The organism is Synergistaceae bacterium DZ-S4, from assembly GCA_025943965.1.
In the GTDB taxonomy this organism is placed as follows: Bacteria; Synergistota; Synergistia; order Synergistales; family Synergistaceae; genus Caenicola; species Caenicola nitritireducens.
In genome coordinates, this window is sequence record JAPCWD010000004.1 from 115,181 (window position 1) to 172,851 (window position 57,671).

53 protein-coding genes (2 of these 53 running past the window's edge) are annotated in these 57,671 nt (G+C 50.4%); 24 read left to right on the top strand and 29 right to left on the bottom strand.

Annotated elements, in window-relative coordinates; genetic code table 11:
- A protein-coding gene (gene buk, locus OLM33_03910; protein MCW1712818.1) for a butyrate kinase crosses the window boundary here: on the bottom strand, positions 1-311 show its beginning. Its footprint begins 772 nt before the window's first position; the window shows 311 of its 1,083 coding nt (coding positions 1-311); the start codon lies at positions 309-311; its stop codon lies off the left edge, out of view.
- Between the two features lie 2 nt (positions 312-313).
- Positions 314-1,228 (bottom strand): phosphate acyltransferase, encoded by a 915-nt coding sequence (locus OLM33_03915; GenBank protein MCW1712819.1) that lies wholly within the window; start codon positions 1,226-1,228, stop codon positions 314-316.
- A gap of 86 nt (positions 1,229-1,314) precedes the next feature.
- Between OLM33_03915 and OLM33_03920 the strand changes: the two genes are divergently transcribed.
- The 4 genes from OLM33_03920 (at position 1,315) to OLM33_03935 (ending at position 6,617) form a co-directional block, all read left to right on the top strand.
- A complete protein-coding gene (locus tag OLM33_03920) occupies positions 1,315-2,733 on the top strand; it encodes an MATE family efflux transporter (protein MCW1712820.1) in 1,419 nt (472 codons plus the stop codon).
- A 199-nt stretch (positions 2,734-2,932) separates the two neighbouring features.
- Positions 2,933-4,726 (top strand): indolepyruvate ferredoxin oxidoreductase subunit alpha, encoded by a 1,794-nt coding sequence (gene iorA, locus OLM33_03925; GenBank protein ID MCW1712821.1) that lies wholly within the window; start codon positions 2,933-2,935, stop codon positions 4,724-4,726.
- Positions 4,719-5,312, top strand: coding sequence for an indolepyruvate oxidoreductase subunit beta (locus OLM33_03930; GenBank protein MCW1712822.1), 594 nt, complete (start codon positions 4,719-4,721; stop codon positions 5,310-5,312). Before iorA ends, OLM33_03930 begins: the two co-directional genes overlap by 8 nt.
- A 75-nt stretch (positions 5,313-5,387) precedes the next feature.
- Positions 5,388-6,617, top strand: coding sequence for a phenylacetate--CoA ligase (locus OLM33_03935; GenBank protein ID MCW1712823.1), 1,230 nt, complete (start codon positions 5,388-5,390; stop codon positions 6,615-6,617).
- A gap of 85 nt (positions 6,618-6,702) precedes the next feature.
- Here the strand turns inward: OLM33_03935 and OLM33_03940 are convergent, their stop codons facing one another.
- Entirely contained in the window at positions 6,703-7,095 is a 393-nt protein-coding gene (locus tag OLM33_03940; GenBank protein ID MCW1712824.1) for a ribonuclease HI family protein, read from the bottom strand.
- A 73-nt stretch (positions 7,096-7,168) separates the two neighbouring features.
- Here OLM33_03940 and ybaK point away from each other — a divergent pair, with 73 nt between their 5' ends.
- A complete protein-coding gene (ybaK, locus tag OLM33_03945) occupies positions 7,169-7,648 on the top strand; it encodes a Cys-tRNA(Pro) deacylase (GenBank protein MCW1712825.1) in 480 nt (159 codons plus the stop codon).
- A gap of 70 nt (positions 7,649-7,718) precedes the next feature.
- Here ybaK and OLM33_03950 read toward each other — a convergent pair whose 3' ends face one another.
- A complete protein-coding gene (locus OLM33_03950) occupies positions 7,719-8,876 on the bottom strand; it encodes an iron-containing alcohol dehydrogenase (protein ID MCW1712826.1) in 1,158 nt (385 codons plus the stop codon).
- 46 nt (positions 8,877-8,922) lie between these two features.
- Complete coding sequence (locus tag OLM33_03955; GenBank protein ID MCW1712827.1) at positions 8,923-9,699, bottom strand: A24 family peptidase; 777 nt, start codon at positions 9,697-9,699, stop codon at positions 8,923-8,925.
- Between the two features lie 79 nt (positions 9,700-9,778).
- Here OLM33_03955 and OLM33_03960 point away from each other — a divergent pair, with 79 nt between their 5' ends.
- Positions 9,779-9,991 carry a 2-hydroxymuconate tautomerase family protein gene (locus OLM33_03960; protein MCW1712828.1) on the top strand — a complete coding sequence of 71 codons (213 nt, stop codon included), beginning with the start codon at positions 9,779-9,781 and terminating at the stop codon, positions 9,989-9,991.
- Here OLM33_03960 and OLM33_03965 read toward each other — a convergent pair.
- The 12 genes from OLM33_03965 to OLM33_04020 all read right to left on the bottom strand — a co-directional run bounded on the left by OLM33_03965 (position 9,988) and on the right by OLM33_04020 (position 23,391).
- Positions 9,988-10,848 carry a lipid A biosynthesis acyltransferase gene (locus OLM33_03965; protein MCW1712829.1) on the bottom strand — a complete coding sequence of 287 codons (861 nt, stop codon included), beginning with the start codon at positions 10,846-10,848 and terminating at the stop codon, positions 9,988-9,990. The genes OLM33_03960 and OLM33_03965 overlap by 4 nt on opposite strands.
- Before the next feature lie 235 nt (positions 10,849-11,083).
- Entirely contained in the window at positions 11,084-12,364 is a 1,281-nt protein-coding gene (gene tyrS, locus OLM33_03970) for a tyrosine--tRNA ligase (protein MCW1712830.1), read from the bottom strand.
- Between the two features lie 111 nt (positions 12,365-12,475).
- Positions 12,476-14,017: a hypothetical protein gene (locus OLM33_03975; protein MCW1712831.1), complete on the bottom strand. Its 1,542-nt coding sequence runs from the start codon at positions 14,015-14,017 to the stop codon at positions 12,476-12,478.
- Positions 14,018-14,113: 96 nt separating this feature from the next.
- The gene (locus tag OLM33_03980; protein MCW1712832.1) at positions 14,114-15,745 is read right to left on the bottom strand and encodes an MBL fold metallo-hydrolase; all 1,632 of its coding nucleotides are present in this window, start codon (positions 15,743-15,745) and stop codon (positions 14,114-14,116) included.
- A 54-nt stretch (positions 15,746-15,799) separates the two neighbouring features.
- The gene (locus OLM33_03985) at positions 15,800-17,185 is read right to left on the bottom strand and encodes a sensor histidine kinase (protein MCW1712833.1); all 1,386 of its coding nucleotides are present in this window, start codon (positions 17,183-17,185) and stop codon (positions 15,800-15,802) included.
- Entirely contained in the window at positions 17,182-17,820 is a 639-nt protein-coding gene (locus tag OLM33_03990) for a response regulator transcription factor (GenBank protein ID MCW1712834.1), read from the bottom strand. The genes OLM33_03985 and OLM33_03990 overlap by 4 nt, the downstream gene beginning before the upstream one ends.
- 40 nt (positions 17,821-17,860) lie before the next feature.
- Entirely contained in the window at positions 17,861-18,424 is a 564-nt protein-coding gene (locus tag OLM33_03995; GenBank protein ID MCW1712835.1) for an HD domain-containing protein, read from the bottom strand.
- Positions 18,425-18,913 (bottom strand): cytidine/deoxycytidylate deaminase family protein, encoded by a 489-nt coding sequence (locus OLM33_04000; protein MCW1712836.1) that lies wholly within the window; start codon positions 18,911-18,913, stop codon positions 18,425-18,427.
- Between the two features lie 232 nt (positions 18,914-19,145).
- The gene (locus OLM33_04005; GenBank protein ID MCW1712837.1) at positions 19,146-19,664 is read right to left on the bottom strand and encodes a citrate lyase holo-[acyl-carrier protein] synthase; all 519 of its coding nucleotides are present in this window, start codon (positions 19,662-19,664) and stop codon (positions 19,146-19,148) included.
- Complete coding sequence (gene citC, locus OLM33_04010) at positions 19,645-20,700, bottom strand: [citrate (pro-3S)-lyase] ligase (protein MCW1712838.1); 1,056 nt, start codon at positions 20,698-20,700, stop codon at positions 19,645-19,647. The genes OLM33_04005 and citC overlap by 20 nt, the downstream gene beginning before the upstream one ends.
- Positions 20,701-20,706: 6 nt before the next feature.
- Complete coding sequence (locus tag OLM33_04015; GenBank protein MCW1712839.1) at positions 20,707-22,182, bottom strand: AMP-binding protein; 1,476 nt, start codon at positions 22,180-22,182, stop codon at positions 20,707-20,709.
- Positions 22,183-22,200: 18 nt separating this feature from the next.
- Positions 22,201-23,391 (bottom strand): M20 family metallopeptidase, encoded by a 1,191-nt coding sequence (locus OLM33_04020; protein ID MCW1712840.1) that lies wholly within the window; start codon positions 23,389-23,391, stop codon positions 22,201-22,203.
- Positions 23,392-23,525: 134 nt separating this feature from the next.
- Here OLM33_04020 and rarD point away from each other — a divergent pair, with 134 nt between their 5' ends.
- From rarD to OLM33_04050, 6 genes are all read left to right on the top strand, one after another.
- Entirely contained in the window at positions 23,526-24,422 is an 897-nt protein-coding gene (gene rarD / locus OLM33_04025) for an EamA family transporter RarD (GenBank protein MCW1712841.1), read from the top strand.
- A gap of 116 nt (positions 24,423-24,538) precedes the next feature.
- Positions 24,539-25,159 carry a TetR/AcrR family transcriptional regulator gene (locus OLM33_04030; GenBank protein ID MCW1712842.1) on the top strand — a complete coding sequence of 207 codons (621 nt, stop codon included), beginning with the start codon at positions 24,539-24,541 and terminating at the stop codon, positions 25,157-25,159.
- A 33-nt stretch (positions 25,160-25,192) separates the two neighbouring features.
- On the top strand, positions 25,193-26,461 hold the full coding sequence (locus tag OLM33_04035; protein MCW1712843.1) for an efflux RND transporter periplasmic adaptor subunit: 1,269 nt from the start codon (positions 25,193-25,195) through the stop codon (positions 26,459-26,461).
- Position 26,462: 1 nt separating this feature from the next.
- Complete coding sequence (locus OLM33_04040; protein MCW1712844.1) at positions 26,463-29,600, top strand: efflux RND transporter permease subunit; 3,138 nt, start codon at positions 26,463-26,465, stop codon at positions 29,598-29,600.
- Between the two features lie 2 nt (positions 29,601-29,602).
- Positions 29,603-31,069 (top strand): efflux transporter outer membrane subunit, encoded by a 1,467-nt coding sequence (locus OLM33_04045; GenBank protein ID MCW1712845.1) that lies wholly within the window; start codon positions 29,603-29,605, stop codon positions 31,067-31,069.
- Between the two features lie 112 nt (positions 31,070-31,181).
- Entirely contained in the window at positions 31,182-32,138 is a 957-nt protein-coding gene (locus tag OLM33_04050; GenBank protein MCW1712846.1) for an SDR family NAD(P)-dependent oxidoreductase, read from the top strand.
- A gap of 4 nt (positions 32,139-32,142) precedes the next feature.
- On the opposite strand, the gene OLM33_04055 is transcribed toward OLM33_04050, so the two are convergent.
- Positions 32,143-32,904, bottom strand: coding sequence for a YdcF family protein (locus OLM33_04055; GenBank protein MCW1712847.1), 762 nt, complete (start codon positions 32,902-32,904; stop codon positions 32,143-32,145).
- A gap of 154 nt (positions 32,905-33,058) precedes the next feature.
- Here OLM33_04055 and OLM33_04060 point away from each other — a divergent pair, with 154 nt between their 5' ends.
- The 6 genes from OLM33_04060 (at position 33,059) to OLM33_04085 (ending at position 41,741) form a co-directional block, all read left to right on the top strand.
- Positions 33,059-35,929 (top strand): UPF0182 family protein, encoded by a 2,871-nt coding sequence (locus OLM33_04060; protein ID MCW1712848.1) that lies wholly within the window; start codon positions 33,059-33,061, stop codon positions 35,927-35,929.
- Positions 35,929-36,408, top strand: a complete 480-nt coding sequence (locus tag OLM33_04065) for a hypothetical protein (GenBank protein MCW1712849.1) — start codon at positions 35,929-35,931, stop codon at positions 36,406-36,408. Before OLM33_04060 ends, OLM33_04065 begins: the two co-directional genes overlap by 1 nt.
- Positions 36,401-37,234 (top strand): hypothetical protein, encoded by an 834-nt coding sequence (locus tag OLM33_04070; GenBank protein MCW1712850.1) that lies wholly within the window; start codon positions 36,401-36,403, stop codon positions 37,232-37,234. The genes OLM33_04065 and OLM33_04070 overlap by 8 nt, the downstream gene beginning before the upstream one ends.
- Positions 37,235-37,292: 58 nt before the next feature.
- Positions 37,293-38,036: a hypothetical protein gene (locus OLM33_04075; GenBank protein ID MCW1712851.1), complete on the top strand. Its 744-nt coding sequence runs from the start codon at positions 37,293-37,295 to the stop codon at positions 38,034-38,036.
- A 223-nt stretch (positions 38,037-38,259) separates the two neighbouring features.
- Positions 38,260-39,996, top strand: coding sequence for a PEP/pyruvate-binding domain-containing protein (locus tag OLM33_04080; GenBank protein ID MCW1712852.1), 1,737 nt, complete (start codon positions 38,260-38,262; stop codon positions 39,994-39,996).
- A complete protein-coding gene (locus OLM33_04085; protein MCW1712853.1) occupies positions 39,993-41,741 on the top strand; it encodes a PEP/pyruvate-binding domain-containing protein in 1,749 nt (582 codons plus the stop codon). The genes OLM33_04080 and OLM33_04085 overlap by 4 nt, the downstream gene beginning before the upstream one ends.
- Before the next feature lie 60 nt (positions 41,742-41,801).
- On the opposite strand, the gene OLM33_04090 is transcribed toward OLM33_04085, so the two are convergent.
- Together OLM33_04090 and OLM33_04095 are read right to left on the bottom strand one after the other, a co-directional pair.
- Complete coding sequence (locus OLM33_04090; GenBank protein ID MCW1712854.1) at positions 41,802-42,716, bottom strand: hypothetical protein; 915 nt, start codon at positions 42,714-42,716, stop codon at positions 41,802-41,804.
- A gap of 34 nt (positions 42,717-42,750) precedes the next feature.
- Positions 42,751-43,302 (bottom strand): hypothetical protein, encoded by a 552-nt coding sequence (locus tag OLM33_04095; protein ID MCW1712855.1) that lies wholly within the window; start codon positions 43,300-43,302, stop codon positions 42,751-42,753.
- 112 nt (positions 43,303-43,414) lie between these two features.
- On the opposite strand from OLM33_04095, the gene OLM33_04100 reads away from it, so the two are divergent.
- The gene (locus tag OLM33_04100; GenBank protein ID MCW1712856.1) at positions 43,415-44,860 is read left to right on the top strand and encodes a glycosyl hydrolase family 18 protein; all 1,446 of its coding nucleotides are present in this window, start codon (positions 43,415-43,417) and stop codon (positions 44,858-44,860) included.
- 132 nt (positions 44,861-44,992) lie between these two features.
- On the opposite strand, the gene OLM33_04105 is transcribed toward OLM33_04100, so the two are convergent.
- Positions 44,993-46,906, bottom strand: a complete 1,914-nt coding sequence (locus OLM33_04105) for a DUF2207 domain-containing protein (GenBank protein ID MCW1712857.1) — start codon at positions 46,904-46,906, stop codon at positions 44,993-44,995.
- Positions 46,907-46,939: 33 nt separating this feature from the next.
- Positions 46,940-47,488, bottom strand: a complete 549-nt coding sequence (locus tag OLM33_04110) for a LemA family protein (GenBank protein MCW1712858.1) — start codon at positions 47,486-47,488, stop codon at positions 46,940-46,942.
- A 108-nt stretch (positions 47,489-47,596) separates the two neighbouring features.
- Between OLM33_04110 and OLM33_04115 the strand changes: the two genes are divergently transcribed.
- Both OLM33_04115 and OLM33_04120 read left to right on the top strand, forming a co-directional pair.
- On the top strand, positions 47,597-47,824 hold the full coding sequence (locus OLM33_04115; GenBank protein MCW1712859.1) for a hypothetical protein: 228 nt from the start codon (positions 47,597-47,599) through the stop codon (positions 47,822-47,824).
- Complete coding sequence (locus tag OLM33_04120; protein ID MCW1712860.1) at positions 47,824-48,108, top strand: hypothetical protein; 285 nt, start codon at positions 47,824-47,826, stop codon at positions 48,106-48,108. The genes OLM33_04115 and OLM33_04120 overlap by 1 nt, the downstream gene beginning before the upstream one ends.
- 23 nt (positions 48,109-48,131) lie before the next feature.
- Here the strand turns inward: OLM33_04120 and OLM33_04125 are convergent, their stop codons facing one another.
- The 4 genes from OLM33_04125 to mnmA all read right to left on the bottom strand — a co-directional run bounded on the left by OLM33_04125 (position 48,132) and on the right by mnmA (position 52,863).
- Positions 48,132-49,292 (bottom strand): aminotransferase class V-fold PLP-dependent enzyme, encoded by a 1,161-nt coding sequence (locus OLM33_04125; protein ID MCW1712861.1) that lies wholly within the window; start codon positions 49,290-49,292, stop codon positions 48,132-48,134.
- A gap of 2 nt (positions 49,293-49,294) precedes the next feature.
- Positions 49,295-49,873, bottom strand: coding sequence for a sulfurtransferase-like selenium metabolism protein YedF (gene yedF / locus OLM33_04130; GenBank protein ID MCW1712862.1), 579 nt, complete (start codon positions 49,871-49,873; stop codon positions 49,295-49,297).
- Entirely contained in the window at positions 49,864-51,543 is a 1,680-nt protein-coding gene (locus tag OLM33_04135; protein ID MCW1712863.1) for a hypothetical protein, read from the bottom strand. The genes yedF and OLM33_04135 overlap by 10 nt, the downstream gene beginning before the upstream one ends.
- Positions 51,544-51,762: 219 nt before the next feature.
- Positions 51,763-52,863 (bottom strand): tRNA 2-thiouridine(34) synthase MnmA, encoded by a 1,101-nt coding sequence (gene mnmA, locus OLM33_04140; protein MCW1712864.1) that lies wholly within the window; start codon positions 52,861-52,863, stop codon positions 51,763-51,765.
- 124 nt (positions 52,864-52,987) lie between these two features.
- On the opposite strand from mnmA, the gene OLM33_04145 reads away from it, so the two are divergent.
- From OLM33_04145 to OLM33_04155, 3 genes are all read left to right on the top strand, one after another.
- The gene (locus OLM33_04145; protein ID MCW1712865.1) at positions 52,988-53,824 is read left to right on the top strand and encodes a HesA/MoeB/ThiF family protein; all 837 of its coding nucleotides are present in this window, start codon (positions 52,988-52,990) and stop codon (positions 53,822-53,824) included.
- Between the two features lie 66 nt (positions 53,825-53,890).
- The gene (locus tag OLM33_04150; protein MCW1712866.1) at positions 53,891-54,877 is read left to right on the top strand and encodes a membrane dipeptidase; all 987 of its coding nucleotides are present in this window, start codon (positions 53,891-53,893) and stop codon (positions 54,875-54,877) included.
- A complete protein-coding gene (locus tag OLM33_04155; protein ID MCW1712867.1) occupies positions 54,878-55,141 on the top strand; it encodes a hypothetical protein in 264 nt (87 codons plus the stop codon).
- A gap of 65 nt (positions 55,142-55,206) precedes the next feature.
- Here the strand turns inward: OLM33_04155 and OLM33_04160 are convergent, their stop codons facing one another.
- From OLM33_04160 to OLM33_04170, 3 genes are all read right to left on the bottom strand, one after another.
- A complete protein-coding gene (locus OLM33_04160; protein MCW1712868.1) occupies positions 55,207-56,073 on the bottom strand; it encodes a MurR/RpiR family transcriptional regulator in 867 nt (288 codons plus the stop codon).
- A 223-nt stretch (positions 56,074-56,296) separates the two neighbouring features.
- Entirely contained in the window at positions 56,297-57,424 is a 1,128-nt protein-coding gene (locus OLM33_04165; protein ID MCW1712869.1) for an NADH:flavin oxidoreductase, read from the bottom strand.
- Between the two features lie 142 nt (positions 57,425-57,566).
- Positions 57,567-57,671: the 3' portion of a radical SAM protein gene (locus OLM33_04170; GenBank protein ID MCW1712870.1), read on the bottom strand. 870 nt of this gene lie beyond the right edge of the window; the window shows 105 of its 975 coding nt (coding positions 871-975); its start codon lies off the right edge, out of view; its stop codon occupies positions 57,567-57,569.

A 57,671-nucleotide genomic window follows, 5' to 3' on the forward strand; every position in this document is an offset into this window, starting at 1 on the left:
TGTTCCCCGCGCGGAGCCTCTGCCAGGTAATCCGTCATCTCTTTTGTGACAAGGTATGTGCCGCTGGGGATCGGAGCAAGTATGCCGCCTCTTCCGACAACGGCATCAAAGCTCTCCGGCAGAATGCCTTTCTCGAGAAGGGTTTGCCTTATTAGTTCGAATCTATGGTCAAGCTGATCCAGAACGCATTTATATGCAGAGATAAGGTCTTGGTCGACAGGTATGTTTTCCTTAAGGATCTCTTTACCGTCCTCGTAAACCGCTATTTTTGTAGAGGTCGATCCGGGGTTTACTGCCAGGATCCTGCTCATGGCTATTTCATCCCGCCGGAAATAATGCATGCAAGGGCCATGCTGAGGAATTTTGATTCAGGCGGATCAGACCTTGATACCAGAACTATGGGCACCATTGCCCCAAGGACCAGTCCTGCCATCTGAGCGTGACAATAGTGGACAAGGGTCTTGCAGTGGACATTGCCGCACTCGATGTTCGGAACCAGTGTAAGGTCGACCTTGCCTGCTATCTTGCTCTTTATCCCCTTGTGTTCCGCATATTTTTGGGATGCCACGACATCGATCGCCATAGGACCTTCGACCGTGCATGTGCAGGGCAGGTCGTTGAACTCGCCCTCTTCCCATGCCTTTACTATCCCGGCTGCATCGACGGTAGACTGTATGTTGGGATCCACTTTTTCGTTAGCTGCCAGGCATGCCGCGTTTACATGGTCGTATCCGAGAGCGCTTATAGCTTCAAGTGCGTTTCTCAGTATCTGTTTCTTCTGGTCAAGGTTAGGTGCGACGTTGAAGCCGCTGTCCGTACAGAAAGAGAGGTGGTTTTCACCTGGTATCTCCATTATCGCCAGGTGGCTCAGCAGGCGTCCTGTCCGAAGGCCGTTTTCCCTGTCAAGGATAGCCTTCAGAAAATCGGAAGTGTTGATGAGTCCCTTCATGAGGGCATCGCCCATTCCGTCCCTTACGCTCTGCACCGCGATAGCCGCTGCCGCAGGCAGTGAGCCTGCGTGGATGATATCCACCTTGTCCGAGATGCCCGCTTCCTTTACCTCAGGCAAGATCACTTCGCTGTCTCCGGTCAGTATCGCCCTTCCGAGCCCCCTCTGCATGGCAAGCCTTATGGCCTCTATGCTTTCATGATCCGCCGCAGCAAGGACAACTTTGCTTCCTGCAAGACAACCGCTGCTGTTCATTATCTCTATAAACCTTTTATACATAAACACACCCCCTTTACGTAACATTATAATATCTTGAACCGTTTTTGCATTATAATGGACCGAACATTTTTGCAAGGGGAATCCAAATGAAATTTATGAAGGCCATTATGAGGATGACCAGGCTCAGAGGCAAGGCAGATCTGGGTAAAGGCCCTGTCCTGGGTACACTTATAAAACTGTCGATACCATCCATAGCGATGGTGCTCTTCCATACCCTTTTCCATCTTGTTGATACGGTCTTTATCTCATGGCTTGGTGAGAGCCACATGGTGGCGATATCCTACACCTTCCCCGTTCAGATAGGAGTATTCGCTATCCTCGAAGGGGTCGGCAACGGTATGACGTCTCTCTGCGGAAGAAGGCTGGGTGAAGGCAACCTTGAAGAGGCAAGAAACACCGCGCTCGCTGCCATGGGCTTTGCTTACCTGCTCTGTTTGATATGGATACCATTCCTCTTCCCATACACCTCGAACATCTTTTTCAGGACGCTTGGCGCATCTGACCCGGATACCCTGCGGCAGGCCTGGCTTTACAATATGTGGATACCGCCGACTTTCATCCTTATCAGCTTCTCGTATGTAGTGAACTCGGTCTTCAGGTGTCAGGGAAACACGATGATACCCCTCAAATATTTCCTGATCGCCAACGGCCTTAATATCGTCCTTGACCCGATATTCATTTTCACTTTCGGGTGGGGGATAACGGGCGCTGCCGCTGCGACATTCGTGGGCAGGGCGGCCGGGATCGTCTATCTTATAAAAAAATTAAAAACGGACAGTGAAATACAGCTGCCTTTCAAGCCCTGCATAAAACTTTCGATGATGCCCCTGTGGGGAAAGATCTCAGCAATAGGATTCCCCGTCACCCTTTCTACAGCAAGCGTAGCCCTGGGGATGGGAAGCGTAAACAACATACTCTCAGGCACCTTCGGACCTCAGGCTGTGGCTGCATGGATGGTGGGGCTTAGGGTCGAGGACCTGGCCTTCAATACTTTAATGGGAATAAACGACGCGCTTGTCCCTTTCCTCTCGTTCAACTACGGCAGGCGCGACCTTAAGAGAATGAAGAGGGGAATAAGGTCCGGACTTATAATAAGTACCGTGATCACCGGCGGGCTCGGACTGATCGTCTGTCTCTTCCCCTTCCCTGTCATTCAGCTTTTTCGGCCTTCGGAGGATATAGCAAGGATCGCCGCAAATGCGATACGGATAACCATATCAGGATATCCCATGGTCATTTACAGCGTCATATACAACGCTCTTTTTGTCGCGACCGGGTTTTCGACATTCGGGCTGCTTACTCAGATATTCCGTTCCCTGATGATCAGGGTCCCTGCGGCTCACTTTTTGTCGGGCATACTTACCATTGACCATATTTGGTGGTTCCAGCCGATATCATTTTTGGGAGCAGCTTTAATAACAGGACTTTTTTCATGGATACTTCTGCGCAAGTTAAAGCGGGATATGGATGATCCCAAGGTTTCCCCCAGTGTAAAGATTTTTTGACTTGACTTTATTTATTAAAATGATATAAACATTCTGGCAGGAAGAGGGGAGCCTTTTCCGGCGAGAGAAGAGCAAAGATGAAGCTCCACAGAATAGAATAGAATAGAATAGAATAGACAAGGCAAGGAAAACTCTTAAACTTATCAGGAGCCTGTCATTTCTATGGCGGGCTTCTTTTGTACATTGAGGAGGGCTGTTAATGTCCAAACGAGTTTGTATGGGTAACGAGGCGATAGCACTCGGAGCTGCGAGGGCGGGGGTCAGCGTCGTATCGGGCTACCCCGGCACTCCGTCGACCGAAATTATTGAGACTTTGATCCGCGAAAAGATACCCGGTATTGAAGTCCAGTGGTCAACAAACGAAAAAACAGCTTTGGAAGTGGCTGCGGGAGCCGCATACTCCGGGATCAGATCGATGGTCACGATGAAGCAGGTCGGACTGAACGTCGCTGCAGATCCTTTGATGAGCCTTTCGTACGTTGGTGTTGAAGGCGGGATGGTAGTCGTAGTCGCGGACGATCCGGGTCCGTGGTCCTCACAGACCGAGCAGGATACCAGGCATTTTGCCAAATATGCGAACTTGCCTGTATTTGACCCGTCATCGCCTGAAGAGGCATATGAGATGGTCTCATATGCATTCGGCCTCTCCGAGGAATTCAGGCTGCCCGTGTTCCTGAGACCGACCACGAGGGTCTGCCATGCCAGCGCCACAGTGGATTTGGCGGATGTACCTGCCCCTAAGCCCGCCTCAGGTTTTGTTAAACGATCCGACTGGATCATTTTTCCCGCGCTTTCTTACAGAAAACATGGCGAACTTGAACAAAAGCAAAAACTGATATCTGAAAAATTAGGGACCCTTCCCTTTAACAGGGTCATAAAAGGCGGAAGGATAGGCATAGCCGTATCGGGAATATCCTATCTCTACCTGATGGAAGTCATAAAGGAGTTCGGACTGGACCTTACAGTATTCAAGGTCGGCACCCCCTATCCGATCCCGGCAGAGCCGGCAGAGGAATTCTTATCATTAGTCGACCGGGTCATGGTGATCGAAGAACTGGATCCGGTGATTGAGGAACAGCTCTTGCTGCTCTCTGCAGGCAAAAAGGAGATACTGGGCAAAATGACCGCCCATCTTCCCTGCAACGGCGAATACGGTTTTGAACTGATCAGGGATACAGTTCTCAAATTTGCTGGAGTCAAGGGTGAAGATCCACTGATGGCAGAAATCCCTGTACTTCCCGTCAGACCGCCGGTGCTCTGCGCCGGGTGTCCCCACAGGGCATCCTTCTATGCGGCCAAGACAGCTGCCAAAAACTTTGAAAAGACAGTCTACTGCGGCGATATAGGCTGTTACACCCTTGGCAACGCCGCGCCGCTCAACACGGTCGACACTTGTCTCTGCATGGGCGCAGGAATAACGATAGCACAGGGGATAAAGCTGGCGGAAAAAGAGACCAAGTGCATTGCCTTCATAGGTGACTCGACCTTTTTCCATACCGGGATACCCGGAGTTATAAACGCAGTTTATCAGAACACCGACATAACGATAGCGGTGCTCGACAACCACACGACTGCAATGACAGGAGGCCAGCCGCACCCCGGAACGGGAAGGACCGCGATGGGCATGCCGGCAAAGCCGCTTGATATAGAAAAAATCTTGAGGGCATGCGGAGTGGAGCACATATCGACAGTTGACCCGTTCAAATACGATGATACTGTCGATGCCTTCAAAAACGCTCTTGAGCACACAGGGCCTTCGGCTGTTATTGCAAAAGCGCCCTGCATTGCCCTCATAAGGCTTCCGAAAACCGTACGAAGAGTCAACGGAGCCTGCATTGGCTGTCTCAAATGCATAAAGCAGCTGGGGTGTCCCGCAATGTCTGCAGGTGAAGACGGAAAAGTGTCGATCAATGAGCCCATATGTACAGACTGCTCCCTTTGCGTGAATGTCTGCCCCGTGGGTGCCATAAAGAGGGTGGACAGAGATGCTTAGCAGTATAGTCATAGCAGGTGTGGGCGGCCAGGGAACGCTGCTTGCCTCGAGAATACTTTCGGAGGCGGCACAGAGAAGGGGCCTATTTGTCCGGACTTCGGAAACTATAGGGATGGCGCAGAGGGGCGGATGTGTCTCCAGCCACCTTAGGATAGGCTCTGAAGAGATCTCGCCCGTAATACCGCTCCGTCATGCCGACATCCTTATAGGATTTGAGCCTGCCGAAGCAGCAAGACAGATCAACAGGCTTAAGCCCGGCGCATCGGCTGTAGTGAACACAGACTGCATAGTCCCTACAAATGTTGCCCTGCGCCTGGGAGAGTATAACTGTGATCAATACATAGATGCCATCAAAAGGAATATCAGGCGGGTATTTTTTATTAATGCCGCCTCCCTGGCGATCAAAGCGGGAGACGCAAAGACCCTCAACATGGTGCTCCTAGGACTTTCATCCGGCGCTGGCATGCTTCCGTTCAGCGATTCAGAGATAGCCGCGGCTATGAAGTGCTGCATCAAACCGGGGCTGCTTGAAATGAACAGAAAGGCCTTCATGCTGGGGGCTGAGACGGCGGGAAATCTGACATGAGAGGTATATGCATTAAATAAATAAAAATTAGAATTAAGAAGAAACAGTATCAAAAGAAGAGCGGAGCTGAGAGCAATGAACGAATTGTCAATAATGAGCCAGTGTTTTGCCCAGGTGAGAAGAGTTGCGAGATGCAGTCCGATGTATATCGAAAAGTTTAAGGATATCCCCGTCGATACCATGATGACGAAGGACCAGTTCGAGACGCTGCCTTTCACCACAAAACAGGACCTCCGGGACGCATATCCGATGGGGATGCAGTGTGTCCCCAACGGACAGATCGTGAGGGTGCATTCTTCATCCGGAACTACGGGCGTTCCTGTGATCATTCCTTACAGCAGCCAGGATATTGAGGATTGGGCGGTAATGATGGAAAGGTGTTACCAGTTCGCAGGAGTCACAAGGGAAGACAGGGTCCAGGTCACGCCCGGATTTGGCCTGTGGACGGCCGGGCTGGGTTTTCAGGCAGGTGCGGAACGTCTGGGAGCCATGGTCATCCCGACCGGAAGCGGAAACACGGACAGGCAGCTCCAGCTGATGCGGGACCTTCAGTCGTCAGTTCTTATCGGTACATCGTCCTACGGACTCCTTATCGCCGAAGAGGTCGACCGCAGGGAGATGAGAGACGACATTAAACTGAAAAAGGGCATTTTCGGATCCGAAAGATGGGGAGACAAGGTGAGGGAACGTATCTACAGGAGCCTGGGCATAGAGTTTTTCGACATCTACGGCCTTACAGAGATATACGGACCCGGCATAGCCATAGATTGTCCGGAACATACAGGTATGCACTACTTCAGTGATTTCATCTACTGTGAGATCATCGATCCGGCAACAGGCAGGGTGCTGTCTGACGGAGAGCAGGGGGAGATCGTGATCACTACCTTCAGGAAGGAAGCTGCTCCGCTCATACGTTACCGGACCCACGATATTTCACGCATCGTCCCGGGAACCTGTCCCTGCGGTTCGCCGTACCCCAGGCTTGACAGGATAGTCGGCAGAAGCGACGACATGATCAAGGTAAAGGGTACGAACATTTACCCGGCGCAGGTGGAGGCAATACTTAGAAATATTGACGGCTTCTCGAGTGAATACAGGATAATCCTCGACAACGAAGACCTGAGGGACAGGATGATCGTTCAGGCCGAAGCTTTTGACGGGACCGAGACGGAAGAGCTCGAGAGGGAGCTGGAAAGAGCCTGTAAATCGGGTCTGGGGATCAAGATCATACCTGAGGTCATGAAGATAGGAGACCTCCCGAGGAGCGAGAAGAAGACCAAAAGGGTGATAGACAACAGGGGATAGCGCCAGGCAGAAAAAAACAACATATGCGGACCCCGGGGCAGTTGGTGGAATCAGCCCGGGGTCCGCTGAGATATAATAATAAAAATCACTTTGCCCCGTCGATGCCTTCATTGGATAACATGTCGGCACGCTTGTTCTCTTCCCTGGGTATCCAGTTGTAGGATATATCCATCCCCTCGGCAAGATCCCACGCTTCCCGCGCAAGGAGCCTGAGGTGAGGAAGGTTTATCTTCCACTGCCGCGAGATCTGGCTGACTACAAGCTTGCTGTCCCCGAAAACCCTAAGGGAGCTCACCCCGTGATTTTTTGCCGCTTTGAGCAGCATTATCAGAGCCATGTACTCGGCTTCGTTGTTGGTCTTATCACCAAGGAAACATGATGCCTCCCATACGACCTTTCCCTCTTCATTTATCAAAAGCGCTCCGGCTCCTGCTTTTCCGGGGTTGCCTCTTGAGGCACCGTCAAAATAACCTTCCATCAATATCCCTCTCCCACACTCAGATAGATGCGCTATACTTTATTATTATATATTACTGCATCGGGGGAATAATATGGCTTCTCTTAAAAAGACAAACGCTGTAAGGATCCTGGAAAACGCAAAGATCCCCTTTGAACTGATCGAGTACGAGGTCGATGAAAGCTCGCTCTCGGCGGAGGATGCTGCCTTAAAAACAGGTGTTCCGGAGGAACAGACGTTCAAGACGCTTTGCGCAAGGGGTGACAGGACGGGTGTTATGATGGTATGCCTGCCCGCCGGCAGGGAACTGGACTTCAAGGCTCTCTCCGCTGCAAGCGGCAACAAAAGCTCCGAACTCGTTCCGCTAAAGGAAGTACAGCCGTTAACCGGCTACATCAGGGGAGGCTGTTCGCCTCTCGGGACAAAAAAGAAGTATCCTGTTTTTATCGACGAAAGCGCCTGCATGTTTGACTATATAACAGTAAACGCAGGACAGAAGGGGCTTCTTTTTAAGATAAGTCCCAAAGACCTTATCGCAGCCACCGAAGCAAAAACAGCCGAGATAACAAGATAAAAAATCAGATGGCCGGCCATCGCTGAATGCCGGCCATCTGATTTGAATGCTGCATATGACTTCTTGCCCGTCACCAGGCCTTTTCATATATGGCCCTTACTGATTCAAAATCAAGCGGGCGGGGATTGTTTGACATCAGCCTGACCTCCCGTAGGGCAGCCTTTGCCATCTCCGGTGCCGCATCCCTGGGTATCCCGAACTCCCTTAGCCTTGTCTTTACCCCTATCTTTTCACCGAGCTCGACTATTCCCCGGAGCGCCGCGTTGGCTGCGTCGCAGGCTGTCATCCCGTATGAGCGCAGACCCATCGCCTCCGCTATCGGGATGAACTTTTCCTCGCAGCCTTCCAGGCTGTACTCCATGACCCATCTCAGAAGTGCTGTATTTGCTTCGCCGTGCGGCACATGGTACTGCCCGCCGAGAGGGTATGCCATCGCATGTACCCCCGCTGTCCCGGACATAGAAAAAGCCATCCCCGCCGTCATGCTTCCGTAGGACTGGGCCTCTCTTGCATAGAGGTTATGTCCGTTGAGGACGCACTCTGTGAGGTTGGAATAAATGTTTTTTATTGCGATCAGTGCCAGGTCCTGCGTGAAACGATTAGTTCCGAGGGAGAGAAAAGCTTCGACGCCGTGAACTAGGGCGTCCATCCCCGATGCCGCAGTTATATGCGGAGGAAGGTCAAGGGTAAGTTCAGGGTCAACAATTGCAATGTCTGCGACCAGGAACCTGCTGGATATTCCCTTTTTCATCTTCTCCTCAGCGAATGAAAAAACGGCAACGGCGGATACCTCCGATCCGCTCCCCGATGTAGTCGGTATCATTATTGTCGGGAGACCTTTTCGGGGGATCTTCTCGCTCCCTACCATCTCAGAGACTTCTATATCAGGATTTTCTGCCATCACGGCAGCCATTTTTGCAAAGTCCATGGAACTTCCGCCCCCAAAGGCGATAAGAGAGTCGAAAGAACCTTCTCTGATGTAAGAGACGGCATCTTCCAGAAGTTCCACAGGGGGCTCCGGTTCCACCCTGTCCCAGTGCCCCGGCATCATCCCAAGTTCAGAGCACCCTTCCATCAGGCATGCGAGACGGCTGCTTTTTGCCATCTGTGTGCCGGTTATGAAGAGCGGCCTTTTCGACCCGAGTCGCAAAGCTTTTTCAGGCGCCTGACGCGAAGAGCCTGACTCAAAGATCACTTCCTGCGGCATCCTGAATCTGAACGGTTTCATTAAATTTGTGTCACAAGCCGAAAGAACCATGTAATTTACACCCCTGTCATATATTGGACCAGGGCCAGCCGAGGCTGAAACCCAGGTATTCAAAGATAAACCGCCCTGTGAATATTGCCAGGATGCATCCGGCTGCCAGATAAGGGCCAAGTGCCACCGCATCCTTCCTGCTGAGTTTTTTCGCGGCCAGTAGCGGGATCACTATCGCTCCGCTTGACATAAAGCCAAGATAGAGGCTGAGAATGGTAAGCTTCCATCCCAGAAGGGCTCCGACCCCAAGCATCATCATCGCGTCTCCCATGCCCATGCCGCCGCGGCTCAGCAAAACGATAGCATAAATAAAGAGAAATCCCAGCGCTGCTCCCATCGCTCCGTCGATCAGGGCGGAAAATCCTCCCGAAAGCCTTGCAAGCATTGAGACAGCGGTCATTGCGAGGGCCCACGGATCGTAGATGTAGCCGCTTTCGATGTCTGTGAGAGAGTGGAAGAGCATAAAGAAGAGAGCAATGAAAGAGAAGAGCAAAGGTGTATCGATGCCCCAGTACCATACCGAGAGCGCTCCTATAACCCCTCCTGTAAGCTCGGATATGAAATGCCGCGGAGGTATCGGGCTCCTGCAGGTACGGCAGTGTCCGGCAAGCACCAGGTAGGAAATTATGGGAATAAGGTCGAAGAAATTAAGCTTTCTTCCGCACTTGTCGCAGACGGAGCGCTCGTTGCCCCACCATTTTTTCTCTGACACAGTACGCATAGCCGCGGCATTGATGAAAGAACCTATGACCGCCCCTGCGGCAAAACCCATGAATATGGTTATACTTTCCATGTGGACACCCCTCTTGGCGGAGGTTAAAATAAGCCTGCAAGCGCAAGATCATAACTACATTCTGCAGGAGATGAAAGCCATGCCCATCGTAGTAGTGAACATCAAAGAGGGTCGCACACTGGAACAGAAGCGCGACATGGTGACGAAAGTCACCGATGCTCTTTGTGAGACTATGGAGGTCCCTAAAACGTCAGTCCGCATAATCATCAACGAAATGGCAAACGACAATTTTGCGATCGCCGGCACCCTTATATGCGACAACCCGGATGCCCAGGTCAAGAAAAAGAGTTAGCCGGAAAAGAGCTCCTTGAACCGCTTGTGCTGCCATAGGTACTGTTCAGGCGCTCTGCGAATAATTTTTTCCAGCTCCAGATTCACTTTGGCTGTAAGTGATCTAAGCGTTGCCTCCCGGTCCTTTGTTTTTTCCCATTCGATCGGGGGGCCTATCACCAGTTTGAAACGGAACGGCTCTATCCTGATACACTGGTACGGCAGAATGGGAGCTCCCGATATCCAGGCAAATACTGCAGCTCCCTGAAAAGTGCTCGTCTCGTGTCCGAAGAAGGGGACCAAGATCCCGTCTCCCCCGCCGTGTTGGTCTGCCGCAAGACCTATCAGTTCATTTTTCCTAAGTATGCCGACAGCTCTCGTCATCGGCTCATCTTTCCCCAGTGTACGAAGACCGCCGTTTCGTCTCAGCGTATCTATAAGCTCCCGCTGGAAGGGATCGTCGGAATGACGGACCACGCCTACGCCCCTGCAGTTCCTTCCCAGCCAGGCCGCGGCATGTTCCCAGTTTCCGCAGTGGGCTGAGACAACAATTACTCCTCTGTCGCCGGCAAAAGCCCGGTCCATGTGTTCTCTTCCTTCGATCTCAACGATCCATTTGTCAACGAGGGAGGGATCTCTCTGCCATGAGAGCATTTCTATGCCTGTCCATATCATGCTCCTGTAAGATCCGTCAAGCATCTTCCTTTTTTCGGCGTCAGTTTTTTCCGGGAAAACGAGTTCGATGTTTTTTTGTGCGACCTTTTTCCTTGGCGCGATGAGCCTGACAGGGATGAAAAGGAAATAAAAAAGAGCCGTGGCTCTCCATCCCGGTTTTATCATTTTTGCAAAACGGATAAAATATCTGAGTTTCCGATCCATATCAAAGCTCCTAATAATTTACATCTGACTTCAGGTGGCGGCAAAAAATAAAGGCGGCAGGATCATCAGTTTCAGTCCGTTTAGATCACGGTGCATCCAGGGACATGGCATGCCGGCTGCCCGTTCAAAGAAGGTCCCTCAAAAACTGAAAAACGCTGGAAAGGTCTTCTGTTTTTTTTCAGATCGCAACGATCCCCGCGCTGCATGCTCCTGAAATGGTTCTAAAGGTAAAATCTCAGTCTCCGAATTTGACCAGTCTGAAATCTTTCTTGCCTACCCGCAGCTGAACATATCCACCGCTAAGGAGGTCTTCTGACGAAAGCTGCCTTGTCTCTTCTGTGACTTTGTCTCCGTTGAGGTAGACTCCGCCCTCTTTTATTTTACGTTTTGCCTCACCCTTTGAGGCGCATCCGCCTGAAAGCACAAGAAGATCTGTGATCGGGCCGCCGATCGCCAAGCCGGTCTCTGCAAAAGGGATCTCTGCAGACAGTGTGCCAAGGAGTTCGGCATCTGCTTCCCTTATGTCCATTTCTCCGAAGAGTATGGCGCTTGCGTCCTTTGCCCTTTTCGCGGCATCTTCTCCATGAACCCTGCAGGTAAGGTCCAATGCGAGCTTTTTCTGGGCCACCCTTAAATGCGGATTTTTATTGTGATCTTCGATGATGGCGCTTATTTCATCAAGTTCCATGAATGTGAAAAGCTTATATAGCTTTTCAAGGTCGCTGTCGTCGACATTTATCCAGAACTGATAGAACTTGTATATGCTTGTGCGGTGTGTAGAGAGGTAGACGGCTCCGCTCTCAGATTTTCCAAACTTCTGTCCCTGTGCGTTGAGCAGCAGCGGGAACGTAATACCGTAGCACTGGCCCCCTGATTTTTTGCGCGCGAGGTCCATGCCCGCGATGATGTTCACCTGCTGGTCGTTCCCCCCCATCTGGAGGGTGCAGTTCAATTCGTTGTACATGTGGTTGAAGTCGTATGCCTGCAGAAGGATGTAGGAGAGCTCAGTGTAGGTTATCGACTTGTCGGGGTCGAGTACCCGGTTCCTGACGTAATCCCTGTTGACAAGAAAACTTACGGAGAAGTATTTTCCTATGTCCCTGAGGAACTCTATGTAATTGAGTTTTTTGAGCCACTCGTTGTTGTTTACAAGGATCGCGCTGTTCTCCCCGCAGTTGAAATCAAGGAAGTGCTCCAGCTGTTTTGCTATCCGGCTTACGTTGTAACTTATCTCTTCCTCGGAGAGAAGGTTTCTCTCCGCGCTTTTGCCAGAAGGGTCGCCGATCCGCCCTGTGCCTCCGCCGGCAAGGGCTATTGGACGATGTCCGAGGCGCTGCATCCAGGCAAGCCCCATTATCGCCACGAGGTTCCCCACGTGGAGGCTGTCGGCGCTTGGATCAAAGCCGATATAACCTGTTACCATGCTTTTCATAAAGTGCTCCTCAAGCTCTTCGTTGTGGCTGCTCCACTCGACGAATCCACGTTCCTTCAAAACATTCAGCGCATTGCAGTACATTTATTTTTCCCTCCGGTTATATTACAGTCAGTTTATTGTTTTTTTGGACATACAAACTTAGTCCCACAACACCAAGTATCTCTGCCCGAGTGGTCAGGGCATAAAAGCCTGCTATTTTGAGTCGATGTACCAGTCGATCCTTCCCGACTCCGCTGTCTCCCATACAATAAGGGCCTTTCCCATTCTCTTCAGGACATTTCCAAAAGAGTCCGAGATCCCCTGATCAAAGGGGGAGAAAGATGAGTCAGGCTGGAAGATGTCCTCCGTGTCACCTTCGTAGTACCCTTCGTCGTTGATGTCCGGCTCGTTCATGAAGGCATTCATTTTAGTCATGTCGCTCAGGGCGGCACCTACCTTGGGCAGGTCTGCAACCAACCATCCCACTGCCTTTTCGTTATCTTTCAGGAATCTGCCCAGACTTACCTTTCCTTTGAGAGATTCGGGCGAGAGGAGGCCAAGGACTGCTATGTTTTCTTTGCCTGCACCCACCACAGAAAAAGGCAGGTTCGTGCTGCCGCCCAAATCGAAACCGGCAAGCGGTTTAGGTTCGGCGCCGAAGAATAATTTGTTCCAAAAAGCATCTACCAGTTCTGCCATGAGAGCTTTGTCACCGGTAAATTGCACCATGATACCCGGCAGAGAAAACCAGAGAAGCTTGTTGTATCCGCCAACCGAGAAAATAGTCTCCCCTGACAGTATCTTCTGTATTTGTTTGTCTTCCAGTCCCATTGATGAGCCAAGTTCGCCGATCGTCTTGAGCGGGAAGGGCCACTCTTTCGGTGATCCCTTCAGTTCAGGGAGGTTCATGCCCGCTGAGAGAAGAAGCGGGTCAGGGATGATGGAGTTTGCAATATCCCACGTCTTGGGCTTGAGTGACTTAAGAAAGATCGGAGAGATCCTTTTGTCGAGTCCTTCTGTCCTCCAGACAGCTTCACCTGCTTTGCCGGACTCTTTGTCAGCCTTCTGCGACCTCCAGGAGACCCTCAGCGTCAGAGGTTCTTTTCGTTCCTCCCCAGCAAAAATGAGTCCCCCGTCAGATATGATCATATGTGCCGGCCAGGATTTTTCTTTTTCCCATATTTTCTTTGGAATGCCCTTTACAGAACCCGATCTCACGTCGAGCATCCTGGAGAATGAATCCCTGTCATGGGTGATCAGTGCAATATCCCTTTCGGTCCTGTAGAAGACTGAGCTGTCCCTTGTCCTGACCTCCCACGAACTTTTGTCTCCCGCTTTTATGGCCTCGGCGGATCCCAGCTCCTTTTTCCAGGAAGGTGGGAACTCACCCTTTGAGAGCGAAGCAGTATCTTCCTTATCAAGCCTTACTACGGCAAAGATGTCAATGATGCCGTCTCTGCTGTTTTCTATAAGGACAGCACACTCTTTTGCGCTTCTCGCAAGAGAGAGGATAATACTTCCTGAAGATCCTTCCCTGAAGAATGCATACTGACCCTCCGTAAGGAGAGCGGAAAGAGAAACAGGATAATATCCTTCTTTCGCCTCAAAGAACGCGTAAGGATCGGATCCTGAAGGGAGCGGCAGCCTTGATGCAAGGACTGCAGGACCTTTTGTGCCGATATATGCAAACAGGCCAAAGAGCACGGCCGCCGCCGTACATGTGATCAGTACAAACAATTTGACCTTCTTTGACATCGGTCTCTCTCCTCTTCTGTGATAATTCTCTGTTGCTCATGGTCTGCTTACCGCGACCAGGGTATTATATCCCTATTGCCGCCAAAAGTGGAAAGATCACGCGGTTTTCCTGTCTTCCTCTCCCAGCGACGAAGCCGCTTCCAGCAATGTTTTTGCAGATACGAGAAGCGGCATTATCTTGGCATAGTCTTTGCTGTCTATGGTCAGCCTCTGTATTTCGTCTGCCTTTAGCGTTATCGAGGCAAGCAGCTGCGCGATGTCCTGCGGACCGAGTTCGAGCCTGTCGATTATCCGCTGTGAGATGACTGGCATCCTGACCGGCTTTTCCTCTGCAGGGGCAAGCAGGTCTATAGTGTCATTGAGAGCGGGCACCATTGCAGCGTATCCCTTGTCATTGAGTCCCATTGCGAGGGCTTTTGCAGACTTGGGCTCACCATGGACCACTACGAACCTGGTCTTTTTGGGGAAGTTTGAGGCCCATTCCAGGAGATCGTTCCTGTCAGCGTGGGCAGAAAAGCCGTTCAGTGTGTGGAACTGGGCCTTTACCGACACATCTTCCCCGGCGATCCTTATCTCCTTGGCTCCGTCGACAAGCCTGCGGCCAAGCGTTCCATGGGCCTGATATCCAACGAAGAAAACATGCGTGTCCGGTTTGAAGAGGTTGTGTTTAAGATGGTGCATGATCCTGCCGCCCGAGCACATCCCGCTTCCCGCAAGTATTATCCCGCTTTTCTCTTCGTTTATCGCCCTTGATTCGTCAGCGCTCCTGATAAACTGGAAATTTTCTGGTTCGAAGGGGTCGTCACCCTTCAAGAACATCTCTTTAAGTTCCCTTGAGAGGTGCGGAATGTACTTGCCGTATATTTCGGTCACTTTTACCCCCATCGGGGAATCAAGGTAGATCTTCGGCATCCTGAGATCCGGGTATTTTTTCTGAAAACGGTCGAGTTCGTAGAGTACTCTCTGTGCCCTGTCCACAACAAATGTCGGCACGAGGACTTTCGCGCTTGTTTTGAGGGCCTCTTTAAGCGCTTCTTCAAATTCTGTCCTGGTGTCCTCAAGTGATTTATGAAGCCTGTCTCCGTAAGTTGATTCGATCAACACGAAATCTGCCTCTTCGATCAGGGTCGGAGGTTTTTCAATGACACCTTCATGCGGCCCCAGGTCTCCCGAAAATACTACCTTAACAGCCTTGTCGCCGTTGTTTTCGGATACCCATGCTTCAATTATGGAACTTCCAAGTATGTGGCCGGCCTCGCGGAAGCGGACTTTGAGGCCTCCCATGATCTCAATAACTTCGTCATAAGGGATGGGAGAAAGGAGACCCAGCGAGTCCTCCACTTCATTTTCTGTGTAAAGAGGCTCGACCGGAGGAAGTCCTTTCCTGCTGTTTTTTCTCGTCCTCCATTCAGCTTCTTCTCCCATCAGCCTCGCTGAATCCCTCCAGAGTATCTCGACAAGCTCCGACGTGGCAAATGTGCAGAAGATCTTCCCCTTGAACCCTTCTTTGACAAGCAGGGGTATCCTTCCGCTGTGGTCGATGTGGGCGTGTGTCAGGAGAAGCGCGTCGATCGAAGAGGGGTCGAAAGTGAAGGATTCCCCCTCATGTTTCTCCTCGTCCTGTCCCTGGTGGAAGCCGCAGTCCACAAGGACTTTGTATCTTCCTGTCTCTATCATGTAATTTGATCCGGTAACCTCTCCGGCCGCTCCGTGGATTTTCAGCTTCAAATCATTCGCCCCTTGGGCTCCCACCTTTCGATCTTTTTGGAAAACGTATCTGATTTATTGTACTGTCACTAACGGCAGTTCACAACGAATTACAGTTCCTTTCCCCGGGGCGGAGAATATGCTGAAATTGCCCCCGACAATGGACATTCTTTCCCGCATGTTTGAAAGACCCCTGTGTCCCTGCACGCGAAGTTCGGTGAAGTTGTCCGCAACCTCGAAGCCTTTTCCGTCGTCCTCTATCTGTAGGAGGATCATTTTGCCCGTATTTTTCAGCGAGATCGATACATTTTCAGCCGCGCCATGCCTTGCCGAATTGTTGACTGCCTCCTGAGCGACCCTGAAAAAAGCGAGGGTGACATCGTCTGTGAGGTCCGGGATCTCCTGCAGATCAAGGTGTATCTTTATTTTGAGCTGGGCGCTCTGTCTCTCGGAAAGTTCGGTAAGAGCCTGAACTATTCCCAGGTCAAGCCAAGGCGGAGTCAGGTTGTTGCAGAGCTCCCTCATCTCCCTTACCCCTGCCATAGCTACTTTTTCTGCCTCTTCAAGTTGCTTTTCCCTCTCTGCCGGTGAGTCCATGTCAAGAGAGAGGAGCCGGAGTCTCTGTATCAAAGCTGTAAGATCCTGCAGCGGACCGTCATGTATCTCGCGGGATATCCTCGCGCGTTCCTCTTCCTGCACCTTTACCAGATCATTGACGTATCTGCGTGAAAGCCTGACCTTTTCTATCGCCGAATTAGCCAGGACTACCAGGGCCTCTCTGAGTTTCTGCAGTTCCGTAACTGCTTCGGGAGCGTTTTTCAGGGGGACCTCTTCTCCCCACTTCAGCATCGAGACCTCCTCTTCGAGGTCTTTAAGGGGCATTATCACTTTCTGCCACATTATGTAGACCGAGAAGATCCCAATAAGCCCGAGGATACCCATGATAAAGGGCCAGAAAGTTGTAAGTGAGACCATGGGGCCGAGCAGCTTGTCCCATGAGACGGCTGCGAGGACAAAGAGGTTCCTCTGCAGCATGGGATAGACTGCTATCGTGTACCACCTTCCGTCTGGTCCCCTTATTTTCTGGGGTGACATTACTGAGATAGGCATGTCCCATATTATCGAGAGTATCGTGACGTCCGGTGACCCGTATACCAAATTGCCGTCGCTGTCAAAGACAGCGAACATTCCGGGCACTGCCATCTCGTCGGCCATCATCTCACCGAGTCCCAGTATCCTGGATCTGTACTGGTTTGGCTGCCATGTTCCGTCAGTTCTCAGATCCCACTGCGAAGATTCGAGCCTTGCCGCAGCCCCCCTTGCCAGATTTTGTACATAAGAACCTGCGATCCCCTCCATGGTATTTTCGAACTGACAGAAGCCTATCCACGCAAGGAGAAATGCTCCGAGGCTTGGCAGAAAAACGGCTACGGTCAGCTGAAGGAGAAGGTTTCTCCTCAATCGAGCAGTTCCTCCAGTGTGACTATTCCGTATTTAAGTGACAGGAGCATCGCTTCTGTCTTGTTTTTCGCTCCCAGTTTGTCATATATCGAGGCCAGGTGGGTCTGAACGGTCCTTTCGCTGATGAAAAGCTGGGTGGCTATCTCTTTTCCGGAGAGTCCCCTCGCTGCAAGCAGAAGGACTTCCCTTTCTCTGACCGATACAGGTTCCGGTACGAAATCCCCCTCCTGCTCCACAGCATTTGCAACCTCACTGTCAAGGTAAAAGCCTCCGCGGGCTACTATCCTTATAGCCTTGGAGAGGGTGTCCATGCTGGCAGTTTTCAGGACATATCCCCTGGCCCCGGCCCTGAGAGAGGCCATAACGTACTGCTGGGCGTCATATGAAGTCAGCATCAAAGATGCGACTGGAAGCGAGGCATCTTTGATCTTACGTGCAAGAGCGACTCCGTCGATGCCCGGCATCCTGATGTCAAGAAGTGCGACCTGCGGTTTGAGCTGTTGGATCCCTGCCCATGCCGATTCGCCGTCTGCGTAGCTTCCCAGTATGTTGAAGTCCGTCTCCTTGGCCAGATATGCTTTCATTCCTTCCCTGGTAAGCGGATGGTCATCGGCCAGTACCAATGAAATTGACATTTCGTATCCTCCCTCCGTTATTTTTGATTCTTCCAACAGTTCAGGAACCAAGTCCTATCTCTTTTTCTACAGGCCTCAGGGCCAGTATTGTCTGTTCTATGAGCGTTTCGATAGGGATGTCCAGCAGCTCCGATCCCTTTTCGATGACCTCCCTGTTGACGCCCCTTGCGAATGCCTTGTCCTTCCACTTTTTCCTGACTGATTTTGTCTCCAGGTCCTGGAGCGATCTGCTTGGGCGGACAAGGGCTACTGCCGTTATGAATCCGGTAAGTTCATCTATGGTGTAAAGGAATTTTTCGCAGAGGGTCTCAGGTCTTATCCCGGAGTACTCCCATCCGTGGGCAAGCACCGTGTGTACGAAATCTTCAGGATAGCCTTTTTCCCGGAGCATTTCCCCGCCCTTCATCGGATGAGTCTCTGTGCTGGGAAATTCTTCCCAGTCGATGTCGTGCATGAGACCGACAAGGCCCCAGTAGTCCTCGTCCTCCCCGTTTTCCCGGGCAAACCACCTCATTGCCGCTTCAACAGCGTATGCATGGCGGATATGCATATCTTCCCTGTTGTGTTCCTTAAGGAATTCAAGTGATTCTTCTCGTGTGAACATCTATAAGCTTCCTCCTGTTGAAAAATTGTTTTCAGTGATACTCTCTTCGGGTATACAAAGCGTTTCGACTCCGGATTGGGATATTATCTCCCGGGAAATTTTGTCCGGGTATGGGTTCAGATATACTATACGGGTACAACCGCAGTTGATAAGGGCTTTGGTGCAGTATACACAGGGTTCGTGCGTACAGTAAAGCCAGCATCGGGCTGTTGAGACTCCCGCGTAGGCGGCCTGTGCTATGGCGTTTATCTCGGCATGCGACCCCCGGCAGATCTCGTGTCTCTCGGCTGATGGTATCCCGAGCTTCTCCCGAAGGCACCCCGCCTCCTCACAATGGATTATTCCCTTTGGCGCACCATTGTAGCCTGTGCTGAGGATCTGGCGGTCCCTGACGAGCACAGCTCCCACCTTTCTTCGCAGACAGGTGCTCCTGCTTGCGACTGCCTTGGCTATCATCAAAAAGTAGCTGTCCCAGTCCGGACGGTCCAATATATTTTCCTCCCCGGCAGATATTCATCTATTGCATAAAGTATAGTTTATATTGGGACATTTATGTTGATAAAAGGGTGCCGGCCGATTAAATTTCATCTCTGCAAGGCATGTCCCGGCGTTAAGCCCCCGGCATCCGTTATCTATGGAAGCAGGGAAATGCTAACTTTACGCACACCTAATTGAATTTACACGCAGGATCGATTTTTTGCGACAGGAAATTACGGAGATATCAGATGTTTTTGATAAGTTTTTTAACTGCGGCCCTAAGGTCACTGTAAGCGTGGCTCATCTCCCTTGCACATTCCTTTGCCGTCCTGCCGCACAGTATGCAGCTTCGGGCGGGAAGACCCAGGTCTGACCTTGAGATCGATTTTCCGCACACTATTATGTCGATGTCGAGGATACGCCCTTCGGGAGAGCATTCCTCCAGATCTACAGCCACTTTTTTTGCCCTTTGCGTGTCAGATCCCCACCCGCGGAAAAATCCGATCCAGCACAGGCCGGCTTCATTTGAGATCATATCCGTGCGAAAGGGATCAGATCCCCATCTGAGGGAAAAGAGGAGAGCAAACTTTTCTATAGCCCGACAGTCATTTTTGATCCTTTTGGGGTATCCCGGGATGTTGAGGGTGATCTGGCAGGCAAATACGCCTTCAGAGAGGTGATGGTCCCTCGCTTTGGCCCTCTCTTCCCTTCCGGAAAGGATTCCGGAAAGGGCCTCTCCTGTGTCAGTTTTCATTATGTTCATGGATCAGTTTTTCGGCGACGGTCCTGCCTTTTTCGGAAGATAGGTAGTCCATTGTGACAGAAGGGAGCATTTTTTTTAGTGCTTCAATGTCGTTTTCAACGATTGCCCTTCTTGCCCTTGAGGCCGAGACAGCTGTTCCCGAAATGTCGTTCAGCCGAATTATCTCCACAACTTCAACTCCCCGGGGAGGAAGCACCTTTTTCATCATCTCATTGTACTTTGCGGTAGTTGGACAGAAGGGTTCTGTCCCGACAAAACGTTTTTTTATCAGGAGCTCTGGCACGAAAAGATTCGCAAAGAGCGTTGCGTCAAGTTCTGCCTGTCTCTCTGCAACAGATGCCAGCCCCTTATCCTTCAGGAAATAAGTCGGGAAGGTGGCCCTTGAGACGGCGTAGTCTCCGCTTGGAATGACCTTGACGTTCCTGAGGTCTCTCGTGCCCTCTTCCACAAGCTGCAGCCGGTCACTGAAGGGGAAGAGCGAGACGTCTTCCTGGACTATGATCACATAGAGACCGTCACATTCTCCGGCCGCCTTCTCAATAAGATATCTGTGCCCGAGCGTGAAGGGGTTGCAGTTCATGACGGAAGCGCCGATATTTTTACAGCCTGCGAAGGTCCTGTTTTTCCTGAGCATCAGACGGTAATCATCTGATGATGGATGCCCGGACTCCATAAGGACTATGGTATCTGTCCTTGCCAGTTCGCTGAATCCCAGGGAGGCAAACTTGTCTGCCATGTCACGCTTCGTGTAGACGAAAAGGTGGAAGATCCCGTTTTCTCTGGCGTATCTCAGCAGATCCGAAATGACCATTCCGGAAAGCCCTGCCTCCTGCCATTCCGGGTCGGCAGCGACCATCTTTATCACCTTGCCCTGAATGCTTGCCGTGGCAATTATCTTTTCGTCAGTATTTTCGACGACTGCAGTACAGTCAGGCGAGCCTTCAAATGTCAGTCCGTTTATCCCAAGCAGCGATTCCACCTGTTTTTTTTCGTTCCTGCTGAGATCCCTGATAGTCCTTGTCTGAAGGCCAAACATCGGGTCCTATTCCTTCTCAAGCTTTCTTTTGAGGATCTCACCGATGCTCGATCGGGGCATTTCTGAAAGGAAATCGATGATCCTAGGTACCTTGTAATAGGAGAGTTTCTTCTTGCAGTGTTCGGTCAGGTCCTTTGAAGTTGCCTTATCATCCTTTTTCAGAACGACAAAGGCCTTTACGATCTCTCCGCTTATAGACCGCGGGACCCCTATGACTGCAGCTTCTGCGACCGCGGGATGCTCAAGGAGGACTTTTTCCACTTCCTGTGCGTACACCTTGAATCCCCCTACAAAGATGACCTCTGTCCTCCGTCCTACGAGATAGAGGTATCCCTCATCGTCGAATCTCGCGATGTCGCAGGTATCGAACCATCCGTCGACGAACCTCTGGGAGGTAAGTTCCGGATTGCGGTAGTAGCATTTTGCAACATTGTCCCCCCTGATCCAGAGGTGTCCCTCCGAACTGGCCGACAGGGCTTCGCCTTCATCGTTCCTTATCTGGGCCTCCACACAGGACAGAAGCGTCCCTACACTCCCTGCTCTCCTGTTTTCTATTCCCGGGGCTATAGATACAACTGATGCGGCTTCGGTAAGTCCGTAGCCCTCTATTACCGGCACTCCCAGAGCTTCCTGCGCCCTCTTGTCGAAATCCAGCGGCAGCCTGTCACCCCCCGACAGTATGTATCTGAGTGTTCTGGGCGGGGTTATGCCCCTGGCGGCGGCTCCCAGGAGGAGGGAAATTATGGTAGGGACTGCCGGCACTATTGTCACAGCGGCATTCCTCATGGCGTCCATTGCCGCTTCTGGAGGCATGAACGTCGGAAGGACAACCTGACAGGTCCCTTTTACAAGGGGAATAAGAGAACCGCAGACGAAACCGAATGCGTTGAAATTGGGAAGGGCGTTGAGGAAGACGTCATCGTCGGTCAGTTTGCCAATGTGATCGACACACGCATTTATGCTTGCATAGAGGTTGGAATGCGACAAAGGTACTGCCTTGGGTTCGCCGGTGGTGCCGGATGTGTAAAAAATGACTGCAGTGTCAGAGGATTCTTCTTCGGACGTTCTGCCGGCGATGCTCTCGACAGGCGCATCCAAAGCAGTGACCACACATGGTATCCCTTCCTCTGAGATCAGAGGCACTATGCCGGAAGACCCCCTGTAAGTAATGGAAGCAAACACATCAGCGTGTTTCAGCTGTTTTATAAGCGAAACGTAGCCGCTTCTCGGATCTATCGGCACCACGGTGCCGCCAAGCTTCCATATGGCAATTACGGATGCGAGAAGAATAGGACTGTTCGGAAGAAGGAAAGCCATTCTCTGTCCTGCCTTGAAACCGCTTGCCCGAAAACCTTTTTCGCACTCTTCGATCAGTTCCAGGAATGCGCCGCCGGACCACCATGTCTTCTGCCACCAGATAAAAGGTTCTGCCTTAAGTGATTCAAGGTTTGATATTATGATATCTTCAAGTCTGGGAGCCAATGCTTCCCCTCCACTCTATTAAAGCGTCAATCCCATGTATGCTTCCCATGCCGCCGAGAAAGGCAGCATACTCTCCGGGACGTCATATCTCGGATGATGCAGGCCGTACTCCAATCCAGTCCCCATCAGCATAAAGACAGAGGGTACACAGGAACTGAAGAAGGAAAAATCTTCCCCTGAGAGCAGCGGCCGTTCAAGCATCTTAATACCATCCTCGCCGAAGAACGGAATGCCCGCGGCAAGGATCTTGTCTACCATTTCAGAGTCGTTGTCCACCTGACCGTAGTTTCTCGTGTATTCGACCGAAGCCAGCCCCCTGAAGGCTTTCGCGATCGCAGGAGCCATGTTTTCTATCCTTCCCTGCACGAAGTCCCTCGTTTTCGGGCTGAAAGCCCTGAGAGTCCCCCATACGTTGACCTGCTCCGGTATCACATTATAAGCGAAACCTGCCTCGACGTGTCCGAAAGATACTACCACGGGTTCTCTAGGGTCGATCTCTCTGGTAAGCATAGTCTGTATCGCTATCACGATGTGCGATGAAATAGTTACGGGATCAACTGTCATGTGGGGTTCGGCAGCGTGGCCGGCAGTGCCTCTGATGTCGATGTGTATCTTGTCTGAGAGGGCTGTAAGGACTCCCCTGCGGAGGAAAAGCTCTCCGTACGGAAGCTCTGACCACCAATGCAGCGAAGCAGCGCTTCCTATGTCGAAAGTCTCAAGAAACCTGTTTTCTACAAGGGTCCTCGCTCCGCCCCTTCCTTCACCGGCAGGCTGAAAGAGCAGGACCACTTTTTTCTTAAGTTTGTCCCTGTGGAGAGACAGTACCTTTGCAGCGCCGAGCAGGGAAGCCATATGAGCGTCGTGGCCGCATCCGTGCATGAGTCCGGGCATGCATGAGGAGAAGGGAAGTCCCGTCTCTTCTTCAACGGCTATCGCATCCATGCAGGAGCGCAGCAGTATGGCAGGTCCGGGAAGGTCATTGCCCAGTATTCCGATGACTGCGGTGGGTATGGCAAAACCGGAGACGACCTCCATGCCCTCGATCGACTCAAGGACTTTGGTGATTTTGGAGGCGGTAATATTTTCTTCGAAAGCAAGTTCGGGGAACTGGTGGAAATCCCTTCTCCAGTCCTGCATTTCCTCTGAAATGTTCTCTGCATCGGCCAGAAGCCTTGCTCCCAGAGCAGAGAGTCCTGAATCTTCAGACATATCGTATACTTCCTTTCATCTCCGGAAAGCACTAGATGAATAATGGCTAAGTTTATCACAAATATGGGATATAGTGTACAATTGGTCAGTCGGAAGGCTTTTCGGTTCTATGAAAGACGGAGGATGCGGATAATGTGGACCAGAACTCCAAAGGAATAATCGCCCTTTTTTCAGCCTACATCATCTGGGGGGCAATGCCAATATACTGGAAGGCCATCGAAGCTGTCTCTTCGTTTGAGATACTTGGACACCGCGTGGTATGGTCAGTTGTTTTTACTTCCGTTCTTATCGCGTTCAATAAAAACTGGCAAATCTTTAAAAAAATGCTCAGATCTGGGAAAAGAGATCTGTTCTGGCTGGCTGTAGGAGGCTTCCTCATCTCTTTCAACTGGGGCCTATATATATGGGCAGTCAATGACGGAAGGGTCCTTGAGACAAGCCTTGGATACTTTATCAACCCGCTTCTGAGCATGTTTTTGGGGATGATTTTCTTTAAAGAAAAACTTAACAGGATACAGACTCTGGCACTGGCACTGGCTGTCCTCGGCGTATCCATCGAGCTTGCCGCGGCAGGCTCACTGCCTCTCGTCTCCCTTGGCCTCGCTCTCTCTTTCGGCCTTTACGGCGTCCTTAAAAAGACAGTCAGAGTGAGCCCTGAAATAGCTCTCTTCACAGAGACTCTGACAGTGACCCCATTTGCGATGGCCTGGCTTATTTTTCTGCAAAAAGAGGGTGCTTCGTCTTTCCCATATGACAGCATGACGAACCTTATGCTGGCAGGCTCAGGGATAATGACTTCAATACCCCTGCTCATGTTCGCTTACGGGGCGTCACGCGTTCCGCTGACGACCGTAGGCTTTGTGCAGTACGCCACCCCCACGCTGAGCTTTGCGGTCGGATTGCTGATATTCAAGGAAGATATCCATATAAACAGGGTCTTTACCTTTATGTTTATATGGGCTGCCCTTGCCATGTATTCGGCGGATCTCATCTTTTCAGGCAGAAAGAGCGCTAAGAAAGACAACTCCTGACTTTTTCTTTTCAATTTCTTTCCGGCCCGGGTAAGATCGACCCTTTTCTGCTATTGACTTACATACCCTAGAGTATGTATAATTCGCTATGCAATTTTTTATAAGGATGTGATGTGTTGCCTAGAAAGACCAAGGAAGATTCCCAATTGACCAGAAGCAGGCTCCTTGAGTCGGCCCTTGATGTCTTCTCAGAGAAGAGCTTTGCCGATGTGACTCTGAGCGAGATAGCGGAGAGGGTCGGCATGACTAAGGGAGCTCTCTACTGGCACTTTAAAAACAAAAACGATATTTTTCTGAAGCTGGTGGCAGAGATATGCCTTGATGCGGAGAGGCAGTTTTCGGAAAAATACGGCGAACCGAAAACATTGGCCGACCTCAGAGATCATTACAAGAGAAGACTTGTTCCACCGGACAAAAACGACAGGTTTATGAAGATCCATGCGCTGATGCTGAGGAGGTTCGAATGGCCCGAAGAAGTGCAGTCGAATATATTCAACATCCTTAAAGACCAGATAAAAAGGGAAAAAAAGATGGTGAACGAGATCCTTCTGAAGTCACGGGAGGAAGATATCATCAGGCAGGACATACTGACAGAGGATGTCGCCGGAGCGATAACGTCGGTATTTTACGGCCTCTTCATACTGGCGCTGAATGAGATAGTTGCCGAAGACCTCTCAAAGTACGCTGATTATATCTGTGACGCTTTCAGGAAAGACCTGACAGCAAAAGAAGACTGAACATTTTTATTAAGAAAGAGCAGGTGCGCATATATGACATCACTTGGTGAAGATGGAAAGATTCGGATCAACAACCCTAAACACAGAGGCGGGCTGATCAAAACAGCGGCAGTCCTGGCAATTGCGGTCCTGATCGGATTCGCGCTCAAAAGCCACTTCAGCCCTGACGCTTCGGCGAAGCGGGCAAACATGCAGCCGCAGGCCCCTGCCGTAGTACTGTACAATGTGAGCGAAAAGACTCTCTCATCGAGCCGCAGTTTCATTGGCAGGGTCGAAGCCATACAGAGCGTTTCCCTAAGGCCACAGGTCTCGGGGGAGATCATGAAGGTGAACTTCAAAGAAGGTTCTTTCGTAAAAGCGGGGCAGATCCTTTTTACAATAGACAGCAGCAACTATCAGGCTACCGTCGACCTGAGAAGAGCGGAGCTTGAACAGGCCCAGGCGTCTCTGACCAAGTCAGAAAAATATCTTGCCCGCGTAAAGTCAGCGGACAAACGGAGCATTTCAGCCAGCGACATAGATGCTGCAGAGAGCGCATTCCTCCAGGCAAAGGCGGGTGTTTCGCAGGCAAAGGCAGCTTTGAAGCTTGCTGAAATAGATCTTGCCCATACCCGGATCTTGTCTCCTATCACAGGCCGGACAGGCGCAGCGGCCTACACTAAGGGCAACTACGTGACACCCGCTTCGGGAGCACTTGCAACGATAATACAAACCGATCCCGTACGTGTTTCATTTGCCCTTCCTGACAAAGACTACCTGGATCAGCTGGAACTATTCAGGAAAAACGGGCCTGTCTACCGTACCACCCTTGTGTTGTCCAACGGAAGAGAGCTCGACATACAGGGTGAAAGGGATTTTGAAAGCAACAAAGTGGACGACAGGACCGGGACCATTGAAATGGTGATACGCTTTCCTAATCCGGAAGGGATACTTATCCCCGGCTCTATGGTGCGGATCGGGACAAGACCGATTGAGAACGATCCCAGCATGATCATCCCGCAGGAATCCATTCTTGCAGACTCTCAGGGAAGCTATGTCTACACGGTCGATGAAAAGAACATTGCACACCAGACAAGGATAGAACTCGGAGAAGAGGTCGGGACGATGCGCAAGGTCACTAAGGGGCTGAAGCAGAATGACAGGGTGATCCGCATCGGACTCCAGAACGTCCGTCCCGAGACCCCTGTGGCTCCTGCAAAAATTGGGACTGAGACCAAGACAGCCGCTGAGATAGCCGGAATGTCGGAGGAAGAGGCCCTGGCTTCGGAGACAGCTTCTTCGGATAAAAAAGAAGGAAACTAAGATGTTTTCGAAATTTTTCATCAAACGACCCAGATTTGCAATGGTCATAGCCATAGTACTGGCTCTGGCCGGATCGATAAGCGCCTTCAGACTGCCGGTCGCACAGTATCCTGATGTCACACCTCCGCAGATAAGCGTCAGCACCTCATACCGGGGAGCAGATGCCGCCACCCTTGCGAACACTGTCGCCGCTCCGCTTGAAGAGCAGATGAACGGTGTCGACGGGATGATCTACATGAGCTCGACATCAGACAACAGCGGTAATTACGAACTGGCGATAACTTTTGAGATGGGTACCGACCCCGACATGGCCCTTGTCAAAGTGCAGAACCGTGTCCAGCAGGCAACGCCTATGCTGCCGAGCGAGGTCACGGCACAGGGTATAACTGTTGAGTCAAGATTCTCAGACACACTGGGATTTGTAGGAATTATCTCGCCCAACGGAACCAAGGACGGGGCATTCCTCATGGACTACGCTGAAAATAATGTAAAAAACGTTTTTAAGCGTGTTCCGGGGATGGGAGACTGCAGAGTATTCGGATCCAAATACAGCATACGCATCTGGCTCGATCCCGAGCGTATAGCCTCGATGGGGATCAGCATCAACGATGTTTCCTCCGCCATAAAGAGCCAGAACAGACAGGCTTCGATCGGTTCGATCGGGACTGCGCCCGCAAAGACTGATCAGCCTCTTGTCTATTCATTGACTGCCAGGGGGCGCCTCAACTCAGTAAGTGAGTTTGAGAACATAATCCTGCGTACCACAGCTGAGGGCGGACTGGTAAAGCTTAAGGACGTCTCCAGGATCGAACTGGGTTCCGAGACATACGCATTTGACGCGACATTCAACGGCAGTCCGGCTGCAATGATGCTTCTGACCCAGTCCTCTGGCTCCAATGCACTTGATGTAATGGCGGGAGCCAAGAAAACGATCGAGGAGCTTAAGCCGCAGCTGCCGAATGACACTGAATTCGTTCTGGGCTACGACTCCACAGAATACGTGACTTCAACGATCAAAGAGATCATAATGACGCTGTTTATGACATTCTCACTTGTCGTTTTTGTCTGCTACATCTTCCTTCAGGACCTCAGGGTCACTCTTGTCCCTGTCGCGGCGATCCCCGTTTCTCTTCTGGCAACGTTTACCGGCCTGGCAATGTTGGGCTACAGCATCAATATCCTTTCGCTCTTCGGCCTTGTCCTTGTCATCGGAACAGTTGTCGACGACGCGATCATTGTTGTCGAACGGGTCCTTTTTATAATGGACAGAGACCACTGTGACACGGAAACGGCAACATTGCAGGCGATGAGGGACGTAACCGGTCCTATGGCGGCGACAACGCTGGTCTTCCTGGCCATATTCGTTCCGGTAGGTTTCATGGGAGGCATAACGGGGCAGATATACAGGCAGTTTGCAGTGACCATATCATTCTCGGTAGTCTTTTCCCTCATAGTGGCGCTTACGCTCAGCCCGGCGATGTGCGCCCATTTTCTCAAAAAGGTGCATCCTAAAAAAAGCGGTCCGCTCAAGTGGTTTAACGACGTGCTCGGCGTGTCGACCACGAAATACGTATCCGGTTCTGTCTGGCTTGCGAGGAGAAAGGCGGTCACCGTTGCAGCCCTTGCCGCAGTGATCATTGCGGCGGCATTGTCAGCCAAGTATCTGCCCACGGAATTTCTGCCTACAGAGGATCAGGGCGCGGCATTCGCGGCCATCCAGCTGCCTGAAGGGGCAAGCCTGGGAAGGACACAGGCTGTAATGGACAAACTCATCCCCCAGATAAAGGATATACCCGGAGTAAAATTTGCAATGGGAATAAAAGGTTACAGCATAATAGGCGGATCAAGCGAAAATATGGGTTCCATAATAGTTCCGCTTGAACACTGGGAGGATAGAAAGAGGAAAGAGAAAAGCCTTCAGAACATCGTCGGCAGGATCGTAGCGATAGGAGCGTCAGTTCCCGAGGCTCAGATAAACGTGTTCACCCCCCCGGCAATACAGGGTCTTGGAGTTAGCGGAGGCATCGATATGCGTCTTCAGTCACGCATGGAGAATGACCCGGAGAGGATGGCGATGGTCCTAAGGGATTTCGTAGGGAAGGTAAACCAGATCCCGGAAGTTCTCTATGCGTACAGCACTTACACGTCAAACACGCCTCATCTGTTCCTGGACATCGACAGAGAAAAGGCAGAGATGCTGAATGTACCCGTAGGTAATATATTTGCAACTCTGCAGACATATTTCGGATCGGCATACATAAACGACATCAACATCGGTACCCAGGTTAACAAGGTAATGGTGCAGTCGGACTGGAACTTCAGAAACAGCATAGGCAACGTGGGAAGCATACACGTGAACAGCACCGCGGGCGAACCGGTCCCACTCCAAAGCCTGGTGTCGGTCAAGAACACAGTTGCGCCCCGTTCCATATCAAGGTACAACCTCTATCCGAGTGCAGCCGTGACAGTGGTGATGAAACAGGGATTTTCTACAGGCCAGGGAATAATCAAGCTCAGGGAACTGGCCAAAGACCTCCCGGCAGGCTACGGATACGAATGGTCGGGAATGACTTATCAGGAACAGAAGGCCAAGGGGCAGATAGCCATCATCATCACGATCGCGATGATCTTTGCATATCTTTTCCTTGTAGCGCAGTATGAGAGCTGGACTGTTCCCGTACCGGTAATACTTTCACTGCCTGTCGCGGTCCTGGGGGCGCTTGCCGGAGTCTATGTCATGGGACTCTCTGTCTCCATATACGTACAGCTCGGCATACTGCTTCTCATAGGACTGGCGGGAAAGAATGCGATACTTATCGTTGAGTTCGCAAAGGAGCAGCGTGAGGATAAGGGCCTTTCGATAATCGATGCCGCGGCTGAGGCAGCGCGTGAACGTTTGCGCGCGGTCCTTATGACAGCCTTCACCTGCGTCGTCGGGGTCCTTCCCATGCTTTTTGCAAGCGGAGCAGGCGCGGGCAGCAGAAAGGCAGTAGGTACCACGATATGCTACGGGATGACTACAGCGACTGTGCTGGGAATATTCCTTATACCCGCCCTTTATGTGATCTTTCAGACTCTGAGGGAAAACATAAAAGGCCGCATAAAGTCCGTATGGGGCAAGGAACAGGGGAGTCTATGACAATGAAAAAGATAACAATCGCGATAATAATGGCGATCCTTCTTATTTCAGGAACGGCTTCGGCACAGAACACCCGGGATACGGCCGACCAGGATCTTGCTCATGGCAAATGGATAGAGATGGCTCAAAGGTATCCGGTCCCCGCGGTCTCCCAGGACCAGATGGTCAGGCCTGACCCCAAAATGCTGTCTGAGTGGTGGGAGTCATTCAACGATGAACTGCTGACGCAGCTGGTCGAGTGGGCGATGCAGAGCAACAGGGACCTGGCCTCGGCACGCGAAAAGGTAACTGAGGCAAGGGCCGCGCTTGGAATAAACAAAGCCGCGCTCCTTCCATGGCTCGACAATACTGATTACTGGTACAACACAAGGACTCCAGTGGAAACAGGCGGTGCGGGAAAAGGGATCGGCATCTACCGCCTGGGTATCGACGCCTCATGGGAGATAGACATTTTCGGGGGTAAAAGGGAGAGCATAAAGGCCGGAGCTGCTTCCCTGGAAGCTCAGTATGCCTCGCTTCACTCAGCCTGGGTGTCGTTGTCTGCCGAGGTGGCGCTCAACTACCTTACTCTGTGTACTCTTCAGGAAAGGCTGCAGATAGCCGAGAGTAACCTTGTCCTCCAGGAAGAGACGCTGGAAATGCTTCAATCCAGGGTAGACGCAGGACTCAGTGACCATCTTGCACTCAACCAGTCGAAATATACTCTTGAGCAGACCAGGGCTGAAATACCACCTATAAAGAAGAGCATCGAGGAAACAAAAAACAACCTGGCCGTGCTTACCGGAAGAGTACCGGGAAGCCTTGGCGAAATGCTTGACAAGGCAAGGCCTATCCCTAAATCCGACCCGGTGATGATGATAGGGATACCGGTAAACAGCATCCGCCAGAGGCCAGACATATTTGCTGCGGAGCGTCAGCTTGCTGCCCAGATCGCGCGTAAAAAATCTGCGAAAGCGGATCTGTGGCCTAAGTTCTACCTTCTGGGATCCATCGGGACTGAGGCGCTCGACACAGGCAGCCTTTTTGAGGGTCCCAACAAGGCATATTCATTCGGCCCGAAGATAACGTGGCCGATATTCCACGGAGGGGCCATCCGTAACAATATCAAAGTTCAGACGGCAAGGCAGGAGCAGTACCTGGCGGCGTACGAGCAGACGGTCCTCAATGCGGTCGCGGAGGTAAGGAATGCCCTGACAGCCGAAATGGAGGAGAGAAAAAGGAACGAGGCCCTGAGGAAGGGAATAGATGCCGCGCAGACAGCGCTTGAGGTCGCAAACGATAAATACAGAAACGGTCTCACGGATTTCAACAATGTCATCAATGCCCAAAGGTCTCTTCTGATATTGTCGGAGGCCCGTGCCATCAGCGACGGGCAGATAACATCAAATACCGTCAGGCTGTTCAAAGCCCTTGGAGGGGGATGGGCACCTCTGAGCGAAGAGTACGAGTCGGCACAGGCAAAAAAATAGGGCCGTCATTTCAGGGATTTTTTCAGCGAGCTCCGTCAGTGTCAATGACGGGGCTCGCGCTGTTATAATTGTTACGTTCCAGGATAAGTATCTTTTCAGAGGGGGCAATTACATGAAACCGGCGAGATCTGCTTTGATAACGGGCGGAGCGGGATTTATCGGCTCCCACATGGCTGACGAACTGATCGCGGACGGATGGGAAGTCGCAGTGCTTGACAACCTGGAGACGGGAAAGCGAGAGAACCTGGAACATCTCCGGGGTGACCCCCGGCTGACCTTTGTGGAGGGGGACGTTTCTGACAAAGATATACTGAAAGGTCTTCTTGAGGGCAGAGATGCCGTTTTCCATTTCGCGGCCATGGTCTCGGTCCCGCTGTCGGTCGAAATGCCCGAAAAGTGTCACCGCAACAACATAACGGCATTCAGTGACCTTATCATTGCAATGAAGGATATGGATATTCCCCTGATCTATGCAAGCTCCGCAGCAGTTTACGGGAACAGGGACGAAGGGCTCAGGCACGAAGACGAGATCCCTCTCCCGATGTCGCCCTACGGAGCGAGCAAAGCGATAAACGAAATACAGGCGGCATGTGCAGCAAAGGTGTGGGGTTTGGATCCCGTCGGCTTCAGGTTTTTTAATGTTTACGGACCCAGACAGGACCCCTTTGGACCCTATGCATCCGTCATTCCCAGGTTCTGCCATGCGCTTTCGACCGGGAGAAGACCGGTGATTTTCGGTGACGGGAATCAGACCAGGGATTTCGTGTATGTGAGGGACCTGACCTCGATTTTGCTAAAGATGTGTGAAAAGGCACACATGAACAGGGGCAGAGTCTTCAATCTGGCCACAGGAACGAGCATGTCAGTTAATGAACTTCTGATACTTATATCAGGTATCATGGGGTCCTTCGTAACGGAAGAGAGGCTTCCGGAGAGGGCCGGCGACATAAAAATGAGCAGCGCCGACATAACCCTTCTGACAGAAGCGATCGGCAGGCCTGCTTTTACCGATATCGGTCCAGCGCTTTCAGTGACGGCGCAATGGTACAGGGATAACTACAGAAACTGAAGCCTTATCCCAGCATCCTGAATACCAGTATCCCTATCCACTCCTTGATGCCCATGCAGGAGAGGCAGAAGTGGTGTGCGTCCGGGAAAAGATCGGGAAGGCCGCGGAATCCGGGGTAAGTTTCCAGTCCTCCGGAGAGAGGAAAGAGATCTTTCCCCTTCAAGACTGAATGTGCCCTCAGCATTGAACGGGGGATATGGAACGCGTTGGTGACGATGACTACATCCTGCAAGTCGCTGTCGGAAAGGATTTTTGCCGCATAGGCCATGTTTTCTCCGGTAGTCCTTGAAGAAGTTTCAGTCACAGTCTTCCCCTTCCAGCCCATCTTTAAAGCACACTCTTCCATTATCTCCGCCTCGGTCCTCCGGTTGAAGCCATATACGTTCCCGCCGGAGAAGATAAGGACATCCTTATTAGGGTCTGCAGCGGTCACAGCAGTATATATCCTCTCCAGGGAGTAGACTCCGGGCATGCTCTCCCGCCCCTCCCTGTCGTAGTTTGAACCGCCCGCAAGCACAAGGAAGGCGGTCGGTCTTTCGGTAAGAGGAAGAGAATTTTCGTATTTCCTCTCCAGCCTTCCGGTTATTGCGTATGAGCCTACAGAGGTGCTCATGAACCAGATCAAAAGTGAAAACAGAAGCATTGATCCGGAGAGTTTTTTTTTGCTTTTTGTCCTGAGGAGCAGGCAGGAAAAGAGGGCCGTTATTATGACCAGCAGTCCCGGGGGCACTATTAGTGATCCAAGAAGCTTGTATGCATAGAACATTATCTCGCCCTCCGCATTTCATCTGAGAGTATCAATACACCAAGGCTGCATTAACAGGATGTCCTGCTATTTAAGCAAGAGAACGCTGGACATGCAGCTGATTTTAGTTAACAATAACTAGATACGATTGTACATTAGCTGGGAGCTGGTGACCATGGACCTCAAAAAAATTTTTGAAAGCATGTATGGCCATACTCGTCAGGAATGGACAGACGGCTCAGGGGACAATGAGAACGGATGGGATGATGCCAGGCCTAAGATACCGAACATCAGGATGCCAAAAATCTCTAGGCTATGGCTTGGCCTGGGTGGTCTGTTCCTCCTCTTCACAGTGATCCTGCCCGGACTGGCAATTTTTTTGACCGACCTCTATTGGTTTGAATCCTACGGATTTGAGGCAGTCTTCTGGAGGAGGTTCACGGCCAGGTGGGAACTCTTTTTTATTGCTCTTGTACCGGCATTTCTTATCTATTGGTACAACTGGCGTTCGGCATGGAAAAACGGACTGAGGCTTATCAGCGACGGATCAGAGGAAGTTGTCGGGCTTCGCGCCTCTAAATGGGCCATAATAGCGGCTGCTGCACTTTTTGCTGTCGTCAATGCGCTGAACGCGATGGAGTCGTGGGGCACTTTCCTCAAATTTATCGATCCCACACCATTCGGCGAAACAGATCCGCTGTTTGGCAAGGATATTGGTTTTTATGTTTTCACACTCCCATTCATAAATTATCTCCAGTCATGGCTTCAGGGAGTACTGACCGTTGCTCTGATCGGCACCTTCGCATCATATTTTATGACGAGGTCCCTTTCGCTTGACGGAGCAAAATTGACCGCCACTCTGAGGGCAAGGCTCCATATGTCCCTTCTCGGATCGCTCCTGTTGATCGTGTGGGGAGCCGGATACTGGCTTGCAAGGTATGAGATACTTTTTTCTCCGACAGGAGTGGTTTTTGGAGCGGGCTATACAGACGTAAAGATCCTCCTGCCGTCCTACAGTATCCTGGCAGCTGCCGCTGCAGCGGCGGCTGCTCTCCTGCTTATGAATTTTTACAGGCCAATGTGGAAGATGTCGGCTGTGCTGATCGGGATCCTGCTGCTGCTGGGTTGGGTCGCCAGATCGTTTGTACCTGGCCTTGTCCAGCAGTACAGGGTAAAGCCTAACGAATACGAACTTGAAAAACCATTCCTTGGTTACCATCTTGACTATACCAGGAGGGCTTTCGGACTGAACAGCGTGAGGACGATCCCACTGACGCCGGAAAATGAGGTCACTCCTGAAGAACTGCAGGCCGACCAGGAGACCGTGAGGAATATCAGGCTGTGGGATTACTCTCCGCTCCTGAGGACATACAAGCAGCTCCAGGCCATAAGGACGTATTATGACTTTGATGATGTCTACATAGACAGGTACAAGCTGAACGGAGGGAACAGGCAGGTAATGCTGTCCGTAAGGGAGCTTGACCTGTCCAAACTGCAGAACCAGACATGGGTGAACATGCACCTTGAATTTACCCACGGATACGGGGTAGTGATGAATCCCGTCAACGAAGTCTCTCCCGGAGGGCTCCCGCACTTTTTCATGAAGGACCTGCCTCCCAGATCGACCGTTGACATAAAACTTGACAGGCCGCAGATCTATTATGGATCCATGAAGGACTTTTATGTCCTGGTAAATACAGATGTCAAAGAGTTTGACTATCCGATGGGCGACTCCAACGTAAGAAGTACCTACGAAGGAGATGGAGGCGTGGAGATCGGTTCTTTCTGGAGAAGGCTGCTTTTTACGCTTAGGTTCAGGGATACCGAGATACTTTTCACAGGCGCGCTCAGGCCCGAGAGCAGGGTGCTTTACTACCGGAATGTCAGGGAGGCGCTGGGTGAAGTTGCTCCATTCCTCCTTTTTGACGGAGACACTTATCCAGTCATATTCAACGGCCGCATAATCTGGGTCCAGGACGCTTTTACATGGACCCACAGGTATCCTTATTCGAAGCCTGTAATGACAGCTGACCCGACGCTGAGACATTTCAACGGGGTCAATTACATAAGGAACAGCGTCAAAGCGACAGTCGACGCCTATGACGGGAAAATGTCATTCTACATAGTCGATGAAAAAGATCCAGTAGCGCGGACCTGGCAGAAAATATTCCCTCATATTTTCAAACCTGCTGGCGCGATGTCCGAAGAGCTTTGGAAGCACATGAGGTATCCGGAAGACTTTTTCGAGGTCCAGACGGATGTTTACAGAACATACCACATGACTGATACCAACACATACTACAACAGGGAAGACGTGTGGGAGGTCACTCCAGTCGGACGCGAGAGAAGGATCCAGCCAAACTATGTAACGATGAAGCTTTGGGGCGAAAAGGACCCTGAATTTGCTGTCATTGTCCCGTACATGCCCCTGGGAAGGGACAATCTGATAGGCTGGATGGCCGGAAGGTGCGACCCCGACAATTACGGAGAGCTTCTGGTATATGAGTTCCCCAAACAAAAACTGATCTACGGTCCGGCTCAGATAGAGGCCCTGATAAACCAGCACCCTGAGATATCTTCACAGCTTTCGCTATGGAGCCAGAGAGGGTCGGATGTTATTATCGGTGATCTGCTTGTAATACCCATAGGAAAATCACTGCTCTATGTACAGCCGCTCTATCTTAAAGCCGAGAACGGCGAACTTCCCGAACTTAAGAGGGTGATCGTCTCAACAGGGGGAAGGGTGGAGTGGAGCGAGACTTTTGCGGGAGCACTGCAAAAACTGATGGGAAAGAACGTCTTTGAAAAGGGTGGTCCGGCCGTTTCCGGCGGAGCTCCGGCACCTAAGCGCGAAGAAGCGGAAAAAGAGCTGCCCTCTGTAAAGAAAATCAGCGAAAATGATATCGCCTCCCTTGCAAAATTAGCGCAGGAATTATACGATTCGGCCCAGGAAGCGCAGCGGCAGGGCGACTGGGCGCTTTACGGGGAGAAGATAAAAGAACTTGGGAATGTGATCTCAGAACTGGAAGAGAGGTCAAAAAAGTAATGTTCACAATACTTTTCGGAGCTTTGGCGGTCATCGTATTAGTCCTGATGTGCTTTGGGATCTATATTTTTGCTGCATATGTCTTTTCCAGGCTCGGGGAGAAGTTCAGGATCGGCTCTTTCCTGCAGTTCCTGATCCCCTTTTATAACGTGATGCTCCTTTGCGACTGCGCAAGGATCTCACGCTGGTTCACGGTGGCTATCATCGCACCGGGGATAGTTACGGCTGCCATGAACTTCGTAAGCTTCTACCTTTTTTCCGAGGTCTTCAGTTCAGGTGCCGCACTGGTAGCCTTTGCAGCCAATGTATATCTCTGGGGAAAAATAGCCGAGAGGCTTGGTAAAAATTTCTGGCTCTGGGGGATACTGACTCCTGTCCTTCTGGGACTTCCGGTCCTGATCCTGGCCTTTGACGGATCGATGCCGTCGAGGAACGGAGGATATTCAGGCAAAGGAGAGAAAAGATACATAGATGTCTAAGATCCATGCTGAACATCCTTATATTTTCGCAACAGAAGATACGCATAAAAAAGCCGGCAAAAGATGTTTAAAACATAAAATTGCATGGGATATCTTTTTCGCACTCCTCTTACTGCTCCTTACGGGGAGAGAGGCTTTGTGGGCTTCTGCGGCAGAGGAAACCATTTCCGAGGATATTGTGGCCAACATTGCATCCGCGGATGCAGAAACATCTCAGCCGCAGAGTGAAGAGTACTCTGCAAACTCTCTCATGCCTGAAATATTCGAAGTATCCCTGAACATGATCTATCCGCATGAAGGCGTCAAGAAGGATCAGCTGAGAAATTCCCTGAAGGAGCTCCTTGCGGCAGGAAGTGAAAAAGAGGCTGCAATAAAGATCGGTGCGGTAATGGGCAGTGAACGCAAAAAATCGACAGCCTACCTTGGCTTTTACTGCAGAGTGGCCCTACCCTATGTCAACGGAGGACTGGACGAGAGGGCACGTTTTCTTAGCTGGTTTTTGAACGGGTACGGAGGATCCGGAGTCGTTATCCTTTCTGAAGAAGGCATCGAAAAGATTATGGCGACCGGCAGAAAAAGGGGTGAATTCTGGCGTTTCGTTGAAGAGGGAAATGTACCTTCTGACAAGCTTGACAGGATCTACGGATCATCGGATGCATTTTATATCCCATTCACTGCCGGAGAGGTGTTTATATTGGACATAATAGGTTCTGACAACGGAAAAGCCGCTTTGTGGAAGGTGCTGCCCGGAGGGATAAACAAAAAGACCTGGAGTGCCGGTACCTGGGAGAGAGAGATAACGGTCAGAGGCGACAAGCTTTATTGAGACCGGTTGAATAGAGTAAAATATTTATAATCATATTTTTTTGAGGGGTGTTGTGAAGATGAGAGTAAAATGGACAGCAGCATTGATCCTGGTTTTGGCGTTTACCCTATATTCAGTGCCCGTCTTTGCAGCATCCGACTGGGACACTTTTGTGGCGGAAATGGAGAAGAAGGAGAAGATCAAAGACACAGGGGCAGCAATAGTTGCCGACATGCTTGATATCGCACCCGGGGGCACCGAGACCGAATTGTGGCAAAAACTGTGGAACGGGGAACCGCGCTGGAGAGCCGCTGCAGCTGTGGCGCTGATCAGCAGGATGTTTCCTGACGGCGATCCATCAAGGTGGCAGGAGGTGTCAGGCTTTGCCCCCCGGCAGAGCGTACAGCCGAGACAGCTTATCGCCATGGATGCGTTTTTCGTCGCTGTCGATTCCCTCAGCCGGATACCCGACGGGATATGGGGATCAGCCTATCTGCTTGACCTTTTCGGCAAGTCCGGCATGGGTAAGGTGATGTTCATTGAAGAGATACCAGAGGGCATGGACAGGGTACTGAGCGAAGTCGTCTCCTCCACGGGCCTTCCTGGCGACTGGAGCATAAAGAGGACACGAGGCAAACTTCCGGTACTGCCTCTCTACAGGGGCTACATAACGAGGAGTTCAGCCGATTCCAGAAACATGCAGTATCTTGATGGGTACGGCTCGATCGCGTCAAATGGCAAATATGCGTGGGACAGGGACAGAGGATATGTTTACCAGATCATCGAAGACAACGGTTTCAGGGATGTCTGGATAGTACCGTGATGTGAACTGTCTTTGCCGAGACCGCCGGCTGTAAAAGTTTTAAAAATGTCAGAGAGAAAGGTGCCGGCAGTTCTTTTCCTTTCTCTCTTTTCATATTTTCATCCATTTTTAAAATTGTTGTAATAGAAGCTTTAACAGTATATCATCTTAACAGACAGAGCTGCATAAAACGAATTTTTTTGCAGTAAAAAGTTAGTTTTTGTCGTTTAGCGGGGGTGGAAGTATGGAATATGGAGAGTATTATAAAAGTTTTGACCCTGAACCCTACTACAGGGAACGCGGCTGGCTGATAGGCAGCGGAAGGGTAGGGGGAAAGGCAAAAGGGCTCAGTTTTGCCTATGAGATACTTAAATCGAACGGAATGCTCGACGAAGTATGTTTGCCAAGATGCACCTTCGTTATTACTACATCCGTCTTTGAGGAGTTCATGGAAGAAAACAGGCTTTGGGACAGGCTGCTGGATCTCAGGGAACACAGCGATGCGCCGAAGCTGCACAGGATCTGCCAGGATGCCCATCTGCCCGAAAGCCTGGATATGGATCTGGAGATGATCCTGGATACAATAGATACTCCGATGTCTGTCCGTTCATCATCGATATTGGAAGACGATGTCAATCTTTCTTTTGCAGGCAAATATGCAACAAAATTCGTCTCCAACAGCGGTGACAGAGCTTCAAGGAGAAGAGGCCTTGAGGCTGCGATCAAGGAGGTGTACGCGTCGACCTACAACCCGGCTGCCAGGGAGTACAAAAGGAAGCACAACATACTTTGGGGAGGCGAGCGGATGGGGGTCCTCATCCAGCCCATAGCGGGGAAGATGAGGGATAGTAAATATTATCCGGAGCTTGCAGGGACTGCCTTCTCGCAGGTCTTCAGAAGGCCTTCGCCAAGGATCAGGAAGGAAGACGGAGTGGCAAGGATATGCTTCGGCCTCGGCACAAGAACGGTCGACAGGAGCTTTGCCAGGACCTTCTACCTCACAAACCCGAACCTGAGACCCGAAGGCAACAGGCCTGCCGAGATAGTATCCCACTCTCAGGAACAGTTCGACTACGTTGACATAGAACACAACGCCTTCATGACGGCTTATGCCGGGAACTATATCAGGATGATCATGCAGGAACACAAGATGGCCCAGTCATACCTTCAGTGGTATGACGGCAATATGTTCCATTGGCTTCTGGCGGACACCAGAGACATGGTTGCTCCCAGGGCTGTATTTACATTCGCGGAGCTTCCGCAGAAATGTCCTCAGCTGTTCAAAAGGATTAAAAAGCTGCTTCGGCTTTTTGAGGAGGAACTGCGGCTGCCATCCGACATGGAGTTTACATATGAGAGCGCAGGAGACGAATTTACGCTTGTTCAGCTCAGGCCGCTGTCAGTTTATGATGACAAGGGCAAGGTCGTCATACCTGAAGTCAGCCCCGAAAATACGATACTAAGGGGGAACCGGATGGTCGCAAACGGCAGGCTTGAGAACATAAAGCACATAGTGTATGTGGACCCTGAGCTTTATGGCAGGACACCGGACTTTTATGATGTGGCAAGGGCAATAGGAGAAATTAACGCAAAATTGGACGGGGAGAGATACCTTCTTGTGGGACCGGGGCGATGGGGAAGCTCAAATCCCGTTCTCGGAGTGCCTGTACAGTACAGTGAGCTTTCGAATTCAGGATGTCTTGTCGAACTTGGCATACCCAGCAAAGGCATGGCTCCGGAACTTTCGTACGGGACGCACTTTTTCCTCGATCTGGATGGAGACAACATACTCTACCTTCCCGTATTTGACGGAGAGAAAGGCAACGTCTACAACAAGGGATGGTTTGAGAGCAGAGAATGGACATCAGCCCACCATCCCGCCGTGAGGCATTACCGCGGGACATTCGATGTCCTGCTTGACGGTGACAGTGAGGTTGGGGTAGTGATAGACAAGGGCGATACGGAGGTGAAGGGCAAGTGACCGATCTGGAAAGGACCAGGGAAGAGTATTTCGCATGGGACCCGCACGACGATCCGGAATTTGCGCCAATGATATTCGGCAAAGGGACGATTGGAGGAAAGGGCCGTTCCCTTCTTTTTGCGCTGAGAAAACTTCGTGATTCAGGTGATCCGCAGCTATCCAACAGCAAGGTCCCGGAGTCGATATACTTCGGGATAGACATTTTTCACCGTTTCCTTGAGTCAGTGCCGTCTCTGGATCTTCTGATATCGCAGAATGACCCGGAGAGGCTGGAAGAAGTTTTCCTCCGGACTCCGCTGCCTGCGACAGTGACTGAAGCAGTAAGGAATTTTCTCTCAGAGATGCACGACCCGGTTGTTATAAGGAGCAGCAGCAGGCTTGAGGATTCAGCCAAACATTCGTTTGCCGGAAAGTACCTGACGACATTCATGAGCAATGATTCACCGTCTCTGGAAGAGAGGGTGCTAATAGTTGAAAGAGAGATCAGGAAGATATATTCAAGGATATACTTCCCTGAAGCGACGAGCTACAGGAAAAAACACGGACTTGGCGATGACGACATGGGGATAATCGTTATCAGGATGTCCGGAAGATGGCACGGAAGGTACTATTACCCCACGATAGCCGGAGTAGGCTATTCTCAGAATTTCCGACGATGGAACAAAAGGGTGAAACAAAAGGACGGTGTTCTCAGGCTTGTCTTTGGACTGGGGACCATGAGTACGAAGAGAGGTTATGCAAGGACGATATCCCTGACGAATGCGTATCTGAGGCCGGACGGACAGAGTCCGGAAAAGATCGCTATCCATTCCCAGGAAAGATTCCATGTGATCGACAGGGAAAGACCCAATGAACTGACGACGCTCGACATCAAAAAAGAATGGCGTCAGCTGATAGAATATCATCCCGACTTTGACGCCTATGCGCAGATATATTGCTATGATCCCGACGGGGGATGCCTCTCTTCTCTGATGAAATCCACTCAGAGGATCGATCTGGGATCAAAGGTTTGCCTGACCTTTGACAACTTCCCGAAAAAATACCCAAACTTTTTTGAAAGGATGAAAAAGACACTCCCTCTGCTGGAGTCTTCGATGGGGCTGCCGGCAGACATCGAGTTTGCATATGAACCTCTTGATGACAGTTTTTGCCTGATACAGTCGCGTCCGTGCTGGTGTCAGACATGCGAGGAGGAAGGGATCCCCGACCTTGGCGGAAAGAGGGTAATTCTTAAGGCTGACAGGATGGTCACGCCCGGAGTGCTCCACAACATACCCTGCCTCGTATATATCGACCACTTGCAATACTATTCAAATCCTGATTTTTTCAAGGTCGCGCGGGGGATCGGCGAAATAAATGAACAGATGAAAGGACAGAAGTTCATCTTTGTCTCGCCCGGCAGGGTAGGGTCGAGCAACCCCGAACTTGGAGTACCGGTAAAGTACAACGAGCTTACAAACTGCTGCTGCATAGTCGAACTTGGCATACCCAGGCTCGGATTTATGCCTGAACTCTCTTACGGGACCCACTTCTTCTCAGATCTTGCAGTGGACAGTGTCCTCTACATGCCCGTCTTTGAGGGAGAATCAAACAATCTCATAGATCAGGAGTGGTTCACCGAAAACGAGTGGGAAGAGGGTCCACATCCGGCAATAAGGATATACAGGGGGAACTTTTCAGCCTACATGGACGGAGAGAGCAACCAGGGAGTAATAATCGACAACGGAACATCTGCAGAAGGGTAAAATATATATAAAAAAGGGGCAGCCCGAAAAGGCCGCCCCTACTGCAAATATATCTGTCTCTCAGTCAAGAAGCTTTTCCACTATTGCACCGGTCTCGCCCAGCGCCACGGCGTCTATCTCCTCGGGGTCGCATCTCTGCTGCTCCATTTCACGGATCTTAGCCTTGGCCTCTTCCACTTCTTTCAGAACTCCGGCACCGTCGTATCCTTCCCGCAGGAGCTTGATGTCCTTCTCATCCGTCAGCCTGTCGGTCAGATAGCCGAAGAGGAATGCCGGCGCGCTGAGTGCGGCGAGCCTGTTGTCGGAGGAACACCACGGCTCTGCCACATAGGTGGCGTAATTTATGGTATCTTCCATCTCTTCGTCGATATCGTCGTCAGACTCGGGGAACTCCCATATGTTCAGGACGAAGAAGGGAACATTCGGATCAAGCGAGATAGCGTAGTTCACTGCATCGCGGATATCGGCAGGGTCTGCTTCAGTCTCAATAAGCGCGATAGCGCGGGCATGCTCCCCGACGACGGATTCAAGGGGATCGCTCTCAAGCGTTTCGAAAATCTCCCTGTACATCTGGAGATCCAGCAGGCAGCGGTAAAGAAGTGTCCTGCTCGGATAGAATCCCTCATCATCAAAGTTTGCGAACTCTCTTGCGATCTCCAGAGCCTCCTCGGTCTTTTGCTCTGCGAGCAGCGAGTATCCCAGGTTCATCATAATGGTGCAGTATGCCTGCGCATCTCTGTCTTCTTCGAGGTCGGGAGGGGTCTCTTTTTCGGATATTATCATCCTGATGCCGGAAAGTGCCTCCCTGAGCATGTCAAGATTTTCGATACAGTCGTCATAAGTCATAGTTTCCCAGACTGCCAGTTTCCCGTAAGGGCTGTCAGGGTCTTTTTCAAGTATCTCCCTGCCGATCTCACTGATTTCTTCATCGGTATCTGCCGCGTCAAGCCTTTCAAGAAGCTCTTCGATATTCATTCTCTTTTCTCCTTTTATTTATTGTAATGATCCGCTATATCCTTGATATTACCATCATAAGCATGCCGCCAGGCTGGAGTTTCAGCATGCACCTGTAGCCTTTTACCAAACTGCTTCTCTGAGCTCCGTCAAGCATATTGCCGTATACACCCATTGACTTTAAGGCACTGTCCGCTTCAGTCTCAGATATCCCGCTGTCCAGAGAGTAGATCATCTGCCTGCAAATGTTTACAAAACGGTTGTTTTCGTAGGACCCGGGTACGGGCACAGATCTTTTTTCGTCTTCGTGAGGATCCGTAAAAGAGAGCAGAGCTACGCTCATAAGTTCCTTACCCTCTTCTGAGCCTGTCAGGACCATAATCAGCTTTCCGCCGCACTCAAGGACTTTTTTTGTTCCTTCCGAATCCTGGATGCCGGAGGCTATGGCAGCGCTGGAAATCCCGTTTTTCACCCTGATACATGAATATCCCAGTCTCTTCAAAAAAAGATCGGGGCTGATCCCCATTCCTTCTGAACAGTCGGCTTGCTGTGAAAAGACGAGCAGGAAGAGCAGGACTGTGAAGAGCGAAATTTTTCTCAGAACCAAACACTCCGGTCGTTAAGGATTTTATCCATGCATTATATAGCAATTTTGCCGAATCTCTTACCGGTAAATGAGGTTAAGATTATACTAGAAATGTTGAAAGGGGTCATATGAATTGATAAAGATAAAGTTTGTGCACCGCGTGGTCTTTCTCTCATTCCTGTTTTTAGCTCTTTTCTTTAATTCAATGGCAAGCGCTGATGAAAATGACAGGTATCTCGACATAATTTTTTCTTACGGACCCTCAAGGGACCTGCTGGGGACAGCCATTGTCCGCGGAAAGGATATATGGGTGCCCGCAGATCTCCTGGGTACGCTGGGGCTGCCCTTAACGAAAGGTCCGAATGGAAAGGGTTTTCTTATTGAAGTCAGGGAACCTGCCAAAGTTTTTGGCATTAAGGAACTTGAGAGGCTGTCAGGAAGATCCATTTCTTTATATTTCCCCTCGATGGACAATGAGGGTACCTCTTATTTCAACGTAACAGGATTGGAACAACTGACAGGGATAGCTGCAGATGAGACAAACGCTGGTCTCGAACTCAAAAGGATCACTCTCAATACCCCTTTGAACATAAGAAAGCCTGATAATGCCTTCCTGAAAAATAAACGGATCACCCTTGCGTGGGCACACATCACAAGGGATAATCCCGATCTCGCAGCGGAAGAACGCATTGATGGGCTTGATGTGATCTCGCCGACATGGTTCAACCTTACCGACGGCAGCGGAAATATGGCAAACAGAGCCTCCGCAGCCTATGTTGAGGCTGCGCGCGAAAAGGGATACCGCATATGGCCCCTTGTTTCAAACGGCTTCAGCAAAGAGAACACGTCAAGGTTTTTCAACGACACTGCTGCCGTGAATATCTTTATTGCACGAATTCTATGTTATTCGAAGCTCTATGGTTTTGACGGCATAAACATAGATTTTGAAAATGTTGATGCTGCCGACAGGGACAAATATGTGCGTTTCATCTCGCTGCTCAGCGGTTATCTCAAAGGGGAGGGTCTTGTAAGCTCTGTAGACGTCCACGTACCCGGAAACAGCAATCTGTCAAGGAGCCACGACAGGGGGGCACTTTCAAAACACGTTGATTACGTTATGCTCATGGCCTATGACGAACATTGGAGGACCTCTCCGAGGGCGGGTTCTGTCGCTTCGATGCCGTGGGTCGAACGTGCAGTGCAAAAAACAATAGAGGAGGGCGTGCCTCCTGCAAAGCTGATATTAGGCGTTCCTTTTTACATGAGGAAATGGGAGGAAACTCCGACGGGTCAGGGCAAGGTAAAAGTCAAAGGTTCCACCCTTACTATGGCCGAGTCAGATTCTATTATTTACGAAAGAGGACTCTCCCCGGTATGGCTCAGTGACAAGGGGCAGTATTTCTATTCGTATCTTTCAGAGGGAAAGACCTATAAGGTATGGGTAGAAAACAAGGATTCCATAAAAACCAAGCTCTCGATCCTTGATAAGTACCGCCTTGCCGGGGTCGCGGGGTGGAGGAAGGGACACGAGACTCCTGATGTCTGGGATACGATAAGAACTTTAGTAAAGAACAGGTAAGAAGTTTGTCCCGGCAGGTCAATGAGAAAGGGCTGTGTGAGATCTTACGATTTCACGCAGCCCCTTGATTTATCAAAAAGCTGATGATTATTTTGCTGTAAGAAAGATCGACCAACGACTCAGGACTAAAAATTACCAGCCCTTTGCTCCTCCGCCGCCTCCGCCGCCTCCCGCAAAACCGCCGCCTCCCATACCTGAAGATGTCCCGGGGGCAGACTGCGGAGCCATGCTTTGCCCCAGGCTGCTGCCTAGGCTTGACGAGAAATTATTCAGGCCCGAACCATTCAAGAATAGATATGGCGAAGGTCCTGAATACCATTCGGGCTTATAACTGGCTTTTGTCAAAACACTTTCGAACCTGTTGCCCCAGGTTTTTGCAACATCGAGTGCGAGTGCGTAAGGAAGAAGCTTTTCAAAGAGCTCCGGAGTCTCTTCCGGAGGGTTGAACATTTCAAGCCTCTCTTTTTCTGCTGTGTCCATGTATAGTTTGAGACCTTCTGCCTCGCTCAAAATATTGCTGCCCTTTTGAGTCCTTGAGACCATAAGAGGCCTCATAACAGCAATGATCGCTGCCGAAGCTACGAAAAAGACAAATGTGAATGGGGAGAGGCCCTCTCCCCCAAGCGCTATTGCTCCTACAAGACCCACAGCAAGCGCAGGGAAAGCTCTTCCAAGGAACTGCCTTATATTCTGTCCGCCGGTATTTGCAGCTTTGCTCAGCCTCATTCCCAGCGCAATGATAAGAAGTCCGCAAACCCCGGCCAGCATGGTGTTCAATGGATATTCCCCGCTGAATGGGTAGCTTGCTGCTATTCCAAGCCCATACAAAGCAAGGCCGGGCAACATCTTATCTGTGTTTCTTGTAAAAATTGCAGAGTTTGTGTTTCTGAGATTTCTTGCAAGACTTCTCATTGCTCCGGAAATTATGTCGCCGTTATCCTGAACTAAAGATACGCTGTCTATGCTTCCGGGGAAAAGCTGCATCATTAGAGCCTCTTCTTCAGGCTGAAGTTTTTCCGGTTCGGTCTCTTTCTCATGCAACACAAAGTGGCCCTTGCCCTTTCCAAAGAAAGTTTCTCTTCCTTCAACTTCGACGATCTTAATTGCTCCCTTAACAGCCAGCCCTATTATTGCAGCAGTGAAGCCTGTCTGATCGAGCCGCATGTCCCTTACGTACCTCAGGAATGCGGGAGATGCACCATCCGGTGCGTAGAAAAGCGGGATCACTGTCTTTTTATCCGGGTCTTTGCCCCACTTTTTCCAGGCAAACCAGAACCAACCGGAGATCAAAGCAAATGTCGCTGCTGCTATACCTCCCTGAGCCTTTTGATTGTCCCTGGCAGGAGGGGGCGGTGGAGTTACCAGACCTTTCGGCCATGTGTAGACTACGGTGAAAACTTCTCCCGGCTGAAGCGGCCCGACTGTGAAAACGCTTCCGGAATCCTGTCTCGCCCTGCTGTTGTCTCCCTTTGTACCATACCGGCCCACATACCACTCTATCGTGTTGAATCCTTCTCCGAAATTTTTTCCTGGAAGCGCGACCCTGCATGATGCTTCAAGAACCGGGAAAGAAAAATCTTTTCCCGTTACATTCCAGTAGAGTTCGTCGTGGTCCTCAAAAAATCCTATGTGCCTTTCGATCCGGTATTTTATCAGAAATGTATGTAGTCCCCTGGGTATGATCTTATTTGGATCTCCGATCTTAACATCAACGTTTACCCCTGCTCTCACAGAACTCCATGGGATGTTTTGACCGTCAAGCTTTATATCTGTTATCTCTAGTTTGAGTTCTGTTGAATTGCCTTTTCCGTCCCTGTATTCCACAGGGAGCGAACGGATTATGCCCCTGTTGATCTCGATATTCTCAACGTTGACAAGAATTTCTTCAGTAACTTCTACAGAGCTGTTCTCATTTATTATTATGTCAGCGTTGAACCTGTTGAAGGTTTCTCTTGCTTCGGTCACTTTAACTCCTGACAATATAACGAAAACAGCCGCGCACAGCAGTGCCGTAATTTTAATAAGACAGTCTCTGGTGTTCCTCATATTTTCCCTCCCTCAAGTATCACAAAATCCTGTTTAAAATGAAACCTTCGGGTTTTCTCTCGCCTCTTCCTCCGCCTCGAAGAACGGAGCTTCTTTAAAACCAAACTGTCTCGCGATCAAAACAGCAGGAAAACGCTGGATGGCGGTATTAAGGTTTCTTGCAGTTCCGTTGTAGTAACGTCTGGACATCTGTATCTCATTTTCGATAGTTCCAAGCTGTTGTTGAAGGTCAAGAAAATTGGTATTAGCCTTCAGTTCCGGGTAGTTTTCTGCAACAGCGAAGAGAGATCTCAGCGTCCCTGTCAGTGCGTTTTCAGCCTTGAGCCTTGCTTCCGGATCGTTTCCCGCCTGCATTACAGCGGCACGCGCGTTGGTTACTCCCTGAAGAGTTTCCTTTTCGTGAGAAGCATATCCCTTGACTGTCTCAACGAGATTAGGAATAAGGTCGGAACGTCTTTTCAATTGTACGTCTATGCCGCTCCACCCTTCCTGCATAAGGTTGCGAAGCTTGACGAGGCCGTTGTACGTGGTCATAAGCCATAAACCTAAAACTGCAGCTGCCGCCAGTAGAAACATCATCATTGTTAATCCCCCTCCTGTAGATTTGATCCATGCAAATTATACCTTTTTTATAGCAGCCCTGTGGTATTATTTACCAGTATTCCGTATATTTCTCAAAGGGTGGATGTTATGACACTTCGTACGGCCAGGTTGATCAACAGCATCTCAAAGGTATTCACAGCGGCAGCGGCCGCCGCACTTATCATCTTTTTTATCGCTTATCTGAAGGGAAGCATCGAGTTCAAGTATATCTCACTACCGATGATGGCTTCGTTAATTGGTGTTACATGGTGGGGAACGTCAAAAGCGGCGATCATGGCTTTTGAGAAAGAGGGCAATGAAGAAGGAGAACGATAATGCTTATAAGGCTTGAAGATCCTGCCGGACAGCTAAGGACAACAAAAGTAGGATTCAGCTGGACGGTTTTCTTTTTCGGGTTCTGTGTGCCGATATTCAGGGGCGACGCGAAGTGGGCCGTTATAATGTTTGCTGCAAGCGTGCTGACTTTGTGGCTGGCAAATCTGATATTCTGCTTCACATATAACGGGACATACATAAGGGATCTCCTCAGCAAAGGCTACCGCCCTGCCGATGAAGAGTCCCGGAGCATTCTGGTCGCTAAGGGATTTATTTCAGGCTGATACTGTCAGAGGCGGGAGCTTCCTCAACGTATGGCGATCTCTGCAAGTGCGTTTACTGCACGGCAGATGTCATCGGCAGTATTGAAATGACCCGGGGAGATCCTGAGCGCTCCTTCCGGAAAGGTACCTAAAGTTCTGTGTGCAAGAGGTGCACAGTGAAGGCCCGGCCTTGTCTCTATGCCGTATATGTCTGAAAGGTCGCGCGCTATCCTGGCGTTGTCCATTTCCTTCAAATTGACGGAATATACAGGGAGCCTTGGGTCATCAGACGAGGGCCCGATTATTTTGAGGCCGTTGATGCCCTTCAGTCCCTCTTCAAGCATTTTCCCAAGATGTTCCTCATTTTTTCGGATATTGTCCATTCCCTCTTTTTCGATCCATTCAAGAGCGGCCAGCAAACCTGCAATGCCCGGGACGTTTGGCGTCCCTGCCTCAAATTTGTCAGGCATCTGTGAAGGCTGGTACTCTTCGTGAGAGAGGCTGCCAGTCCCGCCTTCGATAAGGGGCGAACATCTCTTTGCAAATTCAGGATCCCAGACTATACCTCCTGTGCCCTGGGGGCCGAAAAGCCCCTTGTGTCCGGTGAAGCATACAGCCGCTGCCCCGAGCTCCTTGGCGCTTATCTTGACAATTCCGCCTGTCTGGGCACAATCTAGTACGAGTGGAACACCTGATCCCCTGCATACTTCGGCAATGTCCGCGATGTTCTGGAGGGACCCGCTTACGTTGCTGCAGTGGTTGATTATTGCAATATCCGCTCCCTGGGAGAAAGCTTTCTTCAGGGTCGCTGGGTCGAGATATCCCTTCATACTGCACTGGATGATCTCGAGCCCTGTTCCATCTCTTTCCGCTCTCCGCAAAGGCCTCAGTACCGAATTGTGCTCCATTGAGGAAGTGACAGCTTTCATGCCGGGTCTGATGAAACCCTTTATGATGATGTTCATCGATTCTGTTACGTTTGATGTGAGGGTAACGAACCTGGGGTCACACTTTTCATACCCGCCAAAGAGTTCGGCAAGCTTTTGCCTGCAGGTAAAAATATAGTCCAGGCTCTGCATGTCCCTCATGGAGGCCGAGCCTCTTGCTACATTTGCGCCGCGGTTTACAATGAAATCATAGATAGCATCGGGCACAGACTGAGGTTTTGGCCACGTGGTGGCGGCATTGTTAAGATATATAGACATGATCAGCCTATAACTGTCGGTTTGGATGTCCCTAAAACTGCTTCTGTTATCTCAAACATGTTGGAAATAACGCCTACCCTTATATCATCGGTGATGCCAAAATGTTTTGTGCATGTCCCGCATACCAGGATCAGGGTTCCCCGGTCCCTCAGTTCTGAAAGATGGTCAAAAAATGATGACCCCTCTGCAGCCATTTTTACCGCGCTGTTCATCAGCGCTACTGCAGTGGGAGGCCTTTCGCTCTTGACCAATGTCCCAAGGAACGATTTCATCAGAACTTCGCCAAGTCCTTCAGAGTCTGCTCCGATCTTATCGGATGTAAGAATAATGCCCCATGACTTTTTATTCTCAGTGTTTGCCGGAGTGCTTTTTGAGCATATTTTTGCTTCGAGAACGATAGATTCTTCACCGTACTCCTTTTTTACCGAAAAACCGCTGTTCTCGAGGAATCTCGCGACGTTTGAGGCCGCGACTTCGTTATCTACCCATACTACAAAATCACGGCATCCCTTTTCTACACTTTCTTTGGTCAGGATCACCGGTTTGGGGCAATCCATGCCTCTTGCGTCAACTATTTCCATATCTGATTCTCTCCCTCTTCGTGCAGTAATTGTATAAATTGTTCCACGAGCTGGGGATCATATTTAGATCCCGCGAGTTCCCTCAGACGGATCTCAACCTCTTCCTGAGAGGGTAGTTTTCTTCCCAGCCATGGTCTGGTCATCTCATTCCACCCGTCTACTATTGCGAATACCCTGGCCTGAAGAGGGATGGCGCTTCCGCTGAGCCCTCTGGGGAAACCTGTACCCTCCCATTTTTCATTCCAGCAATAAGGGATGTGTGTCGCGGGGCGAAGCAGTTCCACAGACTCGAGATAATCCTTGGAGATTATCGGATATTTGTGATACTCCCTCAGTTCAGAAGGAGAAAGTTCTGTGTTTTTGCTCCTTATTGGAAAGGGTACCCCGAGCAGTCCTATCCGGCTGAAAAGGGCACCGAGATAGGCATAGAATTTGTCTTCTTCAGCCATTTTGAGCCTGTCACAGAATTTTGCAGTCATTTTTGCGGCGCGCGGCAGGGCATTCCTGAATTTTTCGTCGCCAGGAGAGAACGCTGTGGCGATGTCTTCAAGAGTTTTGTAGCAGAGCCTGTTTCCTGCCTGTGCGAAACGCTCGTATACCATAAGGCTGATGCTGTCCATCCTGCTCTTATGTTCCTGTTTGAAATCGTGATACGCCATAACGTCGCTTAAAGTTCTCTGCATGCTGTTTATCTCGTCTTTTTGGGTATCGACGGTTATTATCCCTTTCTGTCCCTTTTCGTCACGTATCGCTTCGATCTCCCTCTGAAGCCTCTTCATCCTGTCAGAGAACTGACATTTGAAGAAAAGATCGTACAGGAAGGAAAGGATGACCGCTATCAAGGCAAAGATAAGGAAAAGATACTGGATCTTTTTCTCTGCGGCAGATGTGTCCTCTTTTTTATCGATCCCAATGACCCAGAATGAAGGAGTTCCGATGTGATCCTTCACAAGCATCCTGCCGGATATGGTCGTTGACTTCCTGTCACTTTCCTCGATCGAGACGAGGGGAAGACTGTCTGCATTCTGCTTTTCGGTGTCAGTCGTAGGTTCTACTGCAAAATTAAAATGCAGGTTCCTCGAAATATTTTCGATAAGTTTGGGGCTAATTGCGCGGGTGACTATAAGGTTGCCTGCAGGAGGCCCTTCGATGTCGGATGTGAGGATCGGTTTTACTGTGAAAAGTATGGGTTGATTTTCCTTCAGGACTATCCCGCTGATCCCTGCAGCGCCTGTGTTATCCAACAGATACTGGTTCTTCGGGTCGTTAAATATTGCCGAAAACTCACTCTCCGGGGAGGAAGGCTCGTCGTCCGCACTGAAGTCCTTGAATAGGCGGACCATATTGTTGTTGTCAATGAATATCATAGACGAAATGCCTACTTCAGTCAGGGCATCCCTGTTAAGGGTCTCGGAGGCGTAATTGGAGTTGTGTCCCCTCATATAGTTCCAGGTCGCGTCAGAATGGGCCCAGTTTGCCGCGATGGCTGAAAGTGTTCTGGCTTCAGCGTTGATCGACACGACAGTCCTTGAAAGGTTCAGAGTGATCCTTTCTATGTCAGCCTGTTCGGCGGATCTTCTGAGAAAATTTGTAAATGTAAGGTCGAGCATAAGAAGGAGGATGAGCAATGTGATCCCTAATGAGATCTGAGTCTTTCTGCGCAGTGTCATAAGCGACCCCCCAAGAATATCTTAAGTTTTAGATATTGTAACAGATGTCATCACTATGATAAATCAGGTTTTGAATAATAGATAGACGGGACCTGAGATAAAATGCAAATGTATTCTCAAGGTGAGAATAAAAAATTTTTCTGTCTTTGCATGCCCGTGACTGTGAATTTTTAACGGACTAGGGTATATGCGGATAGAATGAGATTTTTTTCCTGATGATCATGACGAGGCCATTATCACGCCTCCCGCAGCCACATAGTTCTCTTCTGTGTAGACCGCGAGCCTCTGCCCGGGTGCAGGGGCAAATACAGGTTCTGAAAACAGTACTGTCAGGGACTCAGAGTCAAAAGACAGGACGCGGCATGGCGCAGTATCCCCCTGAGATCTGATCTTGCCATATAAGATCTGATCGTTATTCAGAAAATCAGGGGCAAGGATATTGACCGCTCCTGCAGTGACCACATGGCGAAAAGCATCTTCCCGCGGTGCCGCGATTATGGTATTTGTTTCCGGCAATATGGATATTACGTATAAGGGATTTCTTGATGCTATACCCAGTCTCTTTCTCTGTCCGAGAGTGTATCCTTCTATGCCCCGGTGCTCTCCGATCACTTTACCTGAGGTGTCTGTGATCGGTCCCGGCTGAGGTCGGCGGGAAAGCATCGCCCTGTACCCTTCCTCGTCAGCGAAGCATATCTCCATGCTCTCGGGGCGTTCCGATACGGCAAGGCCGGATGACCTTACAAGCTCTCTTGTCTCTTCTTTTGACGTAAAATCTCCGAGGGGAAAGAGTATCCGTGACAATTGTGCGCCTGAGATCCCGCTTAAAAAATACGACTGGTCCTTGGTCCTGTTTGCAGCGGCCGCAAGGTAGCGCCTGCCGTTTTTTACGATCATTCTTGCATAGTGCCCGGTTGCAAGAGAAAAATCATTTCCCAACATCTCTTCGGCAATGTTCAGGAGAAGACCGAACTTTATCTTCTCATTGCAGTCCGCACAGGGGTTGGGTGTAAGTCCGCAAAGGTATGAACTGCAGAAAGGGTTTATAACATTCTCTTTGAAATCGCCGCTTATGTTTACAGAAAAGTGGGGGATGGATAATTCTTTACATACAGACGCAGCAGACTCAGTTGCAGCATTAGCTCCGTTCTCAGTTATCTCCATTGTCAGGCCTGCCAGTGAATATCCTTGCCTCAGAAGCAGAAGCGCGGCAGCGCTCGAATCTACGCCTCCGCTCATAAGCACGACGGCTTTTTTACAGGGAGAGTTTTTCCAGCCGGAGATATCAGTCAGGGATGTTCTTTTTACAGCGTACTTCATTCCGTTATTTTACATCAAAAGCGGGAAGACAGATAGCGGTATGTCAATATTACAAGTTGCCGTGACCTTTCATTTCCCGATATACTATTGTCCAGCATATCAGTATACCTGGGAGGTGCCATTATTGCCGAGAGACCATGTCGAGAGCCTGCTTATCAATGTAAAGGAGAACGGAGGGATAAAAACAGTCCCTTTTCTGGCCTGCCGTAAGATCGCATCTGACTTTGGAATGAAGCCCCGCGATGTTGAGACCGCAGCTTTAAAAAACGGCATTTGTCCTGAAAGATACAGAAGAAACATCGGTACGATAGGCATTAACGGGCAGATGAAGCTCCTTGGCTCACGGGCTGCGGTGATAGGCTGCGGCGGTCTGGGGGGGTGGATAATCGAACTGCTTGCCAGAGCCGGGGTCGGAGAGATAGTTATGGTGGATCCGGATGTATTTGACGAAAACAACCTTAACCGCCAGCTCTTCTCAACAGAGGACAACATCGGGAAGCCGAAAGCCATTGCCGCGGCAAGCAGAGTTGCCGCTGTAAACGGCGCGGTAGAGACATTTGCCGTAGTTGAATTCCTGGATGAAAAAAATGGGCGGAGCATACTTGAGGGTTCAGCAATAGCAATAGATGCTCTTGACAACAACAAGGGGCGAAGGAATGCGTACGCCGCATGCTGCGGTCTGGGGATACCCTTTGTCCACGGAGCGATCGGAGGCATGTTCGGGCAGGTAGGAGTTTTTTACCCCGGCGACAGGCCATTGTGGGAAAACGATGATGTCCCTGACAAGGGTATAGAGACCGAAACGGGCAATCCTCCCTTTACCCCTGCCTTTGTAGCTTCCCTTGAGGTCTCTGAGACCGTAAAGGTCCTGACAGCATCAGAAAATGGATTGAAAGGGGAGCTGATCTGGTTTGACCTGGCGGGGCTGGAATCCCAGAGGATAAAAATATGCCCGGCCTGAGTCAGCGGAAACGCAGCGGCGGAAACTCCGCCGGTTACATGATCATTTGAGAGGAAGAGATAACGAATGACAGTCGACGCTCATTTTGATGTGCTGCTTGATGTACTTGCTTACAGAAAAAAGGGAGAAAAGAAGGTACTTGAAAGAAGACATCTCCAAAATTTAAAAGAGGCCGGCATCAGTACGCTTATATGCTCTTTGTACATATGTGAAAATTATTTGCCGGAGGGGGCCCTCCGCAACGCACTTGATCAGATATCCGCACTGAAGGAGGAACTGGAGGAGTCGGGAGAGCATTTTGCACTCTGCAGGGATTCCACAGAAGCAAGTAAAGCTTCAAAGATGGGGAGGATCGGCATATTTCTCTCCCTCGAAGGGGCTGAACCGCTTGGAAATGACATACTGCTGCTGCGGACATTTTTTGACCTTGGGGTGAGATTTATCGGGCTTACATGGTCGCGTAGGAATTATGCGGGAGACGGAAGCAGTTTTGACCCTTCCGATGCTCCGAAGTGCCGGGGCGGCCTGACCAAATTCGGAAGGGAGCTTGTCATGACGGCTCAAAAAATGGGCATGGTCGTCGATGTCAGCCATCTTAACGACCCCGGCTTTTATGAGGTAGCGGATATGATGAAACTGCCTTTCATAGCATCGCATTCGAACTGCCGGGCACTTTGCGGCTCGGCGAGGAACCTGAAGGACGACCAGATAAAAATGATAGCCGATTCCGGCGGGGTAATAGGGCTGAACGCATATTCACCTTTTGTGTCGGACAGCGAAAGCGACCGTAATGCCGGAAAATTTTTTAAGCATCTTGAACACATAAGGGAAGTGGCCTCGATCAACAACGTAGGCATGGGCCTGGATCTCTGTGACTGCATTAAATCGCTTGTCATCGGGGATCAGGATCACCTTCAAAAAGATCTGTTCGCAGACCATGCTGACGCAGGCAGGAGATTTTTAGGACCCCTCAGGGAAAAGTTGGACCCTGAAGAGTATAAGGCCTTTACATGCGGCAATTTTATGAGAGTTATTGAAAGGGTGTTGGGATAAATGGAAAAAGAATACGCATATCCTGCATTACTGGCTTTCGGTTATGACGGGGGAAGGCTTTGGGCTGCCAACTTTGTCGGTCTCTCCGGCTGCTGGGTGGAGGGCGAGGACAGGGAAGATGTAATAAAGAGGGCTCCCGAAGTATTGAAGGAGTATCTCAAATGCTGCATTGAGGCCGAATGGCCGATCCCTGAACCTCCCAAAGCCGGGGATCTGGAAGCCGCTGACGTCGGTGAAGTGATCACAGTCAGGTGCAGGATATAAAAAAGAGGGGCGCATGAAGGCGCTCCCTCTTTCAGCCTGATAAGCTTCCTGATTTACCTTTGCTGTCAGTATCTGAGGCCGAATATAGGGTGGAAGATCCTCTCATCATGGAGGAATTCGGCCTGCTCTTCGAGATGTCTTTTTGCATCTGCCTCAAGCGTTATCGCCAGAGCGGAAGCCAGAACATGAGTCAAAAAGAGTGGACCTATAATGCTGCTGCCGAAAGTGGGGCTGTTTGCGGATACAAAAAATGAGAGCTCTGCATTTCTGCAGACGGGAGCTGCGGCACTGTCCGTTATGGTTACGACCTTTGCGCCGTTCTTATGAGCCATTTCGACAGCTTCCGTGACTTCGACCGCATAGCTTGGCAGTTCGCATACGACCACCAGATCACCCTCGCCGATGCACCTGGCCTGTTCCCACATTGAAAGGCTGCCTCTGTGTACAAAGACGGCCTTTCTTCCCATGACTGAAAGGCGCATCTGGAGGAGTTCAACTACGAGGGAAGATATCCCCCACCCTACACAATAGACCGTGTCAGCAGAGCTTACAAGATCGCAGAATTTTTCCGTGTCCTCGGGTGAGAGCTGGGCCATTGTGTCATCAAGGTTGGCATGTTCTGCCCTGTAAAGGCTCTCCGGGAAGCTTCCGCCGCTGCTGACCGCCCTTGCAAGCAGGGCCGCAGGGTTTATCTGTTCCAGTATAGCCTTCTGAAGGCAGGTCTTAAGTTCTGCATAACCCGAAAAGCCAAGCATCTGAGCTACCCGTACCAGTTGTGCTTTGGAAACTTTAAGTTCTTCTGCTATGTCCCCTATAGAGCGGAAAGAGGCCTCACGCATATTGGCAAGAAGGTATTCTGCCACCCGTCTTGCTTTGTTGGGCATCGTGTGTGCCCTTTCCATGAGAAGGTTCTGAAGCTGTGTGCTGTCCATCTGGATACACTCCCTAATTATATTGGTCAACAATAAAATATATTTCTGAACTTTGATACAATCCTAGTCTCGCAAAGAAAGCTTGTCAACATCAGTCAACTTTTGTTTTGAAAAGTTCAGCGAAAATACTTAAAAATTATTTTTTTCCATCGATCTGACGACCAGACGCTTGCGCCGAGACATATTTCCAGGCCCGGATGCGTCAGGCAGGATCTGCTCTATATCATAGCGGATCCCAGTTGCCCTCGTTCCTGTCCCTGAGGATCGGGCAGTCAACAAGTCCAAATTTAGCTGTCTTGAAACAGGCGTTGCAGGAAATGCAGGCTGTCGGCCTGCTGTCTTCCTCGATCCATCTGTTGATCAGGTCAGGCTCCGCTATAAAAGGCCTGCTCAGGGCAAGAAGATCGCAGGTACCGTCCTCTATGAGTCCGGCCATGACCGGAAGACTTCTGAGTCCGCCTGTCAGGATGACAAGCTGCTTTTCGGAGGCATGTTTTTTGATCTCTTTCGAGTATTCTCTGAACGGAGCTTCGGACTCTCCTGCGGAGACTCCGAGGATGCTGGGCGAGTTAAGTGCACCGGCATAGCTTGTGCCGGAGGAAACATCGATCCCGTCAGCTCCACTTTTCAAAAGAGCTACGGAAAGGGCCTTTCCTTCTTCGGGGCCATATCCTTTCTCTGTTCCTTCAGCCATGCTGATCTTGAACCAGATGCTGAAGTCATCGCCGACAGCAGCCCTCACCTCATCAAGGATCTCGTGAAAGATCCTTGATCTGTTTTCGAAGGGACCGCCGTATCTGTCATCCCGTTTGTTTATGGAAGGAGAGAGAAACTGGGTAAGAAGAAAGCCATGACCGCCGTGTATCTCAACACCGTCAGCCCCGCCCCTTTTTGCTCTCAGTGCAGCTGCTCCGAAATCCGCGATCACCTTTTTTATGTCATGTGAGGACAAGGGGCAGGTCCCGAAATCGCGCATAGGATGGATGCCTCCTGACGGTGAAAAAGATACCGTTCCTTCTGCAAGAGAAGCGTCGCGCTGTCCGCCGCTGTGGCATAACTGAACAATAAGTCTGGAGTCAAACTTGTGAACTTCTTCAGAGAGCATGGCGACGTCATTTATCCTTTCGTCAGAATGGAGTCCCCACTCTCTGTTAAAAGACTTCCCCTCATTGCTTATGTAGGCCAGACCGGTGATCAGTGTGCCTGCGCCGCCTGCGGCGATCTCGGAATGACGTTTTATCTCCGCCGGGGAAAGCTCTCCAGTCTTGTCATCCGCACCGCCAAGCCAGGTAGCGGAACGGATGAACCGGTTCTTTGCCTTGAACGGGGGTCTTTCAAATTTATAGAACAAGGAATGAATCGCTTCTGCTTTATCCATTTGCAACTGTCCTTTCATAAAAACTGATCAATAATCTATTACATATGCAGCGCTCCAGACAGCGCAATTTCTGCAATCAATAATCATTTCTGTTTTAGTTCCTGAAGGCAGGTTATCAGATTATCTTTGATGCAGGTGGGAAAAATGAAAGTTTTTCTGATACGGCATCCGTGGTTGAACCGGCAAATTCAGCCAGACGTCTGAGTCCGAAGCAGCCGTG

Excerpts from the sequence above, each read along its gene's own strand:
- OLM33_03915 (MCW1712819.1), bottom strand. The coding sequence starts at position 1,228 with ATGTATAAAAGGTTTATAGAGATAATGAACAGCAGCGGTTGTCTTGCA.
- OLM33_03920 (MCW1712820.1), top strand. The coding sequence starts at position 1,315 with ATGAAATTTATGAAGGCCATTATGAGGATGACCAGGCTCAGAGGCAAG.
- iorA (MCW1712821.1), top strand. The coding sequence starts at position 2,933 with ATGTCCAAACGAGTTTGTATGGGTAACGAGGCGATAGCACTCGGAGCT.
- OLM33_03930 (MCW1712822.1), top strand. The coding sequence starts at position 4,719 with ATGCTTAGCAGTATAGTCATAGCAGGTGTGGGCGGCCAGGGAACGCTG.
- OLM33_03935 (MCW1712823.1), top strand. The coding sequence starts at position 5,388 with ATGAACGAATTGTCAATAATGAGCCAGTGTTTTGCCCAGGTGAGAAGA.
- OLM33_03940 (MCW1712824.1), bottom strand. The coding sequence starts at position 7,095 with ATGGAAGGTTATTTTGACGGTGCCTCAAGAGGCAACCCCGGAAAAGCA.
- ybaK (MCW1712825.1), top strand. The coding sequence starts at position 7,169 with ATGGCTTCTCTTAAAAAGACAAACGCTGTAAGGATCCTGGAAAACGCA.
- OLM33_03950 (MCW1712826.1), bottom strand. The coding sequence starts at position 8,876 with ATGAAACCGTTCAGATTCAGGATGCCGCAGGAAGTGATCTTTGAGTCA.
- OLM33_03955 (MCW1712827.1), bottom strand. The coding sequence starts at position 9,699 with ATGGAAAGTATAACCATATTCATGGGTTTTGCCGCAGGGGCGGTCATA.
- OLM33_03960 (MCW1712828.1), top strand. The coding sequence starts at position 9,779 with ATGCCCATCGTAGTAGTGAACATCAAAGAGGGTCGCACACTGGAACAG.
- OLM33_03965 (MCW1712829.1), bottom strand. The coding sequence starts at position 10,848 with ATGGATCGGAAACTCAGATATTTTATCCGTTTTGCAAAAATGATAAAA.
- tyrS (MCW1712830.1), bottom strand. The coding sequence starts at position 12,364 with ATGTACTGCAATGCGCTGAATGTTTTGAAGGAACGTGGATTCGTCGAG.
- OLM33_03975 (MCW1712831.1), bottom strand. The coding sequence starts at position 14,017 with ATGTCAAAGAAGGTCAAATTGTTTGTACTGATCACATGTACGGCGGCG.
- OLM33_03990 (MCW1712834.1), bottom strand. The coding sequence starts at position 17,820 with ATGTCAATTTCATTGGTACTGGCCGATGACCATCCGCTTACCAGGGAA.
- OLM33_03995 (MCW1712835.1), bottom strand. The coding sequence starts at position 18,424 with ATGTTCACACGAGAAGAATCACTTGAATTCCTTAAGGAACACAACAGG.
- OLM33_04005 (MCW1712837.1), bottom strand. The coding sequence starts at position 19,664 with ATGAACATAATGAAAACTGACACAGGAGAGGCCCTTTCCGGAATCCTT.
- citC (MCW1712838.1), bottom strand. The coding sequence starts at position 20,700 with ATGTTTGGCCTTCAGACAAGGACTATCAGGGATCTCAGCAGGAACGAA.
- OLM33_04020 (MCW1712840.1), bottom strand. The coding sequence starts at position 23,391 with ATGTCTGAAGATTCAGGACTCTCTGCTCTGGGAGCAAGGCTTCTGGCC.
- OLM33_04035 (MCW1712843.1), top strand. The coding sequence starts at position 25,193 with ATGACATCACTTGGTGAAGATGGAAAGATTCGGATCAACAACCCTAAA.
- OLM33_04040 (MCW1712844.1), top strand. The coding sequence starts at position 26,463 with ATGTTTTCGAAATTTTTCATCAAACGACCCAGATTTGCAATGGTCATA.
- OLM33_04045 (MCW1712845.1), top strand. The coding sequence starts at position 29,603 with ATGAAAAAGATAACAATCGCGATAATAATGGCGATCCTTCTTATTTCA.
- OLM33_04050 (MCW1712846.1), top strand. The coding sequence starts at position 31,182 with ATGAAACCGGCGAGATCTGCTTTGATAACGGGCGGAGCGGGATTTATC.
- OLM33_04055 (MCW1712847.1), bottom strand. The coding sequence starts at position 32,904 with ATGTTCTATGCATACAAGCTTCTTGGATCACTAATAGTGCCCCCGGGA.
- OLM33_04060 (MCW1712848.1), top strand. The coding sequence starts at position 33,059 with ATGGACCTCAAAAAAATTTTTGAAAGCATGTATGGCCATACTCGTCAG.
- OLM33_04065 (MCW1712849.1), top strand. The coding sequence starts at position 35,929 with ATGTTCACAATACTTTTCGGAGCTTTGGCGGTCATCGTATTAGTCCTG.
- OLM33_04070 (MCW1712850.1), top strand. The coding sequence starts at position 36,401 with ATGTCTAAGATCCATGCTGAACATCCTTATATTTTCGCAACAGAAGAT.
- OLM33_04075 (MCW1712851.1), top strand. The coding sequence starts at position 37,293 with ATGAGAGTAAAATGGACAGCAGCATTGATCCTGGTTTTGGCGTTTACC.
- OLM33_04080 (MCW1712852.1), top strand. The coding sequence starts at position 38,260 with ATGGAATATGGAGAGTATTATAAAAGTTTTGACCCTGAACCCTACTAC.
- OLM33_04090 (MCW1712854.1), bottom strand. The coding sequence starts at position 42,716 with ATGAATATCGAAGAGCTTCTTGAAAGGCTTGACGCGGCAGATACCGAT.
- OLM33_04105 (MCW1712857.1), bottom strand. The coding sequence starts at position 46,906 with ATGAGGAACACCAGAGACTGTCTTATTAAAATTACGGCACTGCTGTGC.
- OLM33_04110 (MCW1712858.1), bottom strand. The coding sequence starts at position 47,488 with ATGATGATGTTTCTACTGGCGGCAGCTGCAGTTTTAGGTTTATGGCTT.
- OLM33_04115 (MCW1712859.1), top strand. The coding sequence starts at position 47,597 with ATGACACTTCGTACGGCCAGGTTGATCAACAGCATCTCAAAGGTATTC.
- OLM33_04120 (MCW1712860.1), top strand. The coding sequence starts at position 47,824 with ATGCTTATAAGGCTTGAAGATCCTGCCGGACAGCTAAGGACAACAAAA.
- OLM33_04125 (MCW1712861.1), bottom strand. The coding sequence starts at position 49,292 with ATGTCTATATATCTTAACAATGCCGCCACCACGTGGCCAAAACCTCAG.
- yedF (MCW1712862.1), bottom strand. The coding sequence starts at position 49,873 with ATGGAAATAGTTGACGCAAGAGGCATGGATTGCCCCAAACCGGTGATC.
- OLM33_04135 (MCW1712863.1), bottom strand. The coding sequence starts at position 51,543 with ATGACACTGCGCAGAAAGACTCAGATCTCATTAGGGATCACATTGCTC.
- mnmA (MCW1712864.1), bottom strand. The coding sequence starts at position 52,863 with ATGAAGTACGCTGTAAAAAGAACATCCCTGACTGATATCTCCGGCTGG.
- OLM33_04150 (MCW1712866.1), top strand. The coding sequence starts at position 53,891 with ATGACAGTCGACGCTCATTTTGATGTGCTGCTTGATGTACTTGCTTAC.
- OLM33_04155 (MCW1712867.1), top strand. The coding sequence starts at position 54,878 with ATGGAAAAAGAATACGCATATCCTGCATTACTGGCTTTCGGTTATGAC.
- OLM33_04160 (MCW1712868.1), bottom strand. The coding sequence starts at position 56,073 with ATGGACAGCACACAGCTTCAGAACCTTCTCATGGAAAGGGCACACACG.